This is a genomic window from Actinomycetospora atypica (genome assembly GCF_042653685.1).
GTDB lineage: Bacteria > Actinomycetota > Actinomycetes > Mycobacteriales > Pseudonocardiaceae > Actinomycetospora > Actinomycetospora atypica.
Map to the genome: position 1 here is coordinate 1 of NZ_JBHSIV010000013.1, position 54,522 is coordinate 54,522.

Below are 54,522 nucleotides of genomic sequence, written 5' to 3' on the forward strand. Positions count from 1 at the left end.
TCCTCGAGCACATCCGCAACGGCGACATCGACCCCTCCTTCGTCATCACCCACCGAATGGCGCTCGGTGACGCCCCGAAGGGCTACAAGACCTTCGTGGAGAAGGCCGACGGGTGCGAGAAGGTCGTCCTCACCCCCTGACGAAGGTGCGGCCCGGCCGCCCCTGGCGGGGCGGGTCGCCCGGTGGCAGCACTGCCACCGGGCGACCTGTCGGTCATCTCCTGCACCGCCCGGAGCGGGTCGGCCCGCCGTCTCGACCCTGCCGGGTCAGGGCGCGTCCTCCTCGGGCGGCTCAGCCCGCCGGCGTCGCGCCCTCATCGAGGCGATGAGCTCTGCTGCGGATGGTCGGCCCGCCGACTCGGTGTCGTCCAGCGCCGCGCGAATGGCTGACAATGTGCGCGGCCGGCGAGAGGGCCTCGCAGGACGGCGTGCCTCGTTCGCGACGTCGCCCGATGTGCGCTGCCCGCCATCGTCCGCCATCCACCCATGCTCGCTCCGTCGTCGAACGGCTGCGGGCTCTTGGATTGTGCATCACTCGAAATGGTCCGCTCGGGACCTCCCACCGGACGGGCGTCTCGGTGCTCCCTCGGTCACCGGTGATCTGCTCCTCGGGATCGTCGCGACCCGCTCCACGACGGGCGTGCTGGTCCTCGAGTGGGTCGGGACCCTTCGTCCGGCCTTCGGTCGAGGCGCGGGTCGGCGGTGCGGACCGAGTTCCGCCAGGCCGGTCAGCGACCTCGTGGGCGCGCCCGGTCCTCGGAGCCGGCGCGCGCGGCCAGCAGCACGCTCCACCACACCTCGACGAGGGCGGCGACGGCCCGGTCGTCGTCGAGGCCGGTCCCGCCGCGGACGGCCTGCTGGTAGCAGGTGCGCTCGTTCATCCAGCACAGTGCTGTGGCGGTCGCGGTGGCCTCGTCGGCGCCGAGTCCTTCGGCGTGGAGCCGATGACGGGTGCTCTCGACGAAGCGGCCGATGACGCCGTCCCAGTACGAGGCGATCCGGTCGTCGTAGCTCGCGGCCTCGACGACCGCCCGCACGAGCACGGCGTGGCGCCGCATCGTCTCCAGCAGCCCCCGGAGCGAGGCGGCGAGCTCGTCGCGTCCGACGGGGCCGTCCCCGGCGAGGAACGGGCCGATCGCGGCCAGACCCTCGCCCGCGGCCTCGTCGAGCAGGGCGAGCAGGAGTTCGCGGCGGTCCTCGAAGTGGGCGTAGAACGCCGTCCGGGTCCGGCCGGCCCGCTCGGCGACGCGGCGGACGTTGAGGTCGGCGAACGAGGAGCCCTCGGTGAGCAGCGCCTCGGTCGCCCGCAGGAAGGCGTGCTCGGTGGCGTGGCGCCGGGGGTCGTCTCGACTGCGCTTGTCCAGGACGCCCACGGCCCCACCCTAGCGCCGGTCCCTGACGACTTGTAGTGACACTGTGTCTGTTTTAGTGTGCGAGGAGATCGGCGACCGGGCGGTCGCCTCGGGAGGAGCTCGCCGATGGACGTCGAAGCCGGCAGGTACACCGCGAACTACCCCGACGACTTCGTCGTCTTCCTGATCGGGATGCGCATCAACCACTGGTGGCGGGTGACCGAGTGGGTACCGGTCATGTGGTCGGCGTTCGGCATGGTCCGGGAGCTGCGGGCCTTGCCGGACTCGCCCCTGCTTCAGTCCCGCCTGGTGCTCTCGGTCGGCGACTGGCGCCTGCCGTTCTTCGTCCAGCACTGGCGCTCGGTCGAGGAGCTCGAGGGCTGGGCCGACGACCGGGACCAGTCCCACAAGCCCGCCCAGCGGGACTTCTTCCGCCGGACCGCCTACAACGGCCACGTCGGGGTCTGGCACGAGACCTACCGCGTCGCCGCGGGCCAGTTCGAGGCGATCTACGCGAACATGCCGCGGATCGGCCTCGCCGCGGCGGGGGAGTACCGGCCCCTGCGGGCCTCGTCGCGGTTGCGGGACCGCCTCGGCGACGCGGAGGCGAACCGATGACCGGCGGCGACTTCGTGACCATCGACGCGCTCGAGCGTCCTGCGGGGGGCTTCCTGCGCTGGCGGCGGACGGTCCGGGCCGCGCTCGCCGGCGGGATCGACGGGCTGCGCGCGGCGACGGTGAACCACGCCAACGACGGCACTCACCGGCTCGTGCCGCGGCTGGTGCCGGCGAGCGGGGCCCTGGTCGCGGCGTGGGACTCCCCGGAGGCGGCGCAGGCGGCATGGAACGGCCCCCTGCGGGAGGCGCTCGAGGGTCGTGGTCACTTCGGGATGGACGGTGAGGTCGCCCGGGTCCGGCGCAACGGTGAGCACGACGACTGGCACGGCTGGAACCCCTCGGCCGAGGGCACCGAGCCGGTCGCGGAGGACGAGCCGATGGTGGTGGCGGTGCACAGCATCCTGCGGCCGCGCCACCTGCCGGGGTTCCTGCGCAACAACGTCCACGCCGCGAGCCGCGCCGCCCACCACCCCGGCCACCGCGGCAGCATGGACGTCTCCTCGGCGCTCCCCTTCGAGCACACCTCGATCAGCCTGTGGAAGACCCGCGCGCAGGCCGAGGACTACGCCTACTCCCCGGGCGGCCACGCGTTCGCGATGAAGCACGCCCTGTCCGCGCAGACCCACCACGTCGGCGTGTTCGTGCGGATCCGCCCGCTGGCCGCCACGGGCCCGCTCGGCGTCGACGATGCGGCCTTCCCCGCGCTGCCCCCGATCGAGCGGGGTCCCGGCCGTGCGGGCTGACGTGCGGCGCTCCTCCCCGGCGGGCAAGGTCGTCATGGTCACCGGGGCCGGGCGTGGGCTGGGCGCCGCCACCGCGACGGAGCTCGCCCGCCGCGGCGCGGTCGTGGCGTGCGCCGACATCGACGGCGCCGCCGCGGAGCGAGTCGCGGCGACCCTGCCCGGCGGCCGCTCCCGATCCTGGGCCTGCGACGTCACCCAGCCCGAGTCGGTCGCCGAGGTGGTCGCCGCGACGGTCGCGGAGTTCGGGTCCCTCGACGTGGTCGTCGCCAACGCCGGCGTCCTCGGGCGGCCCGCGACCTTCCGCGCCCTCTCGCCCGCGGAGATCGCCGACGTGCTGGCGGTGAACGTCGGCGGCGCCGTCACCACGGTCTCGGCGGCTCTCGGCCCGGTGATCGAGTCCCGTGGCCAGGTCGTACTCGTCGGCTCGGTGTTCGCCTACGTCAACGGCGCGGGCGTCGTGCCGTACGCGATGAGCAAGGCGGCGGTCGAGGCGCTCGGGCGGGGACTGCGGGTGGAGCTGGCGGGTCACGGGGTGTCGGTGCTGACCGCGTCGTTCTCCCTCATCGAGACCGACATGATCCACCAGCACGTCGACGGCGACCGCCGCGCCCTGGACCTGCTCGCGGCCGTCTCACCACGCGTCCTGCTCCGGCGCATCGACGCGCCCACCGCGGCGACCGCGATCGCCGACGCCCTCGGTCGCCGCCGCACCGCGGTCACCGTCCCCGCCCGCTGGCGACCGGTCGCCGCGGCCCGCGGGGTCCTCGGCCCCGTCCTCGACCGTCGGCTCGCCCGCAGCCCCGCGGTCCGCGACGCCCTCGCCCGACTCTCCGACCGGTAGGCGCGAGCCCGCCGCCACCACCACCCATCGTCGACACCAGGGAGAACCCATGGCCGCCACCGCCCCGCCCCTCGTCTGGCGGGTCCTCGACCGCGTCGTCGCCGTGGTCACGGCACTGCACGTGCGCCTCTATCGCGGCACCGCCGGTCGCCTGGGCCACCGGCTGCCCGGGATGCCGACGATCCTGCTGCTCGACCACGTCGGGGCCCGCAGCGGCCGCCGACGCACCACGCCGTTGCTCTACACCGCGGTCGACGACGACCTGGTCCTGATCGCGTCCAAGGCCGGGGCACCCCGCCACCCCGCGTGGCTGCACAACCTGCGTGCCCACCCCGAGGTCACCGTCCAGGTGCGGGACGAGGTCCACGCGGTCCGCGCCCGCGAGGCCGGGCCCGCGGAACGCGACCGTCTCTGGGCGCTCGCGGTGCGGACCTACCCCACCTACGACAGCTACCGCGCCCGCACCGACCGGCAGATCCCCGTCGTCGTGCTGTCCCCCCGCGGCTGAGCCCGCGCTGTCCCGACCCCGGAAGGCGTTCCCCCATGCACCCCGATCACGACCTGGCCCTCGCCCCCGCCGTCCGGCAGCTGGAGGCCCTGGCCGCGGGGGAGGTCTCGAGCCGCGACCTGCTCGAGGTGTTCCTCGCCCGGATCGCCGAGCACGGCCCGGCGCTGAACGCCGTGGTGACCCTCGACGTCGACCGCGCCCGCCGCGACGCGGGCGACGCGGACCGGGCCCGGGCGGCCGGCGAGCCGCTCGGCGTGCTGCACGGGCTCCCGGTCACGGTGAAGGACAGCTACGAGACCGCCGGCCTGCGCACGACCTGCGGTCGCCGCGACCTCGCCGACCACGTCCCCACCCGGGACGCCGAGGCCGTCGCCCGGCTGCGGCGGGCCGGTGCGGTCGTGTTCGGCAAGACGAACCTGCCGCCGTGGAACGCCGACGTCCAGGCCGACAACCCGATCTTCGGGCGGACCAACAACCCCTGGGACCACTCGCGGACCTCCGGAGGATCCGCGGGCGGTGGCGCCGCCGCGACGGCCACCGGGCTGACCGCGTTCGACTACGGCTCCGAGATCGGGGGGTCGACCCGCATCCCGTCCCACTTCTGCGGGCTCTACGGCCACAAGACGACGTGGCGGTCGGTCCCGCTGGTCGGGCACATCGGACGCGGGCCGGCGGATCCCGGCCGACGGGCCGAGATCGACCTCGCCTGCGCCGGGGTCCAGGCCCGGGACGCCCGCGACATCGCCCCGGCCCTGCACGCGACCGTCGGCACCCTGCCCCGCGACGGCGGGTTCACCTACACGCTCGCGCCACCGCGGGCGGGCGCGCTGCGCGACTTCCGGGTCGCGGTGTGGAGCGAGGACCCGGCCTGCCCCGTCGACTCCGACGTGCGACGCGCGATCGACCAGGCCGTGGCCGCCGCGCGCGCGGCCGGCGCGACCGTCGTCGAGCACGCGCCCCTGCCCGTCGACATCGCCGAGTCCCAGCGGGCGTTCGACCCGCTGCTCTACGGCGCCCCCATCATCGAGCGGTCCGGTATCCGCCTGGCCGAGCAGGCCGCGCTCACCCTCAGCGCCCTCCGCAGTCCGCGAGGAGCCGCAGCCAGCGCTCTGCGCGGCATCTTCCAGCGCCACACCACCTGGCTCGCCGCGGATGCCGCCCGCCACGAGATCCGCGATCGCTGGACGCGGTTCTTCGACGACGTCGACGTCCTGCTGCTCCCGGTCACCCCGACCGCGGCGCCGCCCCACCACGGCGACGACCTCAACCGCTACGCCCGCCACATCGACGTCGACGGAGAACGGCGCTCCTACTGGGACCAGATGGCGTGGAACGCCCTCGCCAACGTCGCCGGCGCCCCGGCCACGACCATCCCCGTGACCAGCACCGCCACCGGGCTCCCGGTAGGTATCCAGGCGATGGGGGCCGCCGGGGACGACCTGACGACCATCGAGTTCGCCGCGCTCCTCGGCGCGCAGCTGCAGGGCTACCGCGTCCCGCCGGGGGTCACGACGAGCAGCGCCCTGACCGGCTGAGCTGGAGGTCGCCGTGTCGGGCCGGGGGTGGCGGGCCGCGGCCGCGGACTCGGCACCGCAGCTCTGACGCCAGTTCGATGAACGGCAAGGTCACGTCGCAGGGCATCGATCGAATACGATCGCGCGGACGGAGCGTGTGTCGACGGGATGGTCGAGCTATAGAGAGACCGGCTCAGGAGCTCGCCTACGAGGTCCTGCACCGCGGCATCGCCACGGGGGAGTACCCACCCGGGACCTGGGTCCGCGAGGACGAGGTCGTCGCCCGTGCGGGCGTGAGTCGGACCCCCGTGCGGGAGGCGCTGCAGCGCCTGCAGACCGAGGGCATGGTCGAGCTGGTGCGGCACCGCGGCGCCCTGGTCGTCGGCTGGACCGCGCAGGACCTCGACGATCTCTACGACCTCCGTGTCGTCCTGGAGGCCTACGGCGCACGGCGAGCGGCCGGCTGCTGCGCCGGGGAGGACCTGGAGCACCTGCGCGGGCTGTGCGACCGGATGGACGGGTTGCTGCCGGCCTCCGACCGGGACGGGCGCGAGCAGCTGGCGCTGCTGTGCATCGACTTCCACACCGGGCTGCACCGGGCGTCCGGCAACCGCCAGCTCGTAGCGCTCATCCCCAGCATCGTCGCGCGGCCGCGACGAGCGCCACGCCGCGCAGGGCGGCACCGTCGATGCCGAGGTCGCACAGCAGCGCCCCGCTCGCACCCCCGGCGTTGAGCGGCAACGGCCTTCCCGACGATGCCGCTGCCGCGGCCTGCACCCGACCCATCCTGCTCGGCCCCGAGCGGCTCGCCCGCCTCGCCGAACTCGGCGTGCTGGTCCTCCGCGTGGTCGACGACAGCACGACCGACGACGCGGACGCCGTCGACGTCGACGGGACCTACCGGGAATTCTGGGCCGACACCGGCTCCGCGGCCCTGCTCGCCCGGCCCGACCACTACCTCCACGGCGTCGCCGCCGACGCCGCCGACGTGGCGGACCTGGTGGACGACTTCCTCGCCCGGCTGCCCCGGTCCGCCGTGGCGGTGCCGGCGGGCTCCGTCGCGGGCGCCCGGTAGAGCCCGGTGGTCGACGTGACGGACATCCCCGACCTGACCTACCGGGAGGTCGGTGGCAGGGCTCTCCAGGCCGACCTCTACCTGCCGAGGACCGAGCAGCCACCCCCGGGCGTGGTGTACGTCCACGGCGGGGGGTTCCAGGTCGGATCGCGCACGGACGACGCCGAGCTGAGGCTGACGGCCCTCGCCGCCCACGGCCTGGCCGTCCTGTCGGTCGACTACCGGCTCGCCCCTGCTGACCCGTTCCCCGCCGCGGTGCACGACGTCCGGGCCGCCGTTCGGTGGTTCCGGACGCACGCCGCCGACCTCGGCGTCGACGGTGCGCGATTGGCCCTCTGGGGAGCGTCGGCCGGCGCCACGTTGGCTTCGCTCGTGGCCCTCACCGAGGCAGCCGGTGGGCTTGGCGACGGCGCGGTGGAGCCCTGGGAACTCGCCGCGGTGCAGGCCGTCGTGGCCTGGTTCGGTATGTCCGACCTGATGGCGACGGCGTCGCGCAGTTGGCTGGAGACCGCGATCCTGCCGTTCGACTTCGAAGCCGCCTTCCTCGGCGTCGGGTCGGTCGGCGAGGTCGCGGGAGTGGCCGACCGCGCCCGGGACGCGAGCCCCCTGAGCTGGGTGTCCCCGGGGGCGCCGCCCTTCCTCATCGCCCACGGCGACCGCGACCGGATCACCCCGGCGAGCCAGAGCCAGCTCCTCCACGACGCCCTCGTCCGCGTCGGGGTCCCGTCGTCGTTGCTCCTGCTCGGCGGCGCCGGGCACGAGGACCGCGCCTTCGAGTCGCCCGCGAGCCTGGCCGTCACCGCCGGATGGCTGGTCGGCACTCTGCGCGGCCGCTGACCCCAGCAGCTCCGGGGCACTGCACAGCGGCTACGTGTCCGGGCGCATCGCAGGTGAACAACCACGTACGCCATCGACGTCGCCCGCTCCCTGACCGCGGAGAGGGGTCGGCGCACCACCGACGCGCCTGATCAGGAACGCGGGCGCCGCTGACACCATGCTTTGTCCCAGTCGCTCTGAGCAGGCAAGATGCTGTGCCGATCACTTTGATGGTGTCGTCGGGCGATGGACCGGCGGGTGCGGGGTCAGCGGTAGCGGTCGCTGATGGCGGTCCATTCGTCGAGTCCGACGGTGCGGAAGAGCCCGGCCGGGCCCTCGGCGACGTGCGGGTCCTCGCCCCCCAGGTCGACCAGGGCGGCGGCCATCGCCTGGGCCGCCGGTTGGAGCACCGCGCCCGGATAGATCGCCAGCCGGTACCCGAGCTTCTCGAGGTCGGCGTCCGGGATCGCCGGGGTTCGTCCGGAGGGGACCACGTTGAACACGAGCGGTGCCTTGACCTCGGCGGCGATCCGCTCGATCTCCTCCCGGGAGGCCGGGGCCTCGACGAAGATCATGTCCGCGCCCTCGGCGGCGTACCGGTCGGCGCGGGCGAGGGCCTCGTCGAGGCCCATGGGGCCGCGGGCGTCGGTCCGCGCGATGACGACGGTGTCGTCCTGCCTGGCCTCGAGGGCGGCGACGAGCTTGCGGACGAAGTCGTCCGTGCCGACGACGGACTTGTCGTCGAGGTGCCCGCAGCGTTTCGGGAAGTCCTGGTCCTCGAGCTGGATGGCCGCGACCCCGGCGCGCTCGTAGGCCCGCATCGTGCGCACGACGTGCATGGGGTTGCCGTAGCCGGTGTCGGCGTCCGCGATGACGGGGAGCCCGCTCGCTTCCACGACGAGCGCGGCGCGGTCGGCCATCTCGGTCGCGGTGGCCAGCCCGATGTCCGGCAGCCCGTGTCCGGAGGCCACCGCCCCGGCACCGGTCAGGTAGGCGGCCCGGAAGCCCGCCCGGCGGGCGAGGTGGGCGCTGATGCCGTCGAAGACCCCGGGCGCGCGGAGCATGCCCGGTTCGGTGAGGAGTCTGCGGAGCTCGGAGGAGGAGGCAGTGGTCGGCATCGTGGTCACCTTCCTGCCGCTCGCGACGCCTGGGCGATGGGGATGTGGGTGCGCTCGTAGGCGCGTATCGCCGCTTCGTGCCGGAGGGTCACGTCGATGCCGTCGAGACCGTCGAGGAAGCGCCGGCGGATGTCGGTGCTCATCCGGATCGGGGCTTCGATCCCGTCCGTCCGGATGGTCAGCGACTCGAGGTCCACGGTCACCTCGGCCGCCGGGTCCGCCTCGACGGCGTCCATGATCGCGGTGACCGCGCCGTCGTCCACCACCGCCGGGACCAGGCCGGACCGGACGGCGTTGTCGGCGAAGATGTCGCCGAACCGCGAGGCGACGACCGCGGTGAACCCGTAGTCCTGCAAGGCCCACACCGCGTGCTCGCGCGAGGAGCCGGACCCGAAGTCCGCTCCCGCGAGGAGGACCGCGGCCCCGTCGTGGGCCGGGTCGCCGATCGGGAATCCGGGGTCCGCCCGCCAGGTGGCGAACAGGTGCTCGGCGAAGCCCGTCCGGGTCGTCCGCAGGCAGTGGCGCGCGGCGATGATCTGGTCGGTGTCGATGTTCGTCCGCCGGACGGCGACCCCGTGGCCGGTGATCGTGCTGACCGGTCTCATCGACGAGCCCCCAGGTCCGACGGAGCGGTGAGACGGCCGGTCAGCGCGGTGGCGGCCGCCGTGGTCGGTGAGACGAGGTGGGTGCGTCCCCCACGGCCCTGCCGGCCCTCGAAGTTGCGGTTGGACGTCGAGGCGCAGCGCTCGCCCGGAGCCAGCGAGTCGTCGTTCATCGCCACGCAGAGCGAGCAGCCGGCGGTGCGCCACTCGGCACCCGCGGAACGGAACACCTCGTCGAGACCCTCGGACTCCGCGGCGTACTTGACCGCGGCCGATCCGGGGACGACGAGCATCCGCACACCGGAGGCGATCCGGTGGCCGTCGAGGAGACCGGCGGCGGCGCGGAGGTCCTCGATGCGACCGTTCGTGCAGGACCCCAGGAACACCACGTCGACGGGGATCTCCCGCATCGGGGTGCCCGGCGTGAGGTCCATGTAGGTCAGCGCCCGCTCGGCCGCGTCGCGGAGCGCGGGATCGGGGGCCGCGGCCGGGTCGGGTACCACCCCGCTCAGCTCGACGACCTGGCTCGGGTTCGTCCCCCAGCTGACGAACGGCGACAGGGCGGTGACGTCGATGTCGACGCGGCGGTCGAACTCGGCCTCGTCGTCGGTGCGCAGCGTCGCCCACGACGCGACGGCCTCGTCCCAGTCGCGGCCCACCGGCGCGTACGGCCGGTCGTGGAGGTACTCGGCGGTCACGGCGTCGGGCGCGACCATGCCGGCCTTCGCGCCCGCCTCGATCGACATGTTGCACAGCGTCAGCCGGGACTCCATCGACATCGCCTCGACGGCCGGCCCGCGGTACTCGATCACGTGGCCCTGCGCGCCCCCCGTGCCGATCCGACCGATCACGGCCAGCGCGACGTCCTTCGCCGACACACCCTCGGGCAGGTCGCCGTGCAGCGTCACGGCCATCGCCTTCGGCTTGGCGAAGGCGGCGGTCTGGGTCGCGAGCACGTGCTCGACCTGGCTCGTCCCGATCCCGAAGGCGAGCGCGCCGAACGCGCCGTGGGTGCTGGTGTGGCTGTCGCCGCACAGGATCAGTCGGCCCGGCTGGGTGATCCCGAGCTCGGGGCCGATCACGTGGACGATCCCCTGGCCGTCCGTGCCCGACCGGCGCAGCGGGACGTCGAACTCCTCGCAGTTGCGCCGCAGCGCCTCGACCATCGTCGCCGCCACGCCCGACCGCCCCAGCAGGCCCCGGGTGGGGACGACGTGGTCCTCGGTCGCGAGCGTGAGATCGGGCCGGCGGACCGTACGGCCCGCCAGGCGCAGACCCTCGAACGCCTGCGGGCTCGAGCCCTCGTGGAGCAGGTGGAAGTCGACGTAGAGCAGGTCGGTGCCCCCGGCGCCCCGGTGCACCGTGTGCCGGTCCCAGATCTTGTCCAGCAGGGTGCTCATCGGCTACGCCATCTCCCCGGTCGTCCCCGTGCGCTCCGTCGCCGGCGCGGTCGCGGTGCGGTCGTGGCCGAGGCGCCGCGACAGGGCCCGGGCCGCCTCGGCGACCACCGGACCGAACTCCTCGGCCATCGTCGCGTCGAGGCGGAAGGAGGGGCCGCCGACGGCGAGGGCCGCCACGACGCCCCCGCTCGCGTCGAACACGGGGGCCGCCATCGAGTTCAGGCCGGTCTCGCGCTCCTGCTCGGTGAGCAGCCACCCGTTCGTCCGCACGAACTCGAGCTGGCGGTCCAGAGCGGTCCGCGACTCGTCCGGTGCCTGCTCGGCGGTCTCGACGAGCACCGCGTTGAGGACCTGCTCGTCGTAGGCCATGAACACCTTGCCGCCGGCGCCCACACGGACGGGTGCGAGCTGGCCGACGTCGCAGCGGAAGATGATCGATCGCGGGCTGAGCCGGACGATCACGGCGACCCGCGTGGTGCCGCGGCGGATGTAGAGCCCGGCCGTCTCACCGGTCACGTCGCGGAGGTGGGCCACCACGGGCTCGGCCGCGGCCAGGAGGTCCGAACCCGCCGAGGCGGCCGTCGCCCAGCTCAGCACGCGGAGACCGACGCAGTAGTCGTCGCCGATGCGCTGCAGGAGCTCGCTGGCGACGAGGGTGCGCACCAGGCGGGCGACCGTCGAGTTGGGCATGCCCGTGAGCCGCCGGATCTCGCTCAGCGACAGGCGCGTGTGCTCGGGGGAGAAGCAGTCGAGGACACGGACCGCCTTCTCCATCACGAGGATCGAAGGCTGATTGTCAGGCACCGCTCTGCCTCCCGTCGTCCGCGACTGTCGTCGCCCCGGACGTCTTCAATATCTACATCGTGGCAACCCTTGCCACGAAGTGGTTCACGGTAGAAGCTGCTCTCACACCGAGTCAAGGCGACCAGCAGTAGCTCCCGATCCGGGGGGTCGCGCACCGGTGCTTTCCGAACCGCATTGCGGTCGACGAACCCACATGGGGAGCAGGGAGGCTCGAAATGGGTAGGCGCGACATCAAGGGCGACGCCGAGCGCATCTTCGACACGGTCAGTGCCGGCGGCGCGGTCGTCATGCCGGGCGACATCGGCTACGCGGCGGGCGCGAACTCCGGGGCGAGACTGCAGCAGCTGTTCGACGCCAAGCAGCGGGCACCGCACAAGCGCAACGCGATGGCCGGGAACTACGAGCTGCACCTCGAGGTGCACGAGATCGGCAGCCGTGAGCGGGAGATCATCGACGCGATCGCCCTCGACGCGGGCCTGCCGATCTGCGTCGTGGCCCCGTACCGGGCCGACCACCCCGTCGTCGCCGCGGCGGACGCCGACACGCTGACCGCCAGCACCGTGGACGACACGCTGGCGATGCTGCTGAACAACGGCCGCCTTCCCGACGAGGTCGTCCGCCTCACCCATGCAGCGGGGATCCCGCTCTTCGGCTCGTCGGCCAACCTCACCGGCACCGGCACGAGGTTCCGGGTCGAGGACATCCAGCAGCCGATCATCAACGCCGTCGACCTGGTCGTCGACTACGGCCTGAGCAGGTACCACCATTACCGGCGGTCCTCGACGGTCATCGACTTCCGCACCATGGAGGTCGTCCGGGTCGGGTCCTGCTACGACCTGATCAGCGACCTCGTCGATCGGCAGTTCGGCATCACGCTGCCCGCCGACCCGGGGCGCGACGTCCTGCCGTCGGGGCACCTCCGCGAGCAGGCCGCAGCCGCGAGCTGACGTCCCCTGCTCCCGCCCGGGCCGCCGCACCCTCCGGCGCGGCGGCCCCGGCATCACGGCCGACCGGTCGTCCGGCGTGACCGCCGGTCCGGTACGGGCCGGACCGGCTCCGCATCCGCTCATCCCTCCCACCCGCTCGAAGGAGAGCACGATGGACGACACCCTCGACCGTGCCACCACGGATCACCGGACGACGGCGGGCAGGCTGGCCGCCCGGCTCGAACGGCTGCCCAGGACCACCCGGTCCCATCGCGGCTGGATGGTCCTGCTCGGCATCCTGTTCATCTGCGACCTGATGGACACCAACGGCCTCGCGTACGCCGCCCCCGCCATCCGGGCGGAGTGGGGGTTGTCGGTGGCCCAGATCGGCCAGCTGACCTCCTACTCCTTCCTCGGCATGTTCGCCGGGGGCATCATCGGCGGTCGCCTGTCCGACAGGGTGGGTCGCCGACGCGTCCTCGTCTGGGGCACCGTCGTCTACTCGGTCGCCTCCCTGCTGTGCGCGCTCGCCCCGAACCTGGCCGTGCTGGGGGTCCTCCGGGTCATCACCGGGGTCGGCATCCAGGCCGTGACCGGGGTGCTCATCGTCTACGTCGCCGAGATGTTCCCCGGGGTCAGCCGCGGCCGCTGCCAGGCGCTCATGCTCGGCATCGGGCTGCTCGGCGTGCCGCTGGTGGCCGCCGCGGCCCGCCTGATCGTGCCGCTCTCGCCCGGCGCGTGGCGCTGGCTGTTCGTCCTGGGTGCGATCGGCATCATCCCGGCCGTCCTGGCCCGGTTCCTGCTGCCCGAGTCGGTGCGCTGGGCCGCGGTCAACGGCCGGGCCGACGAGGCGCGGCGCACCGTCGAGCGGCTGGAGGCCCAGCTGCCCGGCCCGCTCCCCGAGGTCGCCGGGAGCGCCACCGCGATCCACGAGGCCAAGAAGGCTTCGGACCTGTTCGCGCCGGGCATGCGCAAGCGCACCACCGTCGCGACGCTGACGCTGATCTTCGGCACCCTCGGTGTCTTCGGGTTCACCGGCTGGGTCCCGACCCTGCTCGTCGAACGGGGCTACTCCACGGCCGAGGCGCTGACCATCACCACGATCTTCTCCGTCGGCCCGCCCCTCGGAGCCCTGTTCGCGATGCTGCTCAGCGACCGGTTCCAGCGACGGACGACCTCCCTGGTGGTCACGACGATCGTCGCCGCGTCGATGCTGGTGTTCGCGTTCACCGGCTCGTACTGGGTCCTCGTGGTCAGCGGGTTCCTCGCGACCCTGCTCCTGCAGACGAACACCGCCCTCGTCTACGCCTACCTGCCCGAGGTCTTCCCGACCGTCCTCCGGGGCCTCGGCTCGGGATTCGCCAACGGCTTCAGCCGTCTCGCCGGCTTCGGCAACGCCTTCCTCATCGCCGCCGTCGTCGCCGCGGCCGGCTTCGGCGGGGTCTTCACGCTGACGGCCGCGTTCATCCTGCTCTGCGGCCTGACCGTCGGAATCTTCGGTGAACGCACCCGCGGTCGCCGCCTCGAGGAGATCGGCGAGACCGTCCCCTGACCCCCGGTCCGGCACCCGGGGGCGGGCGGGCCCCGACTGTTGAATCTGGTCCGTCGACGGACGTGCACGGACTCCAGCGCTGGTGATCCTGACGGGCGTTCGCGGTCGTGTCCGGTGACGAGTTCGGGGCAGCTCTCGCGAACTGGGGGACGTCACCGTCGTCGAGGAGGAAGTCCGCCTCCCCGACGAGGGAGGCGGCGAGCTCGGTGGAGCGGGGCAGCATCGTCGACTCGTAGGTCCGCACGGCTTCGGCCGTGCTCGAGGTCCCCGTGACGGCGAGGGCGAGTTCGCACCCGTCGAGCATCGCGAGGTTCATCCCGGGACGACGTGGGCCTCGACCGCTTTCGCCGCGCTCCGGCCGATCGGTTCCAGCCGTCATCGGGACGGGACGCTCGCCTGCGCGAGCCGGACCTCCGGCCCGGCGAGCAGGGTCCGCGTCCCGGCGAGCAGTGCATCCTGGAAGGCGGGATCGGCTGCTCGCGCGGAGCGGTCGCCGAAGCCGCGATGGAAGGCCATGACGCCCCCGGTAAGGCCGCTCGGATTCAGGACGAGGCCGGCGAGTGTGCCGCCCGACTCCTCGGGGGTGACTGCGAACGGCACCAGCATGCTGATCGGGCGCTCGAGGATCCGCAGGGCCTGCTGCAGCCATGGTGACCGGGTACGGGCGAGTCCGGTGCTCGTCATGAGTCCCGGGTCGTAGCAGGTCCAGTGGGTGGCGGGGTGCGCTCGCGCATAGGCCGCCGTCAGCGCGGTGATGTGCAGTTTCGACGTGGTGTAGCGGCGGGTGCCGTCCTCGGCTGCGACCTCGCCGCGAGCAAGGGCACCGAGGGCGAGGTCCTCCACGGGCGCGGGCACGCCGGGTACGAGGCCCGGGACGTGGGTGCCCGACCCGAGCAGCACGACCCGGGACGGCGGCGCGGGGTGCTCCATCAGGACGTCGAGCAGGGCGACGTGACCGAGGACGTTGATCGCGAGGGTCTCCTCGATGCCGTCGTCGGTGAACGTCGGCGGCCCGGTGAAGGCCACGCCGGCGTTCGCCACGACCGCGTCGAGGACGGGTAGCTCGGCCGCGACCTGCCGGACGTGCTCGGGCCGGGCGAGGTCGAGGACGACGGGCGCGCCGCCGATCTCCCGGGCGACCCGGGCCACGGCACCGGGATCCCGCCCGGTCACGACGACCTCGGCGCCACGGCGGGCGAGGGTGCGAGCGGTGGCCAGGCCCAGACCGCGGGTGGCTCCGGTGACGAGGATGCGCATGGCGCGGACGGTAGTGGCACGCTCTGCCATATGGCAAGCGTTGCCATATGGCAGGGCGTGCCATACTCGGCGTCGTGAGTCCACCTGCTGCGCGCACCCTGCGGGAGACCAAGAAGCAGCGCACCCGCGAGGTGATCATGTCGGTCGCCACCGCCCTGTTCGACGAGCACGGCTACGACGCGGTGACCGTCGGCGCCGTCGCCGAGGCGGCGGAGGTGGGTCAGCGGACGCTCTACCGCCACTTCGCCGACAAGGAGGACTTCCTGTTCTCGGGCGAGGACGAGCTGTACGACGCGATGAAGCGGGCGGCCGCCGACGCACCGGACGGGACCAGCGGCCTCGACGTCCTGGCCCACGCGGTCCGGGCGACCGTCGGGCTGCTGGAGAGCGACCGCGCGATGCTGGTGCGGCGGGCGCGGGTCATCGCGCGGACGCCGGCGCTGCAGGCTCGCGAACGGACGAAGCAGGCCGCGCTGCAGCAGATGTTCGTCGGGGAGTTGGAACGCCGCGGCCACGCCCAAGACCGGGCGCGTCTCGTCGCCGCGGTCGGGACCGCCTGTGTCGGCGAGGCCATCACCCGCTGGCTCGAGCACGAGGACGAAGGCACCTTGGCGCGAGCCCTCGACGGTGTCGAGGAGGAGCTGCGCTCGCTCCTCCGGTGACGAGGTCTTCGTGCTGCTCGTGGCACGAAGCTCGATGCTGCCCGGCTCACCGCCGTCGGTCAGACGGGGAACTCCACCTTGGTGAGCTCCTCGGAGACGTCCCACAACCTCTGCTGGATGTCGGCGTCGTAGGACTGGGGGCTGGACGCGACGACCTCGGGGTGGCCCCGTACCTCGCCGAGTCCGCCGGGGCCGTAGTACTGCCCCCCGAGGACGGCGGGATCGGTGGCGGCGCGCAGGGTCGGGAGGGCGCCCATGGCAGCTGACTGGGTCACGAGCGGAGCCACCCGGTCGGCGACGACCCGCAGTGGGGCCGGTGCGTTGCGGACGAGTTCGGTGTTGGAGACGCCGGGATGGGCGGCCACCGCCACCGTCGTACCCCGGGAGGCGAGCCGTCGCTGCAGCTCGTAGGTGAACATCAGGTTCGCCAGCTTGGCCTGCCCGTACGCCGCCGTCCTCGAGTACGAGCGGTCCCACTGCAGGTCGTCGAAGTGGATCGCGGCGCGGATGCGGTGCCCGGTGCTGCTGACCGTGACCACCCTCGAGCCCGGAACGGGGAGGAGGTGGTCGAGCAGCAGCCCGGTGAGGGCGAAGTGCCCGAGGTGGTTGGTGCCGAACTGCATCTCGAACCCGTCGTGGGTGGTCTGCTTCGGGGTGTACATGACCCCCGCGTTGTTGATCAGCAGATCGATCCGCGGGTGCTCGGCGCGCAGCTCCGCCACCGCCGAGCGCACCGACTCCAGGGATGTCAGGTCCAGTTCCTGGACGGTGACATCGCCGTGGATCCGCGCCGCGGCGGCCCGTCCCTTGGCGATGTCCCGCACGGCGAGCACGACCGTGGCGCCGTGCTCGGCGAGCACCCTGGCGGTCTCGAAGCCCAGTCCGGTGTTCGCGCCGGTCACCACGGCGACCCGACCGTGCTGATCCGGGACGTGTGCCTGTGTCCACTGCGAGCTCATGAGTTCCTCCACTAGGAGACCGTCGGTCTCTTCGGGGAGAACTCTACAGACCGCCGGTCTCCTGTCAAGAGACCGGCGGTCCGCTACTGCTAGGCTGCGGCGGTGACGTTCCAGCGAGCGCGCAACGACGAGCAGCGCGAGGCCCGACGACGGGCGATCCTCGAGACGGCCACGGCCATGCTCGACGAGATGGGGGTCGCGGAGCTCACCCTCAACGAACTGAGCCGTCGGGTCGGCCGGGCGAAGTCGAACGTGCTGCGCTACTTCGACTCCCGTGAGGCCGTGCTGCTCGAGCTCCTCGACGCCGCCGTGCAGGAGTGGCTCACCGAGGTGTCCGACGCTCTAGTGCGGGGCGTCGACCCCCGTCGGCCGGTGACGGAACGGGCGGATCGTCTCTCCGAGGTCCTCGCCTCGACGCTGGCCGCCCGTCGACCGCTCTGCGAGCTCCTCGGGGCCCAGGGTGGCGTCCTGGAGCACAACGTCTCGGTCGAGGTCGTCGTGAAGCACAAGCGGGTCGCGCTGGCCCGGCTCACGAGTGCTGCGGATCTCCTGCGCCGGCACGTGCCCGAACTGGGCGGTGAGGCCGAGAGGGTCTGCTTCCACGTCCTGGTCCTGGCGGGAGCCCTGGCGCCCTACAGTTCGCCTCCGGCCGGCGTGCAGGCCGCGTACGACCTCGAACCCGCTCTCGCGGTCCTGCACCTCGAGCTGCGGGACTCCCTGCGATCAGCGATCCGGATGCTGCTGACGGGCGCGGTGCCACGCGCCTGACGGAGGGGGCAGGGCCGAGTTCGACGATGTGATCCGACGACCGGGCCCGCTCCGGCGGCCCCGGGCGCATCGTGTGACGTCCACCTGGCCCGTGGGGCGTTAGCGACGCCGGAGCCCGGGGACCCAGCGCGGGCCCCCACCCCTCCGCGAAAGGTCCTCCATGCGTCGCTTCGATCTCGTCGTCCTCGGCGCCGGCTCGGGGAACATGCTGATCGACGACTCCTGGGCCGACCGCGAGGTCGCGATCATCGAGCGGTCCGCGTTCGGCGGCACGTGCCTGAACCGGGGCTGCATCCCGTCGAAGATGCTCGCCTACACCGCCGACGTCACTGAGACCGTCGAGCAGGCGGAGACCTTCGACGTCGACGCCCGCCTCGAGGGGATGCGCTGGCCCGACGTCCGCAAGCGGGTGTTCGACCGGCTCGACCAGACCGCCGCCGAAGGACGCCAGGACCGTCAGGACAGCGACTTCGTCACCGTCTACACCGGCGTCGCGCGGTTCACCGGACCCCGGCGCCTGGTCATCGAGGGCGAGGACGGCGAGAACGTCGAGATCGAGGGCGACCAGGTCGTCGTCGCGGCGGGTGGGCGCCCGACGGTGCCGCCGCCCGTCCGCGACTCCGGCCTGCCGTACCACACCTCGGACACGATCATGCGGATCGACGCCCCGCCGCGGCGGCTCGCGGTGCTCGGCGGTGGGTACATCGCCGCCGAGCAGGCCCACATCTTCCACGAGGCCGGGAGCGAGATCAGCATCATCGACCCGCACGACCGGCTCCTCCACGGTCACGACGAAGCCGTCGCCGCCCGGTACACCGACATCGCCCGCGATCTCTACGACCTCCACCTCGAGCGCCGGCTCGAACGCCTGGAGGGCGAGCCGGGCGCGCTGCGCGTCGTCCTCGACGACGGCAGCGTGGTCGAGGCCGACGTGTTGCTCGTCGCCGCCGGGCGCACCCCCAACGGCGACGAGCTCGACCTCACCGCGGCGGGCATCGACACCCACGACGACGGCCGGATCGCCGTCGACGAGTTCCAACGCACCTCGGCGTCCGGCGTGTTCGCGCTCGGCGACGTCAGCTCGCCGCTGCAGCTCAAGCACGTCGCCAACCGCGAGGCCGAGGTGACCGCACACAACATCACCCATCCCGACGACCTGCGCGCCATGGATCACGACCTCGTCCCGTCGGCGGTCTTCACCGACCCGCAGATCGGCGCCGTCGGACGGACCGAGCAGCAGTGCCGCGACGACGGACTGGACTACGTCAGCGCTCAGGTCGCCATGGGCGACGTCGCCTTCGGGTGGGCGATGGAGGACACGACCGGGTTCTGCAAGATCCTCGCCGAGCGCGGCACCGGCCGCATCCTCGGCGCCCACATCATCGGCTCCCAGGCCCCGGCGATGATCCACCTGCTCGGCGTGGCCATGACCTTCGACATCGACGCGACCGCCCTCTCGAGCAGGCCCTACTGGATCCACCCCGCCCTCACCGAGGTGATCGACAACGCCCTGCGCGACCTGGCGATCTGACCGAGCCAGGCCCCGTGCAGGACGACCACCCAGTGGGTGTCATCGGCGAGTGCCGGAGCTCGGGTTCGCCCTTCCGAGTCCGGAGACGAAGAGTTCGAAGGCTCTGTCGACCCGCTCGTGGTCGCCCGTGGCGGCGAGGTCGAGTTGGAGTCCTCGGATCTGGGCCAGGATCATCGTGGCCGCCACCCTGGCGTCGTCGCCGGACATCGCCTCGTCCGCGAGACCCTGTTCCACGAGCGCGAGCCAGTCGTAGACGGTGGCCTCGAGCCCCGCCCGGTACCGCTCCGGCTCGCGGCGAGCGAGCCCGTAGGTCTCCGCGAGGACCACGAACTGCCGACGACGGCGAGGCCGACAGAGCCGTTGCCACATCAGGCGCAGCTTCTCGACGGGCGCCGCGGCGCGCAGCTCGTCGTCGTTCTCGAGCTCGGCGATCGTCTGCTCGCGGAGGTGCTCGAAGACCGCGGTCAGGAGCGCTTCCTTGGTGACAAAATGCCGCAGGAGTGTCGCGTGGCTGACTCCGAGCTCGCCCGCCATCGAGCGCAACGACAGGTCGCCCGGTCCGTGTTCGAGCACGTACTCCAGGGCCGCGGCCAGCAGCTCCGGACGACGGTGCTGATAGCGCAGGGAGCGCCCGTCGACACGCGGGGAGCCGGCCACGGGCCGACGGTAGCAGTCGCCGTACCAATTGGTTTGTCAAACCACGTGGTCCGGCTAGAGTCGCTTCGTGGACCTCGACGACTACCTCCGTCACGACGGCCTCGGCCTCCGCGAGTCGATCGCTGCCGGGGAGACCACGCCGATCGAGCTCCTCGACCTGGCTCGGGCTCGCGCCGACCAGGCGAACCCGAGAATCAACGCGATCTGCCTGCGTCTCGACGACGACGCCACCCGACGGGCGGGCTCGAGGCTGGAGGGACCGTTCGCGGGGGTTCCGTTCCTCATCAAGGACCTGCTGCAGGACCTCGAAGGGGTCGCCTCGGCCGAGGGGAGCCGTGCGCTGCAGGGCCGCCGGGCGAAGCAGACGAGCACCGTGGTCCAGCGGTGGCTCGACGCCGGCCTCGTGGTGTTCGGCAAGACCACGACACCCGAGTTCGGCACCAAGGGCGTCACCGAGGCAGCCGTGTACGGCCCGACCCGCAACCCCTGGGCGCTCGACCGCACGCCCGGCGGCTCCTCGGGCGGCTCCGCCGCCGCCGTGGCCGCGGGCATCGTGCCGGTGGCCGGAGCGAGCGACGGCGGGGGCTCCATCCGCATCCCCGCCGCGTGCTGCGGCCTGGTCGGCCTCAAGGCCGGCCGTGGGCTGATCCCGTTCGGACCCGTCGACAGTGAACCGCTCGACGGCATCGCCACGCAGGGCGTCGTCTCCCGGAGCGTGCGGGACAGTGCCGCCATGCTGGACGTCCTCGCCGGACCGGACCCGATGAGTCCCTACGCGCCCGCCGTCCCCGACCGCTCCTACCTCACCGCGCTGGACCAGGCCCCCGGGACACTGCGGATCGGCTACACGACCCGCAGCTCGCTGCGGCCGGCCCCGCACCCCGAGGCCGTGCGAGCGGTGGACCGCGCCGCAGAGCTGCTCACCGACCTCGGCCACCAGGTCGAGGAGGTCGCCGTGCCGTTCGACGACGCACAGGTCGCCCGCGACTTCCTGACCATCTGGTGTGTCCACCAGGCCCTCGAGATCGAGCGCATCAAGGCTGAGACGGGCGCTCCCGACGGCAGCTTCGAGCAGGACACCCGGGTCCTCGCCGCCCTGGGCCGGGTCCTGTCCGCCACCGAGCTGCAGGCCGCGCAGGAACATCGTCGCGACCACATCGCCGGCCTGTCCCGGTTCCACGCCGACCACGACCTCCTTCTCACGCCCACCCTCGCCGAACCTCCGATCGCCGTGGGCGCACTCGACACACCCCGACCCCTGCAGGCACTCGCGGCCGGAGTCATCCGAGCGCGGGGCATGCGTGTCCTGCACCGGTCCGGACTCATGGACCGACTCATCACCCCGAGCCTCGCCTGGGTGCCGTACACCCAGGTCGCCAACATCACCGGGCGGCCCGCGATCAGCCTGCCCCTGCACTGGACGCCCGAGGGCCTGCCCCTGGGCGTCCAGTTCGTCGGCCCCCTCCGCTCCGAGGAGCTCCTCCTGCGTCTGGCCCGTCAGCTCGAGCACGCTGCTCCGTGGGCCGACCGCCGGCCGCCGCTCGTGTGATCCCCGGTCTACGCCCTCGAGCCGTCGTCCACGCCGCACATCGCGACCACCCGGCCCACGAGGGCCAGGACGATGACGATCAGGACCGCGGGCAGCGTCGGCACGGTCGCCAGCACGACGACGGGGGCCACGACCCCCGCGAGGACGCCTGCCGCCACGCCGACCCACCGGGAGTCGTGCCGGCTGCGGGAGGGGTGCGGGGCCTCCCGCTCGTCGAGCGGGGGCTCCGGGGCCAGGTCCTGCGCCGCCAGGGCGCGCTCCATGGCGGCGAGCACCTGCCGGTCCCGGTCACTGAGCACTGCCGCCCCCACCCCCGCACGAACGCGTTCCCGGCCCATGATGCGCCCGCCGTGCCCTCGGGTCCGCACCCGGCGGCTCCCACGGCCCGCACGCCCGGGAGGTTCGCCCACTCTGCGGTGGGCTCGGCCGCGTCACCCGGCCCGGGAGCGGTACCCCGGTCGCCGTCCGGACGACCGCCGCGGACCGCCGGGACGGCGGGTCACCACCGGTCGGTGCGGGCGGCGGTGTCGCGCTGGGCGTCGACCTCGGCGAGCCGGGCCCGCAGCGCGTCGGTCATGAGGCGGTGGGCGTCCGAGCCGAGGACGAGCCGCCGGGGCGGGTCGTCCCGGTCGGCCGCGGAGATCATCGCGGCGACGACGAGCTCCTGGTCGCCGGGCATGTCCTCGACGGCGACGCGTGGTCCGTGCAGGTGCTCGTAGGCCGGGTGCGGCGGGGCGTGCTCGGCGGACTCGTAGAAGGACGTCCGGATCATGCCGGGCTCGACGAGCATCGTCGCGATCCCGAACGGCCCGACCTCCTGGGCGAGGGACTCGTAGAAGCCCTCGATGCCCCACTTGCTCACGTGGTAGAGCGAGAACCCGGGGAAGGCGATCTGGGCGCCCATGCTCGAGACCTGCAGGAGCAGGCCCCCGCGTCGGGCGCGCAGGTGCGGCAGGGCGGCCCGGGCGAGCTGGATCGAGCTGGTCAGGTTGGTGGCGATCAGCGACTCGATCTGGGCGTCGGTGAGCTCCTCGGCCGCGCCGAACACCCCCGACCCCGCGTTGGAGACGACCACGTCGACGCGCCCGAGGTCGGCGAAGGCGGCATCGACCACGGTGCGCAGGCGCTCGGTGTCGGTGACGTCGAGGGCGGCGCGCCAGAGGCGGTCGCCGTGGGCGGCGGCGAGGTCGTCGAGACGGGCGGGGTCGCGGAGGGTGGCGGCGACGCGGTCCCCGCGGGCGAGGAGCTGCTCGGTGAGCTCCCGCCCGAACCCGCGGGACGCGCCGGTGACGAACCAGGTCTTCATGTCCTCCATGGCACGCCGGGGCGGCCCGGTGATCAACGACCGGCCGCGCGCCGCTGTGACAGGCTGAGCCTGTGGAACTGCGGCAGCTCGAGTACGTCGTGGCGGTCGCCGAGGAACTCCACTTCGGCCGGGCCGCAGCCCGGATGCACGTGCGGCAGCAGTCGGTCAGCGAGCAGGTGCGGCGGCTCGAGCGCGAACTGGGCGGCCCGCTGTTCGCCCGGACCAGCCGTCGGGTCGTGCTCACGGCCGCCGGCGAGGCGTTCCTGCCCGAGGCCCGGGCGGTGGTCGAGGCCGCGGGGCGGGCCCGCGCCGTGGGGCGCGAGGCCGTTCGGGGCGCCCGGGAGCTGCGGGTCGGCTACGCCGAGGACCTCGGGACGGCGCTGTTCGAGTCGGCCGGGCGCCGGGTGGTCCCCGTCCCGATGAGCACACCCGAGCAGCTCGAGGCGGTCCTCGACCGGCGCCTCGACGCCGCGTGGTGCTGGGAGCCGGAGGTGCCGACGGCGCTCGACTCCGAGGTCGTCGGGCGGGAACGGGCCCTCGTCGTGCTCCCCGCCGACGACCCGGCGGTCGGCGAGCGGATCGACCCCGCGGCCCTGTCCGGCCGTCCGCTCGCCGTGGTGCCCCGGGCGATGAACCCGCGGCTGCACGACCGCTTCGTCACCGGGCTGCGCTCCCGCGGCGCGGACGTGGTCGTCGCCCACCCCGCGGAGCGCCTCGACCGCATGGTCCTGCTGGTCCTCGCGGGGGTCGCGATCGGGATCACCCAGGAGCGCGCGGACACCGACGGGCTCCCGCCGGGGGTCGTCGCGCGACCGCTCGCCGGGGACGACCTGCTGGTCGAACACCGGCTCGTGTGGCGGCGGGACGCGGGTCGCCCACCCCTGCCGCCGATCTGACAGCTGCTCCGGTGGGTGACCTCACGGCACGTCGTGAGGCTCGACCCCGCGGGTGGGAGGCCACCGTCGGGATGTGACCCGCCGAGCCGATGCGACACCGTCGTCCGGCCAGCAGGGTGGCGGGCGGAGAGCGCGGGACGTCGAGGCGGGGGAGGCACGGGTGACCGGGACCATGACCACGACCGGGTCGGCCCGGACCCGGGCCGGCTCCTCCTCGACCCTGACGAGACTCGCCGCGACGTGTGCGGTCGCCGTGTGCCTCCTGGCCGGGTGCGCCGACGACACCACCACCGCCACCGACTCGGCGATGAGCCTGACCGTGTCCACGGTGACCGACACGCCGATGGTCGTCTGGTTCGACACCCGGATGCGGAGCCGGTCGGGGATGCTCGGGCGCAGCCTCGACCCGACGCCGGTGGCGCTGTCCCCGCAGCGTCCGTCCGTCGTCCTGCCCGTCCCCTACGAACGCGGCTACTGGCTGTGGGTGCGGGTGGCGGGCCCGCCCGACCGTCCCGCGGGCACCGTCGTGGGCTGCGAGCTGCGCGCGGCGGACGGTCGCGTCCTCGCCGTGGATGCCTCGGATCCCCTCGGCCCTCCGACCGACGGAGCCGCCTGCGCGGGCGCCGGGTGACCCGCACCGGCGATGCGTCGCCTGGGGGTCAGTGCCGGGGCGCGGCCTGCACGACCACGACGGCCACGTCGTCGGCGTTCCGCCCCCCGGCGTGCCGGAGGGCGGCCCCGACGAGGCCGTCGGCGATCCGGTCGGCGTCCGCGTCGCCGTTCAGGGCGGTGATGGCGGCGCGGACCCCGGCCTCGTCGAACTGGACCTTCCGGCCGTCGCGGGCCTCCGTGATGCCGTCGGTGTAGAGCACGAGGGAGTCGCCCGGACCGAGGACGATCCGGTCGAGGCCGGTGGGGGGCTCGTCGCCCAGGCCGAGGACCCGGCCCCCGGCGCCGAGCTCGACGACCCGACCGTCGGCGTGCCGGACGAAGCCCGGTGGGTGCCCGGCGCTGGCGAGGCGGACGTCCCACCCGTCGCCGGCGCGGAGGAACCTGGCGTAGGCGGCGGAGACGAAGCTGCGGCCGGCGCCGAACCAGTCCAGCAGCACGGCGTTGACGGTCCCGAGGACGACCGCGGGGTCGGGTTCGGAGTGGGCGGCGGTGCGGACCGCCGACCGGGCGAGGGCCGTGGTGCGGGCGGCGGTGGGGCCCTTGCCGCACACGTCGCCGATAACCACGCCGAAGCCGCCCTCGCTCGGCACCACGTCGTAGAAGTCGCCGAGCACCTCGGTCCCGGTGCCGCCGGGGGAGAAGCGGGTGGCGATCCCGACCCCCGGGATGCGGGGCGCGTGGGTCGGCAGCAGGGCCTGCTGCAGGGTCCGGGCGAGCTCGGTGGCCTCGACGGCGTAGCTCTCGAGGCTCTGCGCGGCCAGGCGCAGGGCGATGTGGTCGTCGACCGCCGCGGCCAGCGTGCGCATCCCCTCGATCTCCGCCCCGGTCCAGTCCCGGATCCGGGTGTCCATCGCGCACAGGTTGCCGAACACGTGACCCTCGGGGCCCCGTACGGGCACCCCGATCCAGGACGCGGCGCCGAACTGCTTGACCTGGACGAGGTCACGCAGCCGAGGGTCCGCGGCGGTGTCGGGAACGACGACCTCGACGCCGGCGTCGACGACGAGCTGGCAGGCGGCGTCCCGGGCCGGTGCGCGGTAGGTGCCGTCGGGCCCGCAGAGGGCGATCGAGACCGGCGCCCCCTTCAGCGTGGTGACGAGGTCGTCGACGATGCTGAGGTACGCCATCGGGGTCGAGAGGACGGTCGCCGCCAGCGCGGCGATGCGGTCGAAGGTCTCCTCCGGACCGCGGTCGAGCAGGCGCGAGGCGCGCACGGCCGCCACCCGTCCCGGGGTCTCCACGCCGATGTGGTCGGGGCGCTCCTCGACCCCCACCCTTCGGCCGAGGACGCCGCCGGTGGCCGGGACGTCGGAGGTCGCGCGGGGCGTGGGCGTGTGCGGCATCGATGTCCCCGGTGTCCGTCCGTCGCGGGAGCCACCGGGACCGGGGTGACGTGCGGTCGACGCTGCCATCCCGGTCGGGGCCCTGTCGACCGCAGGAGTGCGACGCATCGCACTGCAGTGCGGCGCGTCGCTGTGGCTCGTGTGACCACCGTCCGTCTGCGGGCCAGCCCGGCGGCGGCGACGTCGGACGCGCGAGCGGGCGCGCGCGAGGAGCGGACGGCAGAATCGTCCGTCGTGGACGACGCGAAGCAGAACGCGGTCATCGCCCTCCGGGAGGCCGCTCAGGCCCTGACGGTCGGGGACAAGGCCTCCGACGGTCGGCCAAAGATGCTCGAGCAGAACATGCCGGGGTTGGCGGACGAGGTCGCCACGGTGCTCGAGGCGATGGTGACCCTGCTCCATCACGTCGATCTCGACCCGCGACCGCGCAGCGGGGCCGGGCACAACCTGCACGCGGTCACCCAGCACCTGAGTGCGGGAGCGCAGCTGGCCCGGCGGGTCGGCGCGACCGAGGAGTTCGACGAGTCACCCCGCAGCACGCAGCCCGAGACCCGCACCAGTCCCTCGTAGTCGGTCGACGACCCGGGGTGCCCGCGGCCGTCGACTGGCGCCGACATGACTGCTCGGTAACCTCCCGGTGTTGCGGTCGAACCCACGGCCGTGTTCCGGGGACGACCGTCGTCGGTCGATCCGAAGGTCCACAGTCGTGAGGTGTCTTGACCGGTGCACCCACCACCCCTCGACGTCACCGCCCTGCGCCGCTCGATGCGTCGCAGCATCGACGGGCGGGCGCTGCGCGACCCGGGAGCGGCGGCGAGCCTGATCGTGTCGAGTGCCCTCGAGATCGTGCCGGCAGCCGTGGCCGGCGGCCTCGCCCGGACCGAGGGCGGGACGGTGCGGACCGACCACACCAGCGACGAGGCGGTCGCGCAGCTGGACACCGTGCAGTCCACGTGGGGCCAGGGGCCCTGCTTCGACGAGGAATCGTCGGAGGACGGCGTGGTGTTCCTGGGGGATCTCGACGGCGCCGGGGCCGCCGCTCGCTGGCCCGACTTCGCTCCGCAGGCGGTGGCCTGCGGCTATCGCTCCCTGCTCTCGACGCGCCTGGTCACCCGGACCGGCGGCCCCCGGGTCACCCTGAACCTCTACGGGCGCAAGGCCGCCGCCTTCGGGGAGCGGGCCGGGCTGGCCGCCGCCACGTTCGCGGTGCAGGCGGCCGCCCTGTGCCAGGGCGGCGAGGAGGTCCGGACGATGCACGCGGCGGTGGTGAACCGCGACGTGATCGGCCAGGCCAAGGGCATTCTCATGGAGCGTTTCGGGGTGAGCGACGACGCGGCGTTCCAGATGCTGGTGACCTCGTCGCAGGACACCAACATCAAGCTCGCCGACGTCGCCCACTGGCTGGTCGGTGAGGCCCTCCAGCGCAGCGAGGACCACCCGCGCGCCGGGGTGCCACCGATGCCGTGACCACGCCGCTGCCGGCCGGATCGTCGTGCGTCGGTCGGGTCGGGTGGTCAGCACGCCTCCCCGTGGCGCCACCACGGTCGCCGTCGACGTGACACGCTCCGGGGATCGGCGCGCTGTGGGCTCGCCTCGGAGGGGGCGCGGCACCGTGGCGGACGACCTGGACGATCTCGTCGCGAGGGCGCGGGCGGCACGGGACGAGGCCCGGCGCCTCGAGGCTCGTGTGGAGGAGATGCGGGTCGAGTCGGTGCTGGCCGAGGCCACCCACCTGCTCATCCGGCACTCGCCGAGTCTGGACGCGCGCCTCCGGGTGCTGCTCGAGGACGGCGAGGCGCTCCGGCGACCGGCTCCGTCGCCGGCCGGGGGCGAGCCCTGGCCGCCGAGCTGCTCGCCGGCGCAGGACCTGCGTCGTCGACGGCACGACGACCGCGCGCGGGATAATGCCCGGGCATCACCGCGGGGCGACCGACCTGGTGCTCCCCGGCCGATGCCCCGACCGTTGGAGGGAACCCCATGAGCCCGACCCGTCGCCGTGTCGCCGCACTCCTGCCCGCTCCCGCCCTGGTGCTCGCCCTGGCGGGCTGCGGGGGCGGGGAGACCGAGGCCCCCGCGAGCAGCGCCGCCCCGGCCCCCGTCACCACGACGAGCGCCGCGGCGGCACCTGCCCCGGCCGGCGGCAAGGTCTCGGCGAACGAGGCCTCCGAGGAGGAGCTGGCGGAGCGGTTCGAGCAGGCCGGCATTCCGGACGCCGAGCGCTGGGCCGAGGAGGTCGCCGAGTACCGGCCGTACCCGGCCGACCCGAACTTCCCGACGCTCCGGGAGGAACTGGCCAAGTACAACCCGGGCCCGGGCGTCGTCGACCAGATCGTCGCCGTCCTCCAGCCGTGACCGACACGAGGGCCCCCGGCCGGGCCCGCTCCACCCGCCGTCGACGCGAGCCGGCCGACCTGCTGCGCGCCGGCCTCGTGGCCCTCGCCGTGATCAGCGTGGGCGCCACCGCCTTCGAGCTCGCCTCCGAGCGCCACTGGAACGGCGTCGAGCAGCTCGTCCCCTGGGCGGCGCTGGTGGTGCTGCTGGGGGCGATCGGTGCGGTCCTCGTCCCGTCCCGGATCGGTCTCACGACGTCCCGGGTGCTCGCGGCCGTGGTGCTCGCCGCGTCGGTCTACGGCGTGGTCGACCACACCGTCGCCAACCACGACGCCGGCGAGCTCGACGGCCGGTACTCCGCGGTGTGGGACGACCTGCCGGTCGCGCAGCAGTGGTGGTTCGCGGTGACCCGGACCGTCGGTCCGGCTCCCACGCTGGCGCCCGGCGTGCTCGGCCAGGCGGCCCTGCTCGTCCTGCTCGCCGGGGTGGGGCGGGCTCCCGGCCGGAGGGTCGCGGGCGCCCCGGATCAGTGAGGGTCCTCCCCGGGCGGGACGCCACCGGCAGCCCTTCCCGGCCTCGGTCGCAGGACGGCCACGAGGGCGGGAACGTGCTCGGGGACGCCGTGGCGCCGCAGGGGGACGACGGTGATCTCGGCGTCGCGCTCGGTCCGGACCGCCTCCCAGCGCCCGGGAGGGAAGCACGCGTTCAGTTCGTCGATCCCGAACGGCCGCGGGGTGGGCAGGCCCGAGGAGATCGCGCGGGCCAGCGGCGCCGGCATGCCGCGCGGGGTCGCGCCCAGGCTCTCCAGGTAGCTCAGTGCGGACCCGCGGTGGTTGGTCTCGGCGACGAGGACGGTGCCCGAGCTCCCGACGAGGGCCCGGACGGTGGCGACCAGCCGTTGCCGGGCGTCGTCGTCGAGAACGTGCAGGACCCCGCGGATGAAGACGTGCGCGTCCCCGCCCACCTCCTCCCGCAGGCGCCGCCCGCTCCCGACGGCGGTGGCGTCGATCGCCCGGAAGCGCACGTCGCGACGCGGGTCGGGCGTCCCGGGCCCGTCGGTCTCCGCCCGGGCCCGGGTGATCGCCGCGGGCGCGACGTCGACACCGAGGACACGGGGGTAGTGCCGGGCGAGGGCGCGGGTGAACCGCCCGTTGCCGCACCCGAGGTCGACGATCGGCAACCGGGGGTCGGCATGTGCGGCGAGCAGCTCGAGGTAGTGCTGCGCCTCGCCGGGGGTGCTGGAGTCCCAGAGCACGTCGCCGTCGTCGCCGGTGGCGCCCGTGGACGCCCAGTACCGCTCCCAGCGGGTCGAGGTCACCCGCGGCGCCCGCCGACCCAACCGGACGACCTGCGGCACCAACAGTGCGCGGCTCCAGCCACCCATGGCCACCTCCCGGGAGGAGGTTAGGAAGGCGGGGCGGCGATCTACAGGGCTGTCCGGGGACCGCCGTCGGGGTCGGGGTCCTCGAACGGGGCAACCTCGAACAGGGCCAGCTGCCCGGGGTCGGCGGGCCCGGGGTCGGCGGCGGGGTTCGCGCGTTCCCGCCGTTCGCGACGAGCCGGCCGCAGCGAGGGCTCGAAGATCCGGACCCCGCCGCCGGACTCCTTCGCCGCGTACATCGCGAGGTCGGCGTCGTCGAGCAACGTCGAGGGGCCCGGGCGGTCGGTGCCGAACCGGATGCCGATGCTGGCGTCGACGGTGCAGCGGTGACCCGAGACGACGACCGGCCGGCGCAACCGGTGCTGGATGCGCCGGGCGACGGCCACGACCTCGTGGGGGACGGCGTCCACGACGACGACCGCGAACTCGTCGCCGCCGAGGCGGGCGACGGTGTCCCGGGCGCGGACCGCACCGCGCAGGCGGGCGGCGACGACGACGAGCAGCCGGTCGCCCACGGCGTGCCCGTGGTCGTCGTTGACGGCCTTGAACCCGTCGAGGTCGAGGACGATCACCGCGGGCGGCGCGGTGTCGGACCCCTCGTCGACGGCGGCGGCGAGGCGGTCGGTGAGCAGGGTCCGGTTGGCCAGGTTCGTCAGCGGATCGTGCAACGCCAGGTGCTGCAGCTGTTCACGCGCCGTGGCCAGCTCTCGCGTGCGCTCCCGGACCCGCTTCTCGAGGTCGTCGTTGAGCACCTGGAGCTCCTCGGCGAGCATGTTGAGCCCGACGATCACCGAGTCGAGCTCGTCAGCCCGCGACGACGGCGCCATCCGGGCCTCGAGATGCCCGGAGGCGAGCTCCACCACGAACTCCACGAGCCGGTCGAGCCGCTCCTCGGGTCTCTCGCAGCGTTGCTCCCACTGGTCAGCGCTCGGCAGCAGCATCGCGCAACCAGTCGAGGGCCGCCCTCTCGTCGGTGAAGAACCGCATCGGCATCGGATGGCGGTTCACACCCAGCGCGAAGTTGGCGATCACCCGGTCCACCGCGGATCGACCCAGCAGCGCCAGCCGCGACACCGAGCACGGCCGCGCGAAGACCGACCGGGCGGACCGGGTCAGCGCGGCGGTACCGGTCATGTTCACCAGCATGGGCCGGTGAATGGGGCCGTTGAGATCGTCGACGATCCGCACCGCCGCGGCCGCCAGCTCGCCGGTGATCTCGAGTCGGGGGGCCCACGACAGGCGGACGATGCCGTCGGAGCCCAGCCGCACCGAGATGAGCCCCTCGGTGTCCGTGGCGTGCTGCACCCGCCCACATTAATCGGTTGTGTGCCAGGTGTCGGTCGGCATTAGACCGAAAGTGGTCGGTCCCGGTGGCTCCCCGGTCCTGCAGTGACCTTCGCCGGATGGATGGCAGACCGTCGAAGCATCGATGGTGTCGAGGGAAGGGTGCGGGGGTGGCCGTTGCTGTGCAAGACGAGAGATCGTCACCGGTAGGAGGGGTCATGGCACAGGCATTCGTCACGGGCGGATCGGGGTTCATCGGTCGGGCGCTGGTGCGCCGGCTGCTCGCCGAGGGCCACGAGGTCCGCGCGCTGGTGCGCAGCGACGCGTCGGCGGCCGCGGTCAGCGCGCTCGGCGCACGACCGGTCCTGGGCGAGCTGACCGACCCGGCGTCGTGGCAGGACGGGCTCGCGGGCAGCGAGGTGCTGTTCCACCTCGCCGCCGAGACCGACATCGCCGCGCCCCGGGAGCGGCAGGAACAGATCACCGTCGGCGGGACCCGGGCGGCCCTCGACGCGGCCCGGGCCGTGGGCGTCGGGCGGTTCGTGTACTGCGGGAGCGAGGCCGCCCTCCTCGCGGGGGAGCCGCTCGTCGACATCGACGAGTCCGCGCCGCTGCGCCCGGACTCCGAGGCGGCCTACTCGGCGACCAAGGCGGAGGCCGAACAGCTGGTGCTCGAGGCCGACGCGCCCGGCTTCACGACGGTGTCGATCCGACCCCGGTTCGTCTGGGGCCCGGACAGCAGCCTCATCGGCGGGCTCGCCGCCGAGGCCCGGCAGGGGCGGTTCGCCTGGATCGACGGCGGTCGGTACACCACCGACGTCACCTACGTCGACAACGCCGTCGAGGGCCTCCTGCTCGGCTGGCAGCGGGGCCGGCCCGGTCAGGCCTACTTCATCACCGACCGCGAGCGGGTCGTCCTGCGCGACTTCCTCGAGACCCTCTTCGGGATCTACGGCGTGGACCTGCCCACGGCCGAGGTGGACGGGGCGACCGCCGAGCGCGAGATCCCGGCGCCGGCCCGGTGGTTCCTCGGGCAGGAGTGCACCCTGCGCACCGAGAAGGCCGTCGACGAGCTCGGGTACGTGCCCGTCGTGTCGCGGGCCGCGGGCTTGGAGGCGGTCCGGGCAGCGATCGCGTCGTCGACCGTCGGAGCGCCCGCGATGACGTCCTGACCCTGGCGAACGGAGCGCGGGAACCGGGTCGTCGCGACCCGGTTCCGGCGCGGCTGTGCGGCCGGGGACGAAGGACCCTGCGACGACCGGTCCGATGGACACGGATCCACCGGGTTCCCTTCGGCAGGACGCGACCGACTCGTCGCCGGCTCCGGGACACCGCCCGGGTCGCGTCAGCGCAGGAGGTCCTCGACGGCCCGGGCGACCGCGAGCAGGCGGCGATCGCCGGCCGGGGCCGCCTCGAGGGAGAGGCCCACCGGCAGTCCGGTCCCGGTAATGCCGGCGGGCAGGCTCACGGCCGGCATGCCCGCCGTGGACCCCGGTCCGGTGTTGCGGATGACGGTGAGGAAGGTCGGCACCCGTCGACCGTCGAGGTCGGTGGTGTCGTCGTCGCCCAGCGGGGGCGCGACGAGCGGGACCGTCGGGTAGACGAGGGCGTCGAGCGGCCCCGTGGGGTGCTGCATCGCAGCGGCGTACGCGTCGCGCAGGCGGTCGCGGGCCTCGAGAGCCCGGCGGTACACGGCCTCGTCGACCGTGCCCGAGGCGGCCAGTTCGAGCGCGCCGCGGACGTCGGGGGAGGCGACGCGTTCGAGCACGTCGGCGAAGGTCAGGTGGCGCTCCGGGCCGGGGAGCGAGGCGAGGTAGTCCGGGAGGTCGCGGGCGATCTCGTGGAAGACGATCGGGAACCCGCACTCGGCGTCGAGCTCGTGGGCGTCGGCGACCGTGGTGTCGACGAGCTCGACCCCGCCGTCGGCGAGACGATCGAGGGCCCGTCGCATCACCTCGGCGGTCGTGGAGTCGAGGTCGTCGTAGAACCCGGGCCGGGGGACCCCGAGCCGCAGGGGACGCGCCTCGGGCAGGGCCGGCGGTTCACCGGTGACGATCTCGTCGACGAGGGCCGCGTCGGCGACCGTCGTGGTGAGCACCCCGACCGTGTCCCGGGTGTGCGAGATCGGCACGCCGCGTCCGGAGCCCCACCGCCCCACGGTCGGCCGCCAGCCCACGAGACCGCAGAACGCCGCCGGGACCCGGACCGAACCACCGGTGTCGGAACCGAGCGCGAACGGGACCACCCCCGTCGCGACCGCGACCGCCGAGCCCCCTGACGAGCCTCCCGCGCTGCGGCAGGTGTCGTGCGGGTGCCGGACCGGCCCGAACGCGGCGTTGTTGCTCGTGATCCCGAGGGCGAGCTCGTGCAGGTTCGTCTTGCCAACGACCGAGGCGCCGGCCTCCCGCAGGCGGGCCACGGCATGGTGATCGCGGCCCGGCCGGGACGCCGCGAGGGCCGGGGTGCCGCCGGTGGTGGCGAAGTCGAGGGTGTCCAGGTTGTCCTTCACCGCCATCGGCACCCCGGACAACGGTCCGTCCCCGACCTCGGCCCGGTCGGCCACCGCGATGAAGGCACCGAGGTCCTGCACCTCGTGCGCCGCCTCGATGCTCGTCGCGACGACCGCGGACGGCGGGCCACCGGGCGGGTCCCGGAACTGGTCGATCGACCGTGGGGTGCGTGACGACATCGGGTCCTCCTGCCGGGGCGGGGCGGTGGGTCACAGGGTTCCCGGGGCCGGGGTCGGTGCGCCAGGAGGAAGTCCACACCGGGCCGTCGTGACGATCGACATCATGGGTGGCGTGCTGCCGCTGGTGTCCGCGATCGGTCCCGTCCTCGGAGGCCGGGTCCTCTTCGCCGTCCCGACCCGGTCGCCCCGGTTCGTCCTGACCTTCGACGACGGCCCGGACCCGGCGACGACCCCCGCGCTGCTCGATGTCCTGCGCCGCCGGGGGGCGCGCGCGACGTTCTTCCTGATCGGCGAGCGGGCGTCGGCGCACCCGGAGCTCGTGGCCCGCATCGCGGCCGAGGGCCACGAGATCGGCAACCACACCTGGCGCGACGAGCCGACGTGGCGACTGGGGCCCGACGAGTTCCGGGACAGCCTCCGCGCGACCCGGCGCGCGCTCGAACCCCACGGCCCGGTGCGCTGGTTCCGGCCGGGCTCGGGCTGGCCGACACCCGACCACCTCGCGATCGCCGAGGCGGAGGGTCTGCGCTGCGTCCTGGGCAGCGCCGTGGCGATCAGCGGCGCCGGGGCCGGGACGGCGTCGACCGCCCGCCGGCTGAACCGGGTCGTGCGCCGCGGCTCGGTCGTCGTGCTGCACGAGGGCCCGCAGCGCGCAGGCGTGGTCGCCACGGTGGACGAGCTGCTGGAGCGCACCGCCCGCCGGGGTCTGTCGGCGGTGACGCTCTCGGCGGCGGTCTGAGGGCCCTCCGAGGGTGCCGCGCGACTCCACGCGGAACGCGTCCCGCCGGAGAGCTGTCGGACGATGACCACGAACCCTGCGAGATCGGCGTCGCTGGAGGCGGCGTCCGGGGAGGCATGAGCGGTCCCGCCGGACGGGAACCCCGAGCGCATGCTGCTGACCGGCGTCGACCACATCGCTTGCCTGACCCACGACCCGGCGCGGCTGGGGGAGTTCTACGCCGCCGTGTTCGAGGCCGAGATCGGCCCGACCGCACGGCACGGTGAGCAGGGCGAGGAGACGATGACGGTGATGCGGATCGGGCCGCACACCGAACTGAACGTCTTCACGATCCCGAGCAGCGACGAGGCCGACCGGCAGACCCCGATGTGGCACCGCGGACGCCTGGACCATCTCGGTCTGCGCGCCGCGTCCTACGAGGCCTTCGCGACGATCCGCGACCGGCTGATCGAGCAGGGCGGGTCGGACGGCACGGTCAACGACTTCGGGTCCGCGTTCAGCATGTTCTTCCGCGACCCCGACGGTCTGGAGGGGGAGGTGCTCGTCCCGAAGGCCCCGGACGGCTCACACCCCGTCCCGGAGGCCGATCGACGTGCCTCGCGGCAGGGGGACGACTAGCGTCCGCGCCGTCGAGTCGAGGACTGCCCGGGCGGGCAGGCGTGGCCGGAGCCGTCCCGGGCTACCTGAGATGACGGGACGGGAGTCCCGACGAGTCCAGCAGGCGAGAGAGGCGGTCCACCCGTGTCCGAGACGTCCGAACGGTCCGGACTGCAGGTCGACGAGCACCTGCGAGCGTTCGTCGAGGACGAGCTGCTCGCCCAGGTCGAGCTCACCGGCGAGCAGTTCTGGTCGATCCTGGCCGGCCTGCAGGAGCGGTTCGCGCCGCGGATCGCGACGGCGCTGGCCGAGCGCGACGACCTCCAGGGCAAGATCGACGCCTGGCACGCCGAGCACGGCGCGGGCTCCCGGGACGACTACGAGAAGCTGCTGACCGACCTCGGCTACCTCGCGCCCGAAACGTCGAGCGTCCCGACGATCGACGTCGACCGGGTCGATCCGGAGATCGCCGAGACGCCCGGCCCGCAGCTGGTGGTGCCCTCCACGAACGCGCGGTTCGCGCTCAACGCGGCGAACGCCCGCTGGGGCTCCCTGTTCGACGCGTTCTACGGCACCGACGCGCTCCCGCAGGACCACGAGCTCGCGAAGGGCTACGACGAGCGGCGCGGCGCCCAGGTCATCGAGGCCGCCGACGAGCTGCTCGACGAGCTGTTCCCGCTCGAACGCGGGAGCCACGCCGACGTCACCGCCTACCGCCCGTCGACCGACGGCCTCGCCGCCGACACGGCGGACGGCACGGTCGGCCTGGCCGACCCGTCGGCGTTCGCCGGGTTCACCACCCCGGACGACGACGGCCGGGGACACGTGCTGCTCGTCCGGAACGGCCTGCACGTCGACCTGGTGATCGACCCGTCCACGCAGGTCGGCGGGCAGCACCACGCCGACGTCAGCGACATCGTGCTCGAGTCGGCGGTGACCACGATCGTCGACCTCGAGGACTCGGTCGCGACGGTCGACGGCGAGGACAAGGCCCTGGCCTACCGCACGTGGCTCGGGCTGATGACCGGCGACCTCGTCGCGGAGTTCTCCAAGGGCGGCGAGACCGTCACCCGGCGGGTCAACCCCGACCGCGAGTACACCGCCCCCGACGGCTCGGCGCTGACCCTGCCGGGCCGCTCGCTGATGCTGGTCCGCACCTGTGGGCACCACATGACGACGAACGCCGTGCTCACCGCGGACGGCCAGGAGACCAACGAGGGCGTGCTCGACGCGCTCGTGTGCGCCGTCGCCGGCCTGTACGACCTGCGCGGCCTCGGCCCGCACACCAACTCCCGCGCCGGGAGCCTCTACATCGTCAAGCCCAAGCAGCACGGGCCGGACGAGGTCGCGCTGACCGTCGAGCTGTTCGCGGCGATCGAGGAGGCCCTCGGCCTCGACGCGAACACACTCAAGATCGGCATCATGGACGAGGAGAAGCGGACGACGGTCAACCTGTCGGCCTGCATCGGCGCGGCCGCGAACCGCGTCATCTTCGTCAACACCGGGTTCCTCGACCGGACGGGCGACGAGATCCACACCTGCTTCGCCGCCGGGCCGGTGCTGCGCAAGGGCGACATGAAGTCGACGGTCTGGCTGCAGACCTACGAGGACCGCAACGTCGACGTCGCGCTGGCCGCCGGCTTCGAGCACCACGCCCAGGTCGGCAAGGGCATGTGGGCCAAGCCCGCGGCGATGGCCGAGATGCTCGAGCAGAAGATCGGGCACCCGAAGGCGGGCGCGAACACGGCCTGGGTGCCCTCGCCGACGGCCGCGACGCTGCACGCGCTGCACTACCTGCGCATCGACGTGCACGCCGTCCAGGACGAGATCGCGAAGCGGGAGACGGCGGACCGCCGCCACCTGCTGGAGCTCCCGCTGTCGGACCCGGGCACCCTGTCCGAGGACGACGTGCGCCGGGAGCTGGAGACCAACGCCCAGTCGATCCTCGGCTACGTGGTGCGCTGGGTGGGGATGGGCATCGGCTGCTCGACGGTGCCCGACCTCGACGGGGTCGGCCTGATGGAGGACCGCGCGACGCTGCGGATCTCCAGCCAGCTCATCGCGAACTGGCTGGAGCACGGCGTCGTCGACGCCGACACGGTGCGCGAGACGTTCGCCCGCATGGCCGCGCTGGTCGACGAGCAGAACGAGGGCCAGGACGGCTACCCGCCGATGGCGCCCGACCTGGACGGCAGCGAGTCGTTCCAGGCGGCCCTCGAGCTGGTCTTCACCGGTGGCACCGAGCCCAACGGCTACACCGAGCGCCCCCTCACGCAGTGGCGCCGGAAGGCCAAGACGAACGCCTGAGGCCGGTTCCGCCCGCTCCCGACCGTCGTGACGAGGTCGGCTCGAGGTCGTCGACGACGACCTCGAGCCGGCTTGACGCATGTCAAGGTGCTGACATAGCGTGGTGTGTGTCAGGAAGCTGACATGACCCGAAGGAGCACCACCATGCCGGTCACCGGCCCCGACTTCGTCTCCCTCCAGACGAGCGACCTCGACGCCTCGCAGGCGTTCTACGAGCAGTACCTCGGCCTCGTCCGCTCGCCGGCCGGACCGCCGCACGCGGTCGTCTTCGAGACCAAGCCGATCGCCTTCGCGCTCCGCGACGTCGTGCCCGGCACCGATCTCGCGTCCGTCGCCCAGCCCGGGATCGGGGCCGCGATCTGGCTCCACGCCACGGACGTCCAGGCCATCCACGACGCTCTGGTCGCCGGCGGCCACACCATCGTCTCGGCGCCGGTCGACGGTCCGTTCGGCCGGACGTTCACCTTCGCCGACCCCGACGGCTACCAGGTCACCCTGCACGACCGCGCCTGACCCCGGGCGGGTCCAGGGCGTGGCGCACGACCGCCGCGACGGTACGGCGGAACCACCGCTGCGCGGGATCGTGGTCGAGCCGCACGTGCCACGAGAGCACCGACGGCACGGGGCCGACGGCCACCGGCAGCGGCGCGTGGGTGAGGCCGGAGGCGCGGGCGGTCACCGAGGGGATCGTCGTGACGAGGTCCGTCCCCCGCACGATGTCGATCGCCGCGTGGACCGTGGGGACGCTCAGGGTGACGCGCCGGCTCCGACCGACGAGCGCGAGGGCGTCGTCGATCGGATCGCGCGTGCGCCCCCGGCGCGACACGACCACGTGGCCGGCGTCGGCGAAGGTGTCGAGGTCCGCGACGGCACCCGCACCGTGGACGACGAGCGAGTCGGTCCCGAGGACCTCGTGGCGGAGTCCGGAGGAGCTCGGGACGGCGCCGCCGAGGAGCGGGCCGTCGAGGTCCGGCTCGCTCGAGGGGGTGGAGTCCTCGCCGAGCAGGGACAGCGTCGCCGACGGGGCGGACCGCCGCATCGTCGCCGCGAGGGCGGGCAGGATCGCGCTCGCGAGCGCGTCGTTCGCCCGCAGCACGAAGCGGGTGGTGAGGGTGGCGGGGTCGACCTCGACCTCGGGCGTGAGGACGGCCTTCCCGCGGGCGACGAGCTCCTTGACCTCGCCGCGGATGCGGTCGGCGTACGGCGTGGGGATCATCGCCCCGCCGGTCCGGACGAGGATCTCGTCCCCGGTGGTGGCCCGGAGCCGCCCGAGGGTCCGGCTCATCGCCGGCTGGGACAGGTGCAGGCGCCGGGCCGCGCCGCTGACGCTCTGCTCGTCGAGGAGGACGTCGAGGGCGATGAGCAGCCCGAGGTCGTCATGCACGAGCTGCATAGTAACCCTGCGAACTATGCATTGGAGTTATCACGAGGTGCGGCCTGTACTGGTTCCCGTCGGAGCGACACGGGAGTCGGGAAGAGGTGGAGGCGTCGTGCACATCGTCGTGGCCGGTGCGGGTCTCGTCGGTCTCACTGCGGCCGCGGTGCTGAGCCGCGCCGGGAACGAGGTCGACGTCGTCGAGCAGGCCGGGGAGATCCGGGCGGTCGGAGCGGGCATCGGACTGTGGGACAACGCGCTGCGGGTGGTGGGCGAGCTGGGGTTGCGGACCCCGGTCGAGGCGATGAGCAGCCTCGTGGACACGTGGTTCCGCGACCCCGACGGGACCCCCCGACGCTCCGAGGGCACGGCGGCCGCGGACTACCGGTTCCTGCTCGTGCCCCGGCCGGAGCTCAACGCGATGCTCGCCGACGTCGTGGGCCGGGACCGCATCCGCACCGGCACCCGCGTGGTCGGCTACGACGAGGGTCCCGGCGGGGTGACCGTCCGGCTGGGCGACGGCGGGGTCATCGCGGCCGACCTGCTCGTCGGTGCGGACGGCGTGCACTCGCTCGTGCGACACCGGCTGCGTCCGGACGCCGCCGCCCGGGAGCACGGGCGCCACACCGCGTGGCGGGCCGTCGTCCCGACGCGCGGCGACGAGCGCCCGGGAGGGACGTCGCTGACCGTCGGTCCGCACGGGACCCGCGGCGGCTACACCCGGTTGGACTCCGCCCGCACGATGTGGATGGTGAACCAGTTCGACGCGGGGGAGCTCACCGGCGACAGGCGCGAGGACGCGCTCGACCGCGCGGGCAACCTGGTCAGCGAGGGGTGGCACCAGGAGCTCCTCGCCATGATCCGGGCGACGCCGCAGGAGGCCGTCCTGGAGAACCGGATCCTGCTCGTGCCGCCGATGGACTCCTGGTCGGGCGAGCACGTCACCCTGATCGGCGACGCCGCGCACGGCCTCTCCCCGCACCTCTCGGCCGGGGGCACGCTGGGCATCGAGGACGTCCCGGTGCTCCGGGACGCGCTGGCGGGACACGCGGCGGTGCCCGAGGCGCTCCGGGCCTACGAGCAGGCCCGCATCCCGAGGTTCCGGACCGTCCGCGAGCACGCCGACGCCATCCAGCGCGCCGCGGACGCGACGGCCTTCGCCGACGCCTACGCGCGGTTCAGCCACTGGATGGTGACGACCGCCCCGAGGTGACCACGGGCCGGAGCCCGTCCATGAGGAGGTCCAGCAGGCGACCGGCCTGGGCCTCGTGCCCGGGCCGGGGGGCCACGGTGAAGATGCCGATGAGGGAGGCGGCGACGTCCTCGGCGAGGACGTCGCCGCGCAGGTCGCCCGCCTCCCGGCCCGCGTCGAGGATCGTCGTGATCGCCGTCAGCAGCTCGGCCCGGGTCGCGCCGTGGGCGATCTCGCCCGACTCGATCATCGCGAGCAGCGTGTCGAGCATGCCGTTCTTGGTCGCGATCCAGTCCCCGAACAGGTCCATCCAGCCCCGCATCGCCGCCGCCGGGGCCAGCCGGCCGAGCAGCTCCCGGGCGCCGGTCGTCAGTCGCACGACCTGGTCCCGGTAGACCGCGTCGACCAGCGACTCCCGGGTGGGGAAGTGCCGGTAGAGCGTCGCGATGCCGACCCCGGCCTCGCGGGCGATCGCCCGCATCGAGGGCTCCGCGTCGGCCGACCCGAACACCCGGGTCGCCACCGCGAGCAGCTGGTCACGGTTCCGCGTCGCGTCGGCCCGGCGTGCGGGCACCTCGGCGTCGGGCAAAACGGATCACGCTCCGGTTGTGTTACGGTCGGTCTCGTGGAAACGGAGCATAGTCCGTTTCTCGGGTCCACGGTCGCGCGGAGAGAGGCGTCCATGCAGGAGCAGAGCGATCAGCGACGGTGCCGGGCGGTCCGCCTCGGGTCCTTCGGCGGCCCCGACGTCCTCGAGGTCCGCGAGGTTCCCGTTCCCCGGGCCGGCCCAGGACAGGTCCGGGTACGGGTCACCGCGGCCGGCCTCAACCCGATGGACTGGATCATGACCGCCGACGCGGACACCGCGGCCCGGTTCGGCCTGAGCCTCCCGGCGGGGTTCGGGACCGACTACGCGGGAGTGGTCGACCAGGTCGGCGACGGGGTGACCCGGTTCGCGCCGGGGGACCGGGTGTTCGGGGGCGCCCTGTCCCGCGCGGTCGCCGAGCTCGTCGTGGTCGACGCGGCCGGCCGGGGAGCGGCCGACGAGGCCCGGCCGACCCCGGAGGGCCTCGACGACCGGACCGCCGCCACCCTCACGATCGCCGGCGCCACGGCCTCCGCGGCCCTCGCCGTGATCGAACCGGGCCCCGCCGACACCCTGCTCGTCGGCGGGGCGGCGGGCGGGGTCGGCGTGTTCGTCGTGCAGCTCGCCCGGATCGCGGGCGCGCGGGTCATCGGGACCGGCTCGGCGGCGTCGTCGGACTTCCTGCGCGATCTCGGGGCCGAGCCGGTCGCCTACGGCGACGGCCTGGCCGACCGGGTCAGGGCCCTCGCTCCCAGCGGCGTCACCGCGGCGATCGACCTGTACGGCACCGAGACGGTGCAGGCCGCCCGGGAGCTCGGCGTCCCGGACGGCCGCATCTGCACCGTCGCCGCGCAGGTCGAGGGCGTGTCGGCGGCCAACGGCGCGAACGCGGCCCCCGGCGCCCTGGACGAGGTCGCCCGCCTGGTCGCGGAGGGCCGGCTGCGGGTGCCGATCGCGGCGACCTTCCCGGTCGCGCAGATCCGGGGCGCGGTCGAGCTCCAGGCCGGTCGGCACGTGCACGGCAAGATCGTCGTCGACCTCGAGGGCCCGCGCGACGAGGCCGGCGCCCGGGGCTCCACCCGGATGACCGGCTAGTCAGACCCCGCCCTTCGCCAGGAAGTGGTCGAGGGTGCGGCGCCGCTGGGCGATGCGCTCCTCCTGCGCCACCAGCGCGGCACGCACCTGGTGGGCGCGGGCGAGCAGGGCGGAGCAGTCCCCGGCCGGGCGCTGCCCGTGGCGGCAGGGCAGCACGTCGCGGACGACGTCGGACGGCAGGCCGGCGCTGAAGAGGTCCTGGATGAAGGCGACGGTGTCGACCGCGTCGGGCGTGTAGTCGCGGTAGCCGTTGGGCAGGCGCTCGCCCACCAGCAGCCCCTGCTCCTCGTAGTAGCGCAGCGACCGGGTGCTCACGCCGGTCTGCTTGCTGAGCTCGCCGATCCGCATGCTCACCATCAGGCCTTGACCTTCACGTCCATGTCAACGTCTAGCGTCGCCGACATGACCACAGCAGCACAGATGCGGGGGCGGACCGCCCTCGTCACCGGGGCGTCGGGCGGGATCGGGAGGGCGATCGCCGAGCAGCTCGGCGACCACGGGGCGGACGTCGTGCTCGTCGGCCGCAACGAGGCGGCGCTCGAGGAGGCCGCCGCCACCGTGCGGGCCCGGGGCGGGACGAGCCGCACGATCGCCCTCGACCTCGCCGACCCGGCGGCGCCGCGCAAGCTCGTCGAGCAGGTCGGGGAGGTGGAACTGCTGGTGAACAACGCCGGCGTCGCCCCCGGCGGCCCGATGGTCGACGCCGACGCCGACGCCGCCGACCTGCGCGGCATGCTCGACCTCAACGTCGCCGCCCTCACCGAGCTCACCGCCCTGCTGCTCCCGGCGATGGTCGCGCGGGGGCACGGCAGCGTGCTGAACCTCGCCAGCGTCGCGGGCTACATGCCGGCGCCGGGGCTGGCGGCCTACGCGGCGTCGAAGACCTACGTCCTCGCCCTGAGCCGGGCGCTGTGGACCGAGGTGCGCGGCACCGGCGTGCGGGTCGTCTCGGTGAGCCCCGGCGCGACGAGGACCGCGATGAACCCCCGAGGTACACGGACCGCGGACCAGGTGGCGACGACCGCCCTGGCCGCACTCGCCGGGACGGCCCCGGCGGTGATCGACGGTCGGGCCAACGCGATCCTGGGTCGCCTGTTCGAGGCCCTGCCGGCCCGGGTCGCCGGCCCGCTCGCCGGCTGGGCGATGGCGCGCTTCGGCTGACGGACGTACCCGGTCGATCCTCCCCGGGGTGGGCGCCGCGACGCGGTTTCGTCGCGGTCGCCCATCGGGGAAGTAGGGGCCGTGACGAGCGCGGAGAAGGACCTCCAGCCCGGTACCACCTCCGACGGCCACCGGCCCCGGGTCGTCGTCGTGGGCAGCGGCTTCGCCGGCTACCACGCGGTGAAGACGCTGGCCCGGACCCTGGGCGACGCGGTGGACGTCGTGCTGGTGAGCCCGACGAACTACTTCCTCTACCTGCCGCTGCTGCCCGAGGTGTCGAGCGGGGTCCTGGAGCCGCGGCGCATCTCGGTGTCGTTGAGCGAGACCCTGCCGCGGACCGTGACCCACGCCCACGGCGAGGTCGACGACATCGACCTCGAGGGGCGGCGGGTGCGCTGGATGGACCCGGAGGGCCGCCACCACACCTCCGGCTACGACCGCCTCGTGCTCGCGGTCGGCAGCGTCCACAAGCTGATGCCGATCCCCGGGCTCAGCGAGTACGCCCACGGCTTCCGCGGCATCCCGGAGGCCCTCTACCTGCGGGACCACCTGATCCGGCAGATCGACCTCGCGGTCGGGTCCGACGACCCCGAGGAGCGCCGCGCCCGGCTCACGTTCGTCGTGGTCGGGGCGGGCTACACCGGCACGGAGGTCGCCGCGCAGGGGCAGCTGTTCACCCGCGACCTCGCCCGGACGCGGGGCCTGGGGGAGGACGCCGTGCGGTGGCTGCTCGTCACCCGCGGCGAGGTCCTCTCCGGGCTCGACCCGCACCTCGGTCGGACCGCGGACCGGGTGCTCCGGGAGCGGGGGATCGAGGTGCGCACCGGCGAGACCGTCGAGGAGGCGACGGCCGACGGCGTCCGCCTGCACGGCGGCGAGGAGGTGCCGACCCGCACCATCGTCTGGTGCGTCGGCGTACGCCCCGACCCGCTCGTCGAGGCCTTCGGCCTCGAGCTCGCGCAGGGCCGCCTCGTCGTCGGGAAGGACCTCACCGTGCCCGGCCACCCTGAGGTCTTCGCCTGCGGGGACGCCGCCGCGGTGCCGGACTTCCGCCGTCCCGGGCAGTACACGGCCATGACCGCGCAGCACGCCGAGCGCCAGGGCCGGCTCGCGGGCCGCAACGTCGCGGCGTCCCTGCGGGGCGGGCGGCTGCGGTCCTACCGGCACCGCGACCTCGGCTTCGTCGTCGACCTCGGCAGCACCGACGCCGCCGCCAACCCCCTGCACGTCCGCCTCTCCGGCTTCCCCGCGAAGGCGGTGGCCCGCGGCTACCACCTGCTTTCGATGCCCGGGAACCGGCTGCGCACGGCCACGGACTGGCTCCTCGACGCCGTCCTGCCGCGGCAGTCGACCCAGCTCGGCATCGTGCGCTCGACGTCGGTGCCCCTCGACTCGTCCTCGCCGGAGGTGCCCCACCACCCGCAGATGGCGTTCCCGCCGGAGCGGGGGAGCGGGAGCGGCGGCTGAGCCGGGCCCGCCTCAGCCCTGCGCGAGGTGGGCGACGTGCTGCCAGGCCCGCCAGGTCTCCAGACGCGACGCGTAGTCGGCCTCGGCGATCCCGAGCGGCGCGTCGCCGAAGAACACCCGCAGCGGCGGCTCGTCGGCGTCGACGATCTCCATGACCGCCCGGGCACTGGCGGCGGGGTCGCCGGGCGCGCTCATGCGGCCCTTGCGGGCCTCCGCGGCCTGCTCGCGGACCCCGTCGTAGGCCGGGAGCGCCGTCGCGTGGCGCGCCGAGGAGCCGCCCCAGTCGGTGGAGAAGCCGCCCGGCTCGATGAGGGTGACGTGGATGCCGAAGCCCGCGACCTCCTGGGCCAGGGCCTGGCTGAAGCCCTCGAGGGCCCACTTCGACGCGTGGTAGGCGCCGACGTTCTGGAACGCGGAGATGCCGCCGATCGAGGAGACCTGCAGCAGGTGGCCCGAGCCCTGCTCGCGCAGCAGCGGCAGGGCGGCCTGCGTGACCCACATGGCGCCGAAGACGTTGGTCTCGATCTGCGCCCGGAAGTCGTCCTCGCTGAGCTCCTCGATCATGCCGAACTGCCCGTAGCCCGCGTTGTTGACCACGACGTCGAGGCGGCCGAACTGCTCGTGCGCCCGCTCGACCGCCGCGAAGCACGCGGCGCGGTCGGTGACGTCGAGGTCCAGCGTCAGGACGCGGTCGCCGTAGGTGGCGACGAGGTCGTCGAGCGAGCTCGCGTCGCGCGCGGTCGCGACGACCGAGTCGCCGCGCTCCAGGGCCGCGACCGCCCACTCCCGGCCGAAGCCGCGCGAGGTGCCCGTGATGAACCAGATCCTGCCGTTCGGAGTACTCACACCCCCGACGGTAGGAGTTCGAGCGCGCTCGAAGGCAAGTCAGCCGGGGGTGGGCCGCGCCACGCGGAGGGTGAACGACGTCCGCGGGTGCCCGCTCGGGCCGTCGACCGCGTGCAGCGGCCGGTCGTCCTCGACGCCGGCGAGCCCGGGGCCGCGCAGCACCACGAGGCTGCCGGCGTCGGCGTCGAAGGACCGGACCGTGGTGCCCTCCCGGTCCGAGCACTGCCGCAGCCGGGCCGAGCCCTCGAGGGTGAGGATCGCGACGAGGCCGCGGTGGCGCCGCCCGTCGCGGTGCACGGAGATGCCCGAGCTGCCCGGGAGGTAGCGCTGCACCGTGATCTCGTCGGGGTGCCACTCCGCCAGTCCGTCGATCTCCGCGGTGTGCTCGTGGACGGCCGCGACGACGGCGGCGTGCAGGGACCGCACCGCGGGCCACCGGTCGATCTCCGCCCCGGTGAGCACGAGGTGCTCGCCCTCCTGCCGCACCCCGAACGGCCCCTCGACCGGCGGCAGTGGGACGAAGGCCCCGGCGGCGAGCTCGTCGAGGACGGCCCGGCGCAGCACCCCGGGGACCACGCCGGCCTCGTGGGCGGCGCCGTCGCGGACCGTCCGGTGCAGCACCGCGCCGAGATCACGGGCGAGCCCGGGCAGTGACGTCGCTCGTCGGGAGGACACCCCGTGAGGGTCCCACCGATCGTGCGGGTGGGGGTGCCGCGGACCGACTCACGGGCGGTGCTGCTCCCAGGGCAGCGCCCGCTCGAGGTCGCCGGCCAGCGCGAGCAGCGTCGCCTCCGCGCCGTAGGCGGCGCCGAGCTGCACCCCGACCGGCCAGCCTTCCTCGGTGCGCCCGAGCGGCAGCGAGATCGCCGGGTTGCCGGTCACGTTCGAGAGGGCCGTGAAGCCGGCCGTGGAGAAGATGTGGTCGTACCAGCCGCGGGCGTCGCGGCTCGCGTCGTCCTGGTCGAGGTACCCGAGCGGGGTGTTGGGCACGTTCATCGTCGGGGACAGGACGACGTCGTGGCGCTGGTGGCACGCGGCGACGGCGCGCCGGGTCGCGTTGAAGACGCGGTCGGCGGCGTACAGGTCCGAGGCCCGCAGCCCGCGCCCGTACTCGGCGCACGCGAGCGTCGCCGCCTCGAGGACGTCGGGGCCGGGCTCGACCCCGAGGGCGGCGGCCAGTCCGTCGACCCCGTCGGCGAGGAAGCTCGCCCACCCGACGAGGTTGGCGGCGTCGAACGCGTCGGCGTCCAGGTCGAGGTCGGCGGTCTCGACCACGTGGCCCAGGCCCTCCAGGGCCCGCGCCACCGCCTCGGTCGCCTCCACGCAGCGGGGGTCGACGGACCCGGAGCCGGAGAAGGGCGTCGTCCGCAGGGCCACCCGGAGCGGCCGGCTGCCGGCCGTGACCTCGTCGAGGAACGGCCGCTGCGGGTCCGGCAGGAGGTAGCGGTCGCCGGGCTCGTGGCCGTGGACGGCGTCGAGCAGGCCGGCGCAGTCGCGCACGGTGCGGGTGAGCACGAACTCGATCCCCATCCCGAGCAGCGGGTCGGCGTAGTCGGGGCCGGGGGAGGTGCGGCCCTGGCTGGGCTTGAGCCCCACCAGCCCGCAGGAGGCGGCCGGGATGCGGATCGAGCCGCCGCCGTCGCTGGCGTGGGCCACGGGCAGGGCGCGGGCGGCCACGAGCGCGGCCGAGCCGCCCGACGAGCCGCCGGCGCTGCGGCTCGTGTCCCACGGGTTGTGCACCGGCCCGTTCGACACCGGCTCGGTGGTGGCGTTGAAGCCGAGCTCGGGGGTGGCGGTCCTCCCCAGCGTGGCGAGCCCCGCCCGGCGGAAGCGGGTCATGAGGTGGGTGTCGGCGGGCATCGGGACGCCCGGACCGAGCATGCGGGTCCCGGCGGCCTGCGGGACCCCCTCCGCGTGCAGGATCAGGTCCTTGATCGCGAACGGGACCCCGGCGAACGGCCCGTCCGCGGCGTAGTCCAGCGGGGAGTCGAACCGCGTCCCGACGAGCGCGTTGAGCTCCGGGTTGACGGCGTCGAGGGCGGTGGTCGCGGCCTCCTGGAGCTCGGCGGCCGACACCTGGCGGTCGCGGACGAGCGCGGCCAGGGCGGTGGCGTCGAGGTCGGCGTACTCGTGGGCGTCCATGGGTTCCTCCCGGGGTCGTGGCGACGCGGACGCTAGGGAGCGGACCGGGACCGCACATCGGTCGATCGACGGATGCGCCGTGCTGGTCCGAGCCGTGGTGCCGGCGGTAGCGTCCGGCCATGCCCGCCGTCGCGGCGGCCCGCCGCCTGCGGTCGTTCCTGCGCCTCCACGGGTGCCGCACGCCCGGTGCCGCCCGGGTCGTCCTCGACGGGCTGCACGAGGTGGTTCCCGCCGACTGCGCGGCGGTCTCGCTGTGGGACCCGGCGGCCGGCGCGCACCGGACCCTCGCCTCGTCCTACCCCGCCCCGGTCGCGCCGCTGCTCGACGGCCGGATGCACACCGACCGCCTGTTCACCCTGGTGCGGGACCGGGGGTGCGCGCACGGTCGCCACCCACGTCGAGCACGTCCTCGGCAGGACGGGCGCCCGCAACCGCGCGGTGGCCGCCCGGTGCGCGGCCCGGTGGGGCCTGCTCGTCAGCGCGCCGCCCCGCTGAGAGCCGACCGTCCCGTGGCGAGGAGGCGGTCGACCTCCCGGCGCGCCTCGTGCAGGGGCGGTTCCCCGGAGACCGTCGCGGCCTCGAGGAGCCGGGCCAGGCGGGCCCCGATGGTGCGGACGCGTCGGCGTGCCTCGTCGACGGTGGCGCCCTCGCGCTCGCGGGCGACCGACGAGACGATGCCGCCGGCGCTGACGACGGTGTCGGGAGCCCAGGTGATGCCGCGGGCGTGGAGCAGCAGCGCGGTGGCGTCGTCGTCGAGCTGGTTGTTGGCCGCCCCGACGACCGCGCGGGCCTGCAGTTCGCCCACGGTGCGGGGGGTGAGGATGCCGCCGACGGCGCAGGGGACAAGGACGTCGACCGGGGCGACGAGGGCCTGCTCGGGCGCCACCCACGTGGCGCCCCAGGTCCCGGCGAGGGCGCGCCGGCTCTCGTCGAGGTCGGTCACGACGAGGCGCGCGCCCGCCGCCGCCAGCCGCGCGGCGACGAGCTCGCCGACGTGGCCGAGCCCGTGCACGGCGAACGAGAGGGTCGAGAAGTCCCGCGCCGGCCAGAGGTGGGCGCAGACCGCGTCGATCGAGGCGTCGACGCCGAGGGCCGTCGGGACCGACGAGTCGCCGCTGCCCCCCGCGGCCTCGGTCCGGCAGAGGACGTGGGCGGTGCGCTCGCCGATGACGTCCATGTCGGCCGGGCCCGTGCCGATGTCCGGGCCGGTGACGTAGCCCCCGCGGAACTGCTCGACCGCGTCGGCGACGTCGGCGAGCAGGTCGCGCCACCGGGGGTCGGCCCGGCCCCGCGCGAAGGACCCGTCGAGCGCGACGACCGTCTTGCCCCCGCCGTGGTCGAGGCCCGCGAGGGCCGCCTTCCCGGTCATCGCGGCGGAGAGGCGCGCCGCGTCCGCGAGGCCGTCCTGCCAGGTGCGGTAGTGCCGGACCCGGCAGCCGCCCAGCGCCGGACCCAGCCGCGTCGAGTCCACGTTGACGGCGACGAGCTGGTCGGTCCGGGCGCCGCGCGCGGCGACGATCCGTTCGGGGCGGGCTCGTCCGGGTCTCGGTCCCGTCGTGGTGTCCATCGTCGTCTCCTCGCTGCGCGGTGGATGCCACCGGCAGCGAAACAGCGATCCGCGGCCTGCGGGGGCCGTGCCGGACGGTCTCCGGAGAACGTCGACCTCCGGGGACGGTCGCCGGACGCGGTTCGGCCGGATCCGGTCGGACCGGTCCAGGATTCGGCTAGCGGGGAAGGAGGGCGGAGACCGGACGTAGGGTCGGGTCATGGACGAGGTCGACACCGCGATCCTCGCGGCGCTGCAGGACGACGCCCGCCGGACGAACAAGGAGATCGCGCAGAGCCTCGGCATCGCCCCGTCGACGTGCCACGAGCGCACCCGGTCGCTCGTCCGCCGGGGCGTGATCCGGGGCTTCCGCGCCGAGGTCGACCTCCCCGCGCTGAACCGCGGGGTCCAGGCCCTGGTCTCGGTGCAGATCCGGCCGCTGCACCGCAGCGTGATCGACGGGTTCCAGGACTTCGCGAGCGGCCGACCCGAGATCCTGTCGTCCTACGTGCTCGCCGGGGCGGACGACTTCGTCCTGCACGTCGCCGTGCAGGACCTCGACCACCTGCACGCGTTCCTCGTCGACCGGCTCAGCAAGCGCAAGGAGGTCGCGGGGTTCCGCACCTCCGTGGTCTACCGCCAGGCCCGGGCCACCGCCGTCACCGCGCTGGAGGCGCCCGGCGGCGGGTGATCCGGGTCGGTAGGTGACGTGGCTCACTCGTCCTGCCATGGTGGAGACCCGCCCCGGACGGTGACGAGCCCTGGAGGACCCGTGGACGTGTCCTGCGCCTTCCCGACCGCCCTGTCGACCCCCGACGACATCGCCGTGGCCGAGGGCCTCGGCTACTCCCGGGCCTGGGTCTACGACACCCCGCAGCAGAGCCCGGACGTCTGGATGACGCTCGCCCTCGCGGCCGAGCGCACGGAGCGGATCGGCCTGGGCCCCGGCGTGCTGGTTCCCACCCTGCGCCACCCGATGGTCAACGCCGCGGCCACGGCGACCCTCGTCGACCTCGCGCCCGGACGCGTCGCGGTCGCCTTCGGCACGGGCTTCACCGGACGTCGGGCGATGGGCTACCGGGCGGTCACCTGGGCGTTCATGGAGTCCTACCTGCGGGCCTACCGGGGCCTGCTGCAGGGCGAGGTCGTCGAGTGGGAGGGCGCCCGCATGCAGATGCTGCACCCGGATGGGCACGCCCCGGCCCGCCCGGTCGACGTCCCGATCCTCGTCGGCGCCCTCGGCCCGAAGGGGAACAAGGTCGCGCACGAGCTGGGGGACGGGCTCTTCGCGACGCTGCAGGTGCCGGACTTCCTGCACGAGTACTCGTGGGTGCCGTTCTTGCTCTGGGGCACCGTGCTCGACGGGGCGGAGGCCGCGGACTCCGGGCACGCCCGGGACGCCGGCGGCCCGGGCTGGGCGCTCGCCTACCACGGGGCGTACGAGTTCGGCGGGCCCGACGCCGTCCGCGCGCTCCCCGGCGGGGACGCCTGGATGGACGTCGTGGAGCAGGCACCCGCGGACGAGCGGCACCTCGCGGTCCACGCCGGGCACTGCGTGGAGCTCAACGACGCCGACCGGGCCGCGTGGGCCGCGGGGGGTCACGTGATGCTGCCCGACGCCACGGTCAGCGGGACGCCCGAGGAGGTCCGGCGCCGCGTGGACGAGCTCGGCGAGCAGGGCGTCACCGAAGTCGTCTACCAGCCGTGCGGACCCGACACCCGCACCGAGCTCGAGAGGTTCCTCGCCGCGGCGACGTCCTGACCTGCACGGTCAGCGCGTGGTGCGCGCCAGCACGAGGTTGTCCCGCACGAGGCTCGACGACCAGATGAAGCGCGCGCCCCGCCGCGTGAACTCTCCGAGCACCTCGGGCGGGAGGCTGCCTCCGACCTGGGCGGAGGTGAACGGCACGGCCGCGGGCCAGACGCGGTCGTCGAACCGGGGCGAGGCCCAGTCTGCGGGGACCGGGTAGTGCGCGGCGAAGCAGTCGAGGCCGCATCCCGGGTTCTCGGCGGACTCGGGATAGGTGTCGCCGAGCGCGGAGGTGTCGTGGACGGGGCCGCGCTCCACCACCGAGTCGCGCGCCGGCAGTGGGGCGAGGGAGAAGCTCTGCGCACTCCACCGCTCGTCGGTGACCGTGCCGTCGCTGAAGGCGGCGATGAACCCGCCGTCGCCCGCGTGCACCGGTGAGCCGAGGCGCTCGGTGCCCACGCCGAGGCCCTCCTCCCCGTCGACCAACCGCACCGCGTACGTGACGGGCGCCGTGGCCCGGAAGCGCACTACGACGGCGTTGAGCGGTGCGTAGGGCACCGGGTCGACCCCGACGAGGACCCCGTTGACGAACAGCTGGACGTCGTTGTCGCCGAACAGGATCCCCGAGATCACCTCGCCGTCCGGGTCGACCGTCGTGACCGGCGCGGTCGCGGGGTCGAACCCGGTGAAGGGGATCGGGGGCCCGCAGGCGATGAAGCCGGTGACGAGCCGGGGGGCGTCGGCCGCGGGGGGAGCGGCAGGCACCGGCCAGGTCGACCCGTCGTCCGCACGGACGGTGCCGTACCGGGCCGGCCGGGAGTCGGGCGCCGCCGGGCAGTCGGAGCGGACCTGACCCTCCGCGGCCACGGTGCCCCGCGAGATCGAGGGCGCCGGTCCGCCCGGTGCCGCGCCCGCGCAGCCCGCCAGGACCAGTGCGAGGACCACCGCCGCGACGAGGCGCACGGGCCGGGCGGACCTCGTCGGGATCATGCCCCGAGGGTGCCCGCCTCCGGGACTCCCACGGCGGACTCCGCCGGACCGTGGACGCCCAAGGTGTGACGGCTGACACTGGGCCGCAGCGGCCGGGGTTCCTCCCGGGTCGACGACGGCCTCGGGAGGCCCACCATGACCCGCCGAGACATCGAGTTCGACGCCGAGGGCACCACGCTGCGGGGCTGGTTCTACCCCGCCGAGGGGACGTCCTCGGCCGCACCCGTGATCGTCATGGCCCACGGGCTCTCGGCGGTGAAGGAGATGTACCTCGACAGGTATGCCGAGGCCTTCTCGCAGGCCGGGCTCGGTGCCCTGGTGTTCGACAACCGCAACTTCGGCGCCAGCGACGGCGAGCCGCGCCAGGAGATCGACCCGGTGCAGCAGGTCCGCGACTACCGCCACGCCATCACCTACGCGATCGGCCTCCCCGAGGTCGACCGCAACCGGGTCGGGGTGTGGGGGTCGAGCTACTCCGGCGGCCACGCCCTCGTCCTCGGCGCCATCGACCAGCGCGTGAAGGCGGTCGTCTCCCAGGTCCCGCTGGTCAGCGGCTACGAGAACATCCGCTCGCTCGTGCGCTCGGACCTCATCGGCGGGTTCCGGGACATGTTCGACGCCGACCGCGAGGCGCGCTTCCGCGGCGAGGCCCCGCAGACGGTGCCCGCGGTCAGCGAGGACCCGGCCGGCCCGGCCGCGATGCCGACGCCCGACTCCTACCAGTGGTTCACCGAGACCCACGAGCTGCGCGCCCCGTCGTGGCGCAACGAGATCACCCTGCGCTCGGTGGAGATGCTGCGCGAGTACGAGCCCGACAGCTACGTCCACCGCATCTCGCCGACCCCGCTGCTCGTCCTGGTGGCCGAGAACGACGTCCTGACCCCCACCGAGCTGGCCCTCGCGACCTACCAGAAGGCGCGCGAGCCGAAGAAGCTCGTGATCCTGCCCGGCGGCCACTTCGACGCCTACACGAAGGGCTTCGACGCCTCCATGGTGCCGGCCCGCGACTGGTTCCTCGAGCACCTGCAGCCCTGACTCCGGCGCCCCGCTCAGGGGTCGGGGAACATCCGGGTCATGGTGTGTGTGGTGCCGGGTCGAGCTCCGCTTCGCTCCGTCTCCCTGTCGCCGGCGGGCACCCGGTCGAGGCCGACCATCTTGTCGACGACCATGTTCTGGAAGCGGTGCAGCGGCTCCTCGAAGCGGAAGCACATGCGCCCGCCGCGGTAGGCGGGGTTCGCCAGGCCCTCCTGGACCCGCTCGACGATCTCCAGATCCTGGCGGTTCACCAGGTCCCAGAACTTGTCGAGCTGCTCGACGCCCTCCTCGGCCACCGGATCGTCCATCGACTCGGGGTGGGCGAGCAGCACGGCGGTCTCGACGGTGCGGTCGGGGGCGACGGGGCGGTTAAACAGCACGAACGCGTGGTTGGGCAGCACGACGAGCGCCGTGGAGGGGAAGAGCCACACGAAGCGGCCGCTGTCGGCGTCCTGCGGTCCGAGGGTGCTCAGGGGCCGCAGGCCGTCCCACCCGCCGGCCTCGGTGTTGCGCGAGACCGGGGTGGTGCACATGCCGGTGTAGCGGCCGGGTCCCTGCCAGCGGTAGTGGTCGGAGAACCTCGAGACCTGGTTGAGCTCCGGGTGGACCCAGGGCAGGTGGTAGTACTCCATGAAGTTCTCGCCGACGAGCTTGTGGTTCGCGGCGACCTCGTAGGTGCGGCGGCGTTGCGGCACCCACTCGCCGAGCCGGTAGTCGGCGAAGCGCTGCGGGAGGTCCCCGAGGGAGGTCGCCAGCGGCTCGGGGTCGGTCGAGAGGTTGACGAACACGAACAGGCCCCAGCTGTCGACCGTGACCGGGAGCAGCCCGTAGTCCGCCTTGTCGAAGCCCGTCGCGATCGAGGTGTCGAAGATCGGTTCCTGGCCGGCCGGCACGTCCGAGCCCTCGAACAGCGGGGTGCCGAGGCAGCGTCCGTCGGAGTCGTAGGTCCACGAGTGGTACGGGCAGCGGATGCGGCCGTGGCGGCCGACCTCCCGGGCGTCGCCGTCGAGCAGTTTCGTCGCGCGGTGGCGGCAGAGGTTGTGGAACCCGCGCAGCTGTCCGTGCCGGTTGCGCGTCACGATGATCGAGCGTCCCGCGACCTCGACGACGAGGCACCGCCCGGGCGCGTCGACGTCGGCGACGACGCCGACCGCCACCCAGCTCGTCGTGAAGACCCGGTCCTGCTCGAGGGCGAAGAACTCGGGGGAGGTGTACGCGTCGGGGATCAGGGTCGAGGCGAGGTCGACCGGGAGCCGGGTCCGGCGGTAGAGGTCCTCGTCGGTGAACCGGGCCGGATCGACCGGGCGGGCCGGCAGCAGGGAGTTCGGGTCGGTCGCGGTCATCGCGGACGGTTCTCCTCTCGGGGGACGGCGGCTAGACGTGGAAGCTGCGGGGGAACGCGGGGTCGGTCAGCGCGGGCCGGTCGATCGCGAAGGCGTCGATCGGGTGGGCCGGGGCGCGGTCGAGGGCGAGGTCGGCGAGCAGCGACCCGATCAGCGCCGCGAACTTGTAGGCGTGCCCGGCGCCGTTGGCCACGACGATCTGCGGGTGCTCCGGCAGGGTGTCGAGGATGAAGTTCTGGTCCGGCGGCACCGTGTAGAGGCAGGTCTTCGTGTACAGCTCCGGCCCGCCGAAGCGGGGGAGGTGCTGCTCGACGAACATCGCGTAGCGCTTCTGGCGGACCGGGTCGGGCTCGAAGGTCCGGTCCTCGGCCGTGGTCTCGTGCCCGCCCATGTGCTGACCGAGCTTCGTCGCGACCTCGCCGTAGACCGGGAACCCGTAGAAGTTGTGCTCGCCGTGGAACATGAAGACCGGGAAGCGTGACGGCGCGAACTCCGCGAGGTGCGGGGTGGCGTAGTAGGTGACCTGCTCCTGCAGGACGGTCAGCGGCAGCTGCACCCCGCAGGACGCCAGCACCCGGTTGGTCCACGCGTCCGCGGCGACGACGACGCGGTCGGCCCGGTAGGCGCGCTCGGCGGTCTCGACGACGACGCCCGCGCCGTCGGGCCGGATCGCCCGGACCGGGGCGTGCTCGACGATGCGGGCACCGTGCGCCCGGGCGAGCGCCACGTGGGTGGCGTTGGCGCGCGCGGCGTCGACGATGCCCGACTCGGACTGGTAGATCGCCGCCACGCCGTCGGCGAGGTGGAACTGCGGCCAGCGCTCCATCACCGCGTCGGCGTCGAGGACCTCGTAGTCCACGCCGTGGTCGTCGAACACCGCGGTGTAGCCCTCGATGTTGCGGGAGCCCGTCGCCCGTCCGCGGCGCGCCTCGCGGTCCTCGATGACGAGTCCGCCGGTGCGGGTGACGATCGTCTGCAGCGACTCCGCCTCGACCTCGGCCCAGGCGTCGTAGGCGGGCCGCGCCAGGGCGGCGTACTGCGGCTCGTGCTGGGCGAGGCGGATGATCCGTGAGTGGTCCTGCGAGGCCCCGCGGGAGTGGCCGAGCCCGAACTGCTCGAGGCCGAGGACCCCGGGCCCGAGCTCGCGGGCGAGGCGGTAGAGGGCGGCGGATCCGAGTCCGCCGCAGCCGACGACGAT

57 protein-coding genes (1 of these 57 only partly in view) are annotated in these 54,522 nt (G+C 74.0%); 32 read left to right on the forward strand and 25 right to left on the reverse strand.

What is annotated here, in order from left to right:
* Positions 1–727: 727 nt before the first annotated feature.
* The gene (locus tag ACFPBZ_RS13980; RefSeq protein WP_378036674.1) at positions 728–1,372 is read right to left on the reverse strand and encodes a TetR/AcrR family transcriptional regulator; all 645 of its coding nucleotides are present in this window, start codon (positions 1,370–1,372) and stop codon (positions 728–730) included.
* 105 nt (positions 1,373–1,477) lie between these two features.
* Here ACFPBZ_RS13980 and ACFPBZ_RS13985 point away from each other — a divergent pair, with 105 nt between their 5' ends.
* The 8 genes from ACFPBZ_RS13985 (at position 1,478) to ACFPBZ_RS14020 (ending at position 7,487) form a co-directional block, all read left to right on the forward strand.
* On the forward strand, positions 1,478–1,969 hold the full coding sequence (locus tag ACFPBZ_RS13985) for a DUF4188 domain-containing protein (protein ID WP_378036675.1): 492 nt from the start codon (positions 1,478–1,480) through the stop codon (positions 1,967–1,969).
* On the forward strand, positions 1,966–2,712 hold the full coding sequence (locus ACFPBZ_RS13990) for a hypothetical protein (protein ID WP_378036676.1): 747 nt from the start codon (positions 1,966–1,968) through the stop codon (positions 2,710–2,712). The genes ACFPBZ_RS13985 and ACFPBZ_RS13990 overlap by 4 nt, the downstream gene beginning before the upstream one ends.
* On the forward strand, positions 2,702–3,553 hold the full coding sequence (locus ACFPBZ_RS13995) for an SDR family NAD(P)-dependent oxidoreductase (protein ID WP_378036677.1): 852 nt from the start codon (positions 2,702–2,704) through the stop codon (positions 3,551–3,553). The genes ACFPBZ_RS13990 and ACFPBZ_RS13995 overlap by 11 nt, the downstream gene beginning before the upstream one ends.
* Positions 3,554–3,602: 49 nt before the next feature.
* Positions 3,603–4,061, forward strand: coding sequence for a nitroreductase family deazaflavin-dependent oxidoreductase (locus ACFPBZ_RS14000; RefSeq protein WP_378036678.1), 459 nt, complete (start codon positions 3,603–3,605; stop codon positions 4,059–4,061).
* 35 nt (positions 4,062–4,096) lie between these two features.
* Positions 4,097–5,596 carry an amidase gene (locus tag ACFPBZ_RS14005; protein ID WP_378036679.1) on the forward strand — a complete coding sequence of 500 codons (1,500 nt, stop codon included), beginning with the start codon at positions 4,097–4,099 and terminating at the stop codon, positions 5,594–5,596.
* A 134-nt stretch (positions 5,597–5,730) separates the two neighbouring features.
* Positions 5,731–6,309, forward strand: a complete 579-nt coding sequence (locus tag ACFPBZ_RS14010) for a GntR family transcriptional regulator (protein ID WP_378036680.1) — start codon at positions 5,731–5,733, stop codon at positions 6,307–6,309.
* Positions 6,306–6,650: a hypothetical protein gene (locus tag ACFPBZ_RS14015; protein ID WP_378036681.1), complete on the forward strand. Its 345-nt coding sequence runs from the start codon at positions 6,306–6,308 to the stop codon at positions 6,648–6,650. Before ACFPBZ_RS14010 ends, ACFPBZ_RS14015 begins: the two co-directional genes overlap by 4 nt.
* Before the next feature lie 15 nt (positions 6,651–6,665).
* Positions 6,666–7,487: an alpha/beta hydrolase fold domain-containing protein gene (locus ACFPBZ_RS14020; RefSeq protein WP_378036682.1), complete on the forward strand. Its 822-nt coding sequence runs from the start codon at positions 6,666–6,668 to the stop codon at positions 7,485–7,487.
* Between the two features lie 245 nt (positions 7,488–7,732).
* Here ACFPBZ_RS14020 and ACFPBZ_RS14025 read toward each other — a convergent pair whose 3' ends face one another.
* From ACFPBZ_RS14025 to ACFPBZ_RS14040, 4 genes are read right to left on the reverse strand one after another with little or no spacing between them, the layout of a single operon-like run.
* Entirely contained in the window at positions 7,733–8,584 is an 852-nt protein-coding gene (locus ACFPBZ_RS14025) for an isocitrate lyase/PEP mutase family protein (RefSeq protein ID WP_378036683.1), read from the reverse strand.
* Between the two features lie 5 nt (positions 8,585–8,589).
* Positions 8,590–9,189, reverse strand: coding sequence for a 3-isopropylmalate dehydratase small subunit (gene leuD, locus ACFPBZ_RS14030; RefSeq protein ID WP_378036684.1), 600 nt, complete (start codon positions 9,187–9,189; stop codon positions 8,590–8,592).
* Positions 9,186–10,586 (reverse strand): 3-isopropylmalate dehydratase large subunit, encoded by a 1,401-nt coding sequence (gene leuC / locus ACFPBZ_RS14035; RefSeq protein ID WP_378036685.1) that lies wholly within the window; start codon positions 10,584–10,586, stop codon positions 9,186–9,188. Before leuC ends, leuD begins: the two co-directional genes overlap by 4 nt.
* A gap of 3 nt (positions 10,587–10,589) precedes the next feature.
* Positions 10,590–11,390 carry an IclR family transcriptional regulator gene (locus tag ACFPBZ_RS14040; RefSeq protein WP_378036686.1) on the reverse strand — a complete coding sequence of 267 codons (801 nt, stop codon included), beginning with the start codon at positions 11,388–11,390 and terminating at the stop codon, positions 10,590–10,592.
* A 215-nt stretch (positions 11,391–11,605) separates the two neighbouring features.
* Between ACFPBZ_RS14040 and ACFPBZ_RS14045 the strand changes: the two genes are divergently transcribed.
* Both ACFPBZ_RS14045 and ACFPBZ_RS14050 read left to right on the forward strand, forming a co-directional pair.
* Positions 11,606–12,337, forward strand: coding sequence for a Sua5/YciO/YrdC/YwlC family protein (locus tag ACFPBZ_RS14045; RefSeq protein WP_378036687.1), 732 nt, complete (start codon positions 11,606–11,608; stop codon positions 12,335–12,337).
* Positions 12,338–12,488: 151 nt separating this feature from the next.
* Positions 12,489–13,868, forward strand: a complete 1,380-nt coding sequence (locus ACFPBZ_RS14050; protein WP_378036688.1) for an MFS transporter — start codon at positions 12,489–12,491, stop codon at positions 13,866–13,868.
* A 375-nt stretch (positions 13,869–14,243) separates the two neighbouring features.
* Here the strand turns inward: ACFPBZ_RS14050 and ACFPBZ_RS14055 are convergent, their stop codons facing one another.
* On the reverse strand, positions 14,244–15,125 hold the full coding sequence (locus tag ACFPBZ_RS14055) for an SDR family NAD(P)-dependent oxidoreductase (RefSeq protein WP_378036689.1): 882 nt from the start codon (positions 15,123–15,125) through the stop codon (positions 14,244–14,246).
* A 74-nt stretch (positions 15,126–15,199) separates the two neighbouring features.
* On the opposite strand from ACFPBZ_RS14055, the gene ACFPBZ_RS14060 reads away from it, so the two are divergent.
* The gene (locus tag ACFPBZ_RS14060) at positions 15,200–15,787 is read left to right on the forward strand and encodes a TetR/AcrR family transcriptional regulator (RefSeq protein WP_378036690.1); all 588 of its coding nucleotides are present in this window, start codon (positions 15,200–15,202) and stop codon (positions 15,785–15,787) included.
* 59 nt (positions 15,788–15,846) lie between these two features.
* On the opposite strand, the gene ACFPBZ_RS14065 is transcribed toward ACFPBZ_RS14060, so the two are convergent.
* Positions 15,847–16,746 (reverse strand): SDR family NAD(P)-dependent oxidoreductase, encoded by a 900-nt coding sequence (locus ACFPBZ_RS14065; protein ID WP_378036691.1) that lies wholly within the window; start codon positions 16,744–16,746, stop codon positions 15,847–15,849.
* A gap of 102 nt (positions 16,747–16,848) precedes the next feature.
* On the opposite strand from ACFPBZ_RS14065, the gene ACFPBZ_RS14070 reads away from it, so the two are divergent.
* Positions 16,849–17,514: a TetR/AcrR family transcriptional regulator gene (locus tag ACFPBZ_RS14070; RefSeq protein WP_378036692.1), complete on the forward strand. Its 666-nt coding sequence runs from the start codon at positions 16,849–16,851 to the stop codon at positions 17,512–17,514.
* A 160-nt stretch (positions 17,515–17,674) separates the two neighbouring features.
* Entirely contained in the window at positions 17,675–19,045 is a 1,371-nt protein-coding gene (locus tag ACFPBZ_RS14075) for a mycothione reductase (RefSeq protein WP_378036693.1), read from the forward strand.
* A gap of 39 nt (positions 19,046–19,084) precedes the next feature.
* Here ACFPBZ_RS14075 and ACFPBZ_RS14080 read toward each other — a convergent pair whose 3' ends face one another.
* Complete coding sequence (locus ACFPBZ_RS14080) at positions 19,085–19,702, reverse strand: TetR/AcrR family transcriptional regulator (protein ID WP_378036694.1); 618 nt, start codon at positions 19,700–19,702, stop codon at positions 19,085–19,087.
* A 67-nt stretch (positions 19,703–19,769) separates the two neighbouring features.
* Here ACFPBZ_RS14080 and ACFPBZ_RS14085 point away from each other — a divergent pair, with 67 nt between their 5' ends.
* The gene (locus tag ACFPBZ_RS14085) at positions 19,770–21,251 is read left to right on the forward strand and encodes an amidase (protein ID WP_378036695.1); all 1,482 of its coding nucleotides are present in this window, start codon (positions 19,770–19,772) and stop codon (positions 21,249–21,251) included.
* An 8-nt stretch (positions 21,252–21,259) separates the two neighbouring features.
* Here ACFPBZ_RS14085 and ACFPBZ_RS14090 read toward each other — a convergent pair whose 3' ends face one another.
* Positions 21,260–21,550 carry a DUF3040 domain-containing protein gene (locus ACFPBZ_RS14090; RefSeq protein ID WP_378036696.1) on the reverse strand — a complete coding sequence of 97 codons (291 nt, stop codon included), beginning with the start codon at positions 21,548–21,550 and terminating at the stop codon, positions 21,260–21,262.
* 200 nt (positions 21,551–21,750) lie between these two features.
* Positions 21,751–22,557: an SDR family oxidoreductase gene (locus ACFPBZ_RS14095; RefSeq protein WP_378036697.1), complete on the reverse strand. Its 807-nt coding sequence runs from the start codon at positions 22,555–22,557 to the stop codon at positions 21,751–21,753.
* A gap of 71 nt (positions 22,558–22,628) precedes the next feature.
* Here ACFPBZ_RS14095 and ACFPBZ_RS14100 point away from each other — a divergent pair, with 71 nt between their 5' ends.
* Together ACFPBZ_RS14100 and ACFPBZ_RS14105 are read left to right on the forward strand one after the other, a co-directional pair.
* The gene (locus tag ACFPBZ_RS14100; protein ID WP_378036698.1) at positions 22,629–23,453 is read left to right on the forward strand and encodes a LysR family transcriptional regulator; all 825 of its coding nucleotides are present in this window, start codon (positions 22,629–22,631) and stop codon (positions 23,451–23,453) included.
* Positions 23,454–23,625: 172 nt separating this feature from the next.
* Entirely contained in the window at positions 23,626–24,084 is a 459-nt protein-coding gene (locus ACFPBZ_RS14105; RefSeq protein WP_378036699.1) for a hypothetical protein, read from the forward strand.
* A 28-nt stretch (positions 24,085–24,112) separates the two neighbouring features.
* Here the strand turns inward: ACFPBZ_RS14105 and ACFPBZ_RS14110 are convergent, their stop codons facing one another.
* Positions 24,113–25,468, reverse strand: a complete 1,356-nt coding sequence (locus tag ACFPBZ_RS14110; RefSeq protein ID WP_378036700.1) for a PP2C family protein-serine/threonine phosphatase — start codon at positions 25,466–25,468, stop codon at positions 24,113–24,115.
* 234 nt (positions 25,469–25,702) lie between these two features.
* Here ACFPBZ_RS14110 and ACFPBZ_RS14115 point away from each other — a divergent pair, with 234 nt between their 5' ends.
* From ACFPBZ_RS14115 to ACFPBZ_RS14130, 4 genes are all read left to right on the forward strand, one after another.
* Positions 25,703–26,038 carry a hypothetical protein gene (locus tag ACFPBZ_RS14115; RefSeq protein WP_378036701.1) on the forward strand — a complete coding sequence of 112 codons (336 nt, stop codon included), beginning with the start codon at positions 25,703–25,705 and terminating at the stop codon, positions 26,036–26,038.
* A gap of 153 nt (positions 26,039–26,191) precedes the next feature.
* Complete coding sequence (locus ACFPBZ_RS14120; RefSeq protein WP_378036702.1) at positions 26,192–26,935, forward strand: ANTAR domain-containing protein; 744 nt, start codon at positions 26,192–26,194, stop codon at positions 26,933–26,935.
* Between the two features lie 510 nt (positions 26,936–27,445).
* On the forward strand, positions 27,446–27,820 hold the full coding sequence (locus ACFPBZ_RS14125) for a hypothetical protein (RefSeq protein WP_378036703.1): 375 nt from the start codon (positions 27,446–27,448) through the stop codon (positions 27,818–27,820).
* On the forward strand, positions 27,817–28,332 hold the full coding sequence (locus ACFPBZ_RS14130) for a hypothetical protein (protein ID WP_378036704.1): 516 nt from the start codon (positions 27,817–27,819) through the stop codon (positions 28,330–28,332). Before ACFPBZ_RS14125 ends, ACFPBZ_RS14130 begins: the two co-directional genes overlap by 4 nt.
* Here ACFPBZ_RS14130 and ACFPBZ_RS14135 read toward each other — a convergent pair.
* Genes ACFPBZ_RS14135 through ACFPBZ_RS14145 form a run of 3 tightly spaced genes read right to left on the reverse strand, consistent with a single transcriptional unit; the run spans position 28,326 to position 30,449 of the window.
* Positions 28,326–29,183, reverse strand: coding sequence for a class I SAM-dependent methyltransferase (locus ACFPBZ_RS14135; protein ID WP_378036705.1), 858 nt, complete (start codon positions 29,181–29,183; stop codon positions 28,326–28,328). The genes ACFPBZ_RS14130 and ACFPBZ_RS14135 overlap by 7 nt on opposite strands.
* A gap of 41 nt (positions 29,184–29,224) precedes the next feature.
* Positions 29,225–30,121, reverse strand: a complete 897-nt coding sequence (locus ACFPBZ_RS14140) for a diguanylate cyclase domain-containing protein (protein ID WP_378036706.1) — start codon at positions 30,119–30,121, stop codon at positions 29,225–29,227.
* Complete coding sequence (locus ACFPBZ_RS14145; protein ID WP_378036707.1) at positions 30,102–30,449, reverse strand: DUF7793 family protein; 348 nt, start codon at positions 30,447–30,449, stop codon at positions 30,102–30,104. Before ACFPBZ_RS14145 ends, ACFPBZ_RS14140 begins: the two co-directional genes overlap by 20 nt.
* A 233-nt stretch (positions 30,450–30,682) precedes the next feature.
* On the opposite strand from ACFPBZ_RS14145, the gene ACFPBZ_RS14150 reads away from it, so the two are divergent.
* On the forward strand, positions 30,683–31,636 hold the full coding sequence (locus ACFPBZ_RS14150; protein WP_378036708.1) for an NAD-dependent epimerase/dehydratase family protein: 954 nt from the start codon (positions 30,683–30,685) through the stop codon (positions 31,634–31,636).
* Positions 31,637–31,809: 173 nt separating this feature from the next.
* Here the strand turns inward: ACFPBZ_RS14150 and ACFPBZ_RS14155 are convergent, their stop codons facing one another.
* The gene (locus tag ACFPBZ_RS14155) at positions 31,810–33,153 is read right to left on the reverse strand and encodes an amidase family protein (RefSeq protein WP_378036709.1); all 1,344 of its coding nucleotides are present in this window, start codon (positions 33,151–33,153) and stop codon (positions 31,810–31,812) included.
* An 88-nt stretch (positions 33,154–33,241) separates the two neighbouring features.
* Between ACFPBZ_RS14155 and ACFPBZ_RS14160 the strand changes: the two genes are divergently transcribed.
* From ACFPBZ_RS14160 to ACFPBZ_RS14175, 4 genes are all read left to right on the forward strand, one after another.
* Positions 33,242–33,892 (forward strand): polysaccharide deacetylase family protein, encoded by a 651-nt coding sequence (locus ACFPBZ_RS14160; protein WP_378036710.1) that lies wholly within the window; start codon positions 33,242–33,244, stop codon positions 33,890–33,892.
* 150 nt (positions 33,893–34,042) lie between these two features.
* Entirely contained in the window at positions 34,043–34,510 is a 468-nt protein-coding gene (locus ACFPBZ_RS14165) for a VOC family protein (RefSeq protein ID WP_378036711.1), read from the forward strand.
* A 123-nt stretch (positions 34,511–34,633) separates the two neighbouring features.
* The gene (locus tag ACFPBZ_RS14170; protein WP_378036712.1) at positions 34,634–36,796 is read left to right on the forward strand and encodes a malate synthase G; all 2,163 of its coding nucleotides are present in this window, start codon (positions 34,634–34,636) and stop codon (positions 36,794–36,796) included.
* Positions 36,797–36,940: 144 nt separating this feature from the next.
* Positions 36,941–37,309, forward strand: coding sequence for a VOC family protein (locus ACFPBZ_RS14175; protein WP_378036713.1), 369 nt, complete (start codon positions 36,941–36,943; stop codon positions 37,307–37,309).
* Here ACFPBZ_RS14175 and ACFPBZ_RS14180 read toward each other — a convergent pair.
* The gene (locus ACFPBZ_RS14180) at positions 37,287–38,180 is read right to left on the reverse strand and encodes a LysR family transcriptional regulator (RefSeq protein ID WP_378036714.1); all 894 of its coding nucleotides are present in this window, start codon (positions 38,178–38,180) and stop codon (positions 37,287–37,289) included. The genes ACFPBZ_RS14175 and ACFPBZ_RS14180 overlap by 23 nt on opposite strands.
* 106 nt (positions 38,181–38,286) lie before the next feature.
* Here ACFPBZ_RS14180 and ACFPBZ_RS14185 point away from each other — a divergent pair, with 106 nt between their 5' ends.
* Complete coding sequence (locus ACFPBZ_RS14185; RefSeq protein WP_378036715.1) at positions 38,287–39,384, forward strand: FAD-dependent monooxygenase; 1,098 nt, start codon at positions 38,287–38,289, stop codon at positions 39,382–39,384.
* Here the strand turns inward: ACFPBZ_RS14185 and ACFPBZ_RS14190 are convergent.
* Positions 39,350–39,952, reverse strand: a complete 603-nt coding sequence (locus tag ACFPBZ_RS14190) for a TetR/AcrR family transcriptional regulator (RefSeq protein ID WP_378036716.1) — start codon at positions 39,950–39,952, stop codon at positions 39,350–39,352. The two genes, ACFPBZ_RS14185 and ACFPBZ_RS14190, sit on opposite strands and share 35 nt — an antisense overlap.
* Positions 39,953–40,045: 93 nt before the next feature.
* Between ACFPBZ_RS14190 and ACFPBZ_RS14195 the strand changes: the two genes are divergently transcribed.
* Positions 40,046–41,044: an NADP-dependent oxidoreductase gene (locus ACFPBZ_RS14195; RefSeq protein WP_378036717.1), complete on the forward strand. Its 999-nt coding sequence runs from the start codon at positions 40,046–40,048 to the stop codon at positions 41,042–41,044.
* On the opposite strand, the gene ACFPBZ_RS14200 is transcribed toward ACFPBZ_RS14195, so the two are convergent.
* A complete protein-coding gene (locus ACFPBZ_RS14200; RefSeq protein WP_378036718.1) occupies positions 41,045–41,401 on the reverse strand; it encodes a MerR family transcriptional regulator in 357 nt (118 codons plus the stop codon).
* A 45-nt stretch (positions 41,402–41,446) separates the two neighbouring features.
* Here ACFPBZ_RS14200 and ACFPBZ_RS14205 point away from each other — a divergent pair, with 45 nt between their 5' ends.
* Together ACFPBZ_RS14205 and ACFPBZ_RS14210 are read left to right on the forward strand one after the other, a co-directional pair.
* Entirely contained in the window at positions 41,447–42,205 is a 759-nt protein-coding gene (locus tag ACFPBZ_RS14205; protein WP_378036719.1) for an SDR family NAD(P)-dependent oxidoreductase, read from the forward strand.
* An 81-nt stretch (positions 42,206–42,286) separates the two neighbouring features.
* Entirely contained in the window at positions 42,287–43,672 is a 1,386-nt protein-coding gene (locus ACFPBZ_RS14210) for an NAD(P)/FAD-dependent oxidoreductase (RefSeq protein ID WP_378036720.1), read from the forward strand.
* 12 nt (positions 43,673–43,684) lie between these two features.
* Here the strand turns inward: ACFPBZ_RS14210 and ACFPBZ_RS14215 are convergent, their stop codons facing one another.
* The 4 genes from ACFPBZ_RS14215 to ACFPBZ_RS14230 form a co-directional block, all read right to left on the reverse strand.
* Positions 43,685–44,518 (reverse strand): SDR family oxidoreductase, encoded by an 834-nt coding sequence (locus ACFPBZ_RS14215; RefSeq protein WP_378036721.1) that lies wholly within the window; start codon positions 44,516–44,518, stop codon positions 43,685–43,687.
* Between the two features lie 39 nt (positions 44,519–44,557).
* Entirely contained in the window at positions 44,558–45,193 is a 636-nt protein-coding gene (locus ACFPBZ_RS14220) for a hypothetical protein (RefSeq protein WP_378036722.1), read from the reverse strand.
* A 48-nt stretch (positions 45,194–45,241) separates the two neighbouring features.
* Positions 45,242–46,660 carry an amidase gene (locus ACFPBZ_RS14225; protein ID WP_378036723.1) on the reverse strand — a complete coding sequence of 473 codons (1,419 nt, stop codon included), beginning with the start codon at positions 46,658–46,660 and terminating at the stop codon, positions 45,242–45,244.
* 475 nt (positions 46,661–47,135) lie between these two features.
* Positions 47,136–48,227: a Glu/Leu/Phe/Val dehydrogenase dimerization domain-containing protein gene (locus ACFPBZ_RS14230; protein ID WP_378036724.1), complete on the reverse strand. Its 1,092-nt coding sequence runs from the start codon at positions 48,225–48,227 to the stop codon at positions 47,136–47,138.
* Between the two features lie 199 nt (positions 48,228–48,426).
* On the opposite strand from ACFPBZ_RS14230, the gene ACFPBZ_RS14235 reads away from it, so the two are divergent.
* Positions 48,427–48,897, forward strand: coding sequence for an Lrp/AsnC family transcriptional regulator (locus ACFPBZ_RS14235; protein ID WP_378036725.1), 471 nt, complete (start codon positions 48,427–48,429; stop codon positions 48,895–48,897).
* Positions 48,898–48,978: 81 nt separating this feature from the next.
* Complete coding sequence (locus tag ACFPBZ_RS14240) at positions 48,979–49,968, forward strand: LLM class flavin-dependent oxidoreductase (protein WP_378036726.1); 990 nt, start codon at positions 48,979–48,981, stop codon at positions 49,966–49,968.
* Between the two features lie 9 nt (positions 49,969–49,977).
* On the opposite strand, the gene ACFPBZ_RS14245 is transcribed toward ACFPBZ_RS14240, so the two are convergent.
* The gene (locus ACFPBZ_RS14245; RefSeq protein ID WP_378036727.1) at positions 49,978–50,946 is read right to left on the reverse strand and encodes a hypothetical protein; all 969 of its coding nucleotides are present in this window, start codon (positions 50,944–50,946) and stop codon (positions 49,978–49,980) included.
* A gap of 135 nt (positions 50,947–51,081) precedes the next feature.
* On the opposite strand from ACFPBZ_RS14245, the gene ACFPBZ_RS14250 reads away from it, so the two are divergent.
* The gene (locus ACFPBZ_RS14250; protein ID WP_378036728.1) at positions 51,082–51,981 is read left to right on the forward strand and encodes an alpha/beta hydrolase; all 900 of its coding nucleotides are present in this window, start codon (positions 51,082–51,084) and stop codon (positions 51,979–51,981) included.
* A 14-nt stretch (positions 51,982–51,995) separates the two neighbouring features.
* Here the strand turns inward: ACFPBZ_RS14250 and ACFPBZ_RS14255 are convergent, their stop codons facing one another.
* Both ACFPBZ_RS14255 and solA read right to left on the reverse strand, forming a co-directional pair.
* Complete coding sequence (locus ACFPBZ_RS14255) at positions 51,996–53,324, reverse strand: aromatic ring-hydroxylating oxygenase subunit alpha (protein WP_378036729.1); 1,329 nt, start codon at positions 53,322–53,324, stop codon at positions 51,996–51,998.
* Positions 53,325–53,355: 31 nt separating this feature from the next.
* Positions 53,356–54,522 carry the 3' portion of an N-methyl-L-tryptophan oxidase gene (gene solA / locus ACFPBZ_RS14260; protein WP_378036730.1) on the reverse strand. It continues 18 nt past the right edge of the window, so only the last 1,167 of its 1,185 coding nucleotides appear in the window; its start codon lies beyond the right edge, outside the window; the stop codon is at positions 53,356–53,358.

Bases quoted from the DNA above. Each gene is read 5' to 3' on its own strand.
- ACFPBZ_RS14045 (WP_378036687.1), top strand. From the start codon at position 11,606: ATGGGTAGGCGCGACATCAAGGGCGACGCCGAGCGCATCTTCGACACG.
- ACFPBZ_RS14005 (WP_378036679.1), top strand. From the start codon at position 4,097: ATGCACCCCGATCACGACCTGGCCCTCGCCCCCGCCGTCCGGCAGCTG.
- ACFPBZ_RS14000 (WP_378036678.1), top strand. From the start codon at position 3,603: ATGGCCGCCACCGCCCCGCCCCTCGTCTGGCGGGTCCTCGACCGCGTC.
- ACFPBZ_RS14075 (WP_378036693.1), top strand. From the start codon at position 17,675: ATGCGTCGCTTCGATCTCGTCGTCCTCGGCGCCGGCTCGGGGAACATG.
- ACFPBZ_RS14065 (WP_378036691.1), bottom strand. From the start codon at position 16,746: ATGAGCTCGCAGTGGACACAGGCACACGTCCCGGATCAGCACGGTCGG.
- ACFPBZ_RS14140 (WP_378036706.1), bottom strand. From the start codon at position 30,121: ATGCTGCTGCCGAGCGCTGACCAGTGGGAGCAACGCTGCGAGAGACCC.
- ACFPBZ_RS14175 (WP_378036713.1), top strand. From the start codon at position 36,941: ATGCCGGTCACCGGCCCCGACTTCGTCTCCCTCCAGACGAGCGACCTC.
- ACFPBZ_RS14205 (WP_378036719.1), top strand. From the start codon at position 41,447: ATGACCACAGCAGCACAGATGCGGGGGCGGACCGCCCTCGTCACCGGG.
- ACFPBZ_RS14255 (WP_378036729.1), bottom strand. From the start codon at position 53,324: ATGACCGCGACCGACCCGAACTCCCTGCTGCCGGCCCGCCCGGTCGAT.
- ACFPBZ_RS13985 (WP_378036675.1), top strand. From the start codon at position 1,478: ATGGACGTCGAAGCCGGCAGGTACACCGCGAACTACCCCGACGACTTC.
- ACFPBZ_RS14200 (WP_378036718.1), bottom strand. From the start codon at position 41,401: ATGGTGAGCATGCGGATCGGCGAGCTCAGCAAGCAGACCGGCGTGAGC.
- ACFPBZ_RS14105 (WP_378036699.1), top strand. From the start codon at position 23,626: ATGACCACGACCGGGTCGGCCCGGACCCGGGCCGGCTCCTCCTCGACC.
- ACFPBZ_RS14135 (WP_378036705.1), bottom strand. From the start codon at position 29,183: ATGGGTGGCTGGAGCCGCGCACTGTTGGTGCCGCAGGTCGTCCGGTTG.
- leuC (WP_378036685.1), bottom strand. From the start codon at position 10,586: ATGAGCACCCTGCTGGACAAGATCTGGGACCGGCACACGGTGCACCGG.
- ACFPBZ_RS14050 (WP_378036688.1), top strand. From the start codon at position 12,489: ATGGACGACACCCTCGACCGTGCCACCACGGATCACCGGACGACGGCG.
- ACFPBZ_RS14165 (WP_378036711.1), top strand. From the start codon at position 34,043: ATGCTGCTGACCGGCGTCGACCACATCGCTTGCCTGACCCACGACCCG.
- ACFPBZ_RS14095 (WP_378036697.1), bottom strand. From the start codon at position 22,557: ATGAAGACCTGGTTCGTCACCGGCGCGTCCCGCGGGTTCGGGCGGGAG.
- ACFPBZ_RS14125 (WP_378036703.1), top strand. From the start codon at position 27,446: ATGAGCCCGACCCGTCGCCGTGTCGCCGCACTCCTGCCCGCTCCCGCC.
- ACFPBZ_RS14110 (WP_378036700.1), bottom strand. From the start codon at position 25,468: ATGCCGCACACGCCCACGCCCCGCGCGACCTCCGACGTCCCGGCCACC.
- ACFPBZ_RS14250 (WP_378036728.1), top strand. From the start codon at position 51,082: ATGACCCGCCGAGACATCGAGTTCGACGCCGAGGGCACCACGCTGCGG.
- ACFPBZ_RS14245 (WP_378036727.1), bottom strand. From the start codon at position 50,946: ATGATCCCGACGAGGTCCGCCCGGCCCGTGCGCCTCGTCGCGGCGGTG.
- ACFPBZ_RS14055 (WP_378036689.1), bottom strand. From the start codon at position 15,125: ATGCGCATCCTCGTCACCGGAGCCACCCGCGGTCTGGGCCTGGCCACC.
- ACFPBZ_RS14150 (WP_378036708.1), top strand. From the start codon at position 30,683: ATGGCACAGGCATTCGTCACGGGCGGATCGGGGTTCATCGGTCGGGCG.
- leuD (WP_378036684.1), bottom strand. From the start codon at position 9,189: ATGAGACCGGTCAGCACGATCACCGGCCACGGGGTCGCCGTCCGGCGG.
- ACFPBZ_RS13990 (WP_378036676.1), top strand. From the start codon at position 1,966: ATGACCGGCGGCGACTTCGTGACCATCGACGCGCTCGAGCGTCCTGCG.
- ACFPBZ_RS14195 (WP_378036717.1), top strand. From the start codon at position 40,046: ATGCAGGAGCAGAGCGATCAGCGACGGTGCCGGGCGGTCCGCCTCGGG.
- ACFPBZ_RS14025 (WP_378036683.1), bottom strand. From the start codon at position 8,584: ATGCCGACCACTGCCTCCTCCTCCGAGCTCCGCAGACTCCTCACCGAA.
- ACFPBZ_RS14155 (WP_378036709.1), bottom strand. From the start codon at position 33,153: ATGTCGTCACGCACCCCACGGTCGATCGACCAGTTCCGGGACCCGCCC.
- ACFPBZ_RS14235 (WP_378036725.1), top strand. From the start codon at position 48,427: ATGGACGAGGTCGACACCGCGATCCTCGCGGCGCTGCAGGACGACGCC.
- ACFPBZ_RS14225 (WP_378036723.1), bottom strand. From the start codon at position 46,660: ATGGACGCCCACGAGTACGCCGACCTCGACGCCACCGCCCTGGCCGCG.
- ACFPBZ_RS14230 (WP_378036724.1), bottom strand. From the start codon at position 48,227: ATGGACACCACGACGGGACCGAGACCCGGACGAGCCCGCCCCGAACGG.